Raw genomic sequence first — 57,671 nt, 5'->3', positions numbered from 1 at the left:
TCTCCAATTAAAAGTGCTGCTGACTTTAAAGGCAAAAAAGTTTCTTTTCAAAAAGCTTCTATTGCTCACTATGTTTTGCTGAAAGCGCTACAAAAAGATCAGCTAAAGCTCACTGATGTTAAATCTATTTTCTTACCACCTCCAGATGCAAATGTTGCTTTTAGCCAGGGTGGACTTGATGTTTGGGTAACTTGGGAACCTTATATTACAAGAGCCGTACAAAAAAATATTGGTCGTGTATTAATAGATGGACAAGGACTCCAAAACTTAGGGAGCTTTTATTCTACCTCGCGTAAATTTGCGAAAGAGCATCCTGAAGTTCTCAAAATTTTTCTGGAGGAGCTGACAAAAGCAGATGAGTGGTCTAAAAAGAATCCCGATAAATTAGCAGAACTTGTTTCTCCTGATGTTGGTATTGATGTTACTACCTTGAAAAAGATTCAAGCTAAATCAGCTTATGGGTTGCTACCAATTACTGAAGAAGTTATCACTAAACAACAACAAATTGCTGATTTATGGTACAGCCAAGGGCTCTTGCCAAAGAAAGTTAATGTTAGAGATGGTGTATTAGCTCCAGAAGAATATGCGGCTTTTATACCAGAATCAATTAAATCTAAATAGAAAATCATTAACTTTAGAAAGCTGAAATCATTTAAAAGTTTATCTTTTCCTGATAGTAAAGATTATTTTATCCTGGAGTCGTAAAAATGTTGAGCAATACGGTAATCAAAACTTCACCAATTATCAGAAGATTTGCATTGTTGGTAATGCCTAGCTTTTTGGCTTTATCTACCACATTAATTAGTTGTACATCGACCAGTGAAAATACAAATAGTGCAACTGAACCAAAAGCAGATCCAGCAGCAACAAAAACCATTGCTCTGAAAACAAAAGTTCTACGAATGGGTTATCAAAGCTCTGGTGACTTAGTGAGAGTGAGAGGAGTTTTAGAAAAACGTTTAGAATCCTTGGGTGTTAAAGTTGAGTGGGCACAATTTGCCCAAGGGCCGCAACTTATGGAAGCGATGAATGTTGGCAAAATTGATGTCGGTTCAGTTGGAGAAACTCCTCCTATTTTTGCCCAAGCTGCTGGTGCAAGAATTGTCTATCTTGCTGGTAGACGAATTACTGCTACTTCCGGTAAAGGGAGTGCGATCGTAGTTCCTAAAGGTTCTCCAATTAAGAGTTTAGCGCAAATCAAAGGGCAAAAAGTAGTCTTTCAAAAAGGTTCAGCTTCTCACTATTTCATCATCAAAGCTTTAGAAGAAGTGGGCTTGAAATACAGTGATATTAAAGTTTTGAGTATGCCCAATGTGGAAGCCCGTGGTGCATTTATTCAGGGCACTATTCCAGTTTGGGTAACTGGCGATCCTCATTTAGCTTTGGTAGAAAAACTCCACGGTGCGCGGGTGCTGAGAGATGCGACAAATATCGGTACTCCAGGCGGATACTATGTAGGAACACGGGAGTTTGCTAAGGAAAATCCCGAATTACTTCGGATTATCTTGGAAGAGATTGATAAAAATGGTCAATGGGCTGAAGCAAATCGTCAAGAAGTAGCCAAACTCATAGCACCTGTACTTAAAATTGATTTACCCATTCAAGAAATAATTTCTGGACGCGCTAATTATCGATTAAAAGGAATTACCCCAGAATTGATGAAAGCTCAACAAAATGTTGCCGATTTATTTTATAACGAAAAAATCTTGCCCAAAAAGATTGATGTTCAGGAAGCACTGCTGACATCCCAAGAATATGCAGCTATTACTCCACCAACATTGATAAGCGAAAAATAGAAACTAATCAGATTATGATACCTAAACCTCGTCTACCTTGAAAACCGTAGTTTTGTAGGTTGGGTGCAGCGATAGCGTAACCCAACATAAATAGGGAAGGTGGTAATGTTGGGTTGCGTTTCACTCCACCCAACCTACATAAATATATCTTTTAAAAAACTCTAGGTTTCAATATAGATGAGGTTTATCTATCTATTTATTTTAAATATGAAATAATGCCCCTTTAGAAATATCCTAAAGGGGAATTTTTAAACACTAACAAAATCTATGGAAAAAGAACTATACAATCAATATTGATAGGCAATATTTTTTGCATTTGTAGGTCTTTTTATCTTCTATATATATAGCGAGCAGGTATCCATCGACGACCACGATTTGTCTGCACCCAACGTCCAGGAACCAGTATCCTTCTTCTCGCTTGAACAGGGGTATAAACCCTAACTGGCGGTGATCTTCTGATTACTCTAACTGGAACTGGCCGCCTAACTGGCCATCTAGCCTGTGCATCGGCTTGGGAAGGAATAAAGGTAACAGCAATTGGTAAAATCAGTGCTGCACTGGCAAGCATTCTTTTAATACTCATTCGCAAACTTTCCTTCTATGGTGTAGACATCAAAGAGATTAATTTTTTGCAAAATCTTAATCTCTTTGACAAGTAAATAATAGGACTGAAAATAGATATACACTAGTGAAAAAGGTAATTAGTTAAACCATGACTAATGTCATGGATAAAAAATATAAAAATAACTCTGCTTTTAAAGAAAACTATTTTTACATAGTGGCAGTGCCCACCTTATCTTCGCCATCTAAAAAAAGGGATGGGTATTTTGCCCATCCCAAAAAATTCACTTTGACTCAATAGCAAAACTTTTATTGTACTGGTGCGGTGGGGAAAGCACCAGGTTGTACAGCGACGTTAAGATTCTGTCCATTGCGACGTAATTCTAAGCGCAAATCCCCCCCGATTTGGCTATTTTCTACTACCTTTTGGACACTGTTGGCATCTGTGACTGCTTGCCCGCCAAGCTTTTGGATAACATCACCAGCACGTATTCCTGCTTTAGCAGCTGGTGAATTTGGCACAACTTTGACAACTAATACACCTTTATCTTCATTCACACTCAAACCACTATTGGGATCTGAGTTGATATTTTGTTTCATCTGAGGTGTTAACCCCACCATTTGAATTCCCAGGTAAGGATGTTCTACTTTGCCTGTAGCTATTATTTGGCTGGAAATGCGTTGTGCTGTGTTGATGGGAATAGCAAAGCCTAATCCTTGTGCCCCCTGGATGATAGCTGTATTCATGGCAATTACTTGACCACGGGAATTTAGTAGGGGGCCGCCGGAGTTCCCGGGGTTAATGGCTGCATCAGTTTGAATATACTCTACTCGCTTATCGGCAGCGCCGATTAGATTGCTACTGCGTCCGGTAGCACTGATGATTCCGGTAGTTACTGTATTATCTAGCCCAAGGGGGTTGCCGATCGCGATCGCCCATTCTCCTGGTTGCAGTTGATCTGAGTTACCTATGGCTACTGAAGGTAGATTGTTTGCTTGAATCTTGACAACAGCGACATCGGTTAATTCATCTTTTCCTAACACCTTACCTTCCAAGGTGCGCCCGTCCTTGAGTGTCACTGTCACTGTATCAGCACCATCTACCACATGGGCGTTAGTGAGAATCCGACCATCGGCACTGATGATAAAACCTGAACCAGTACCCCGTTCTACCCTTTCTTGTGATTGTGGCAGTTGGGAACCAAAAAAGCGGCGAAAAAGCGGATCGTTAAATTCATCTGGTATCTGGCTTCTTATTGTTCGGGAAGAGTTAATCCGCACTACAGCCGGCCCGACCTTTTGCACCACTTGGGTAACAAAATTAGGATCTGTAGCAGCTGATACTGGAGGAGCGGCATTTACGCGACTCACTCCCAAATTAGATGCACTCTCAGACACCTGCTGAGAATGTCCAGCCATGTAGCCACCGGCCAATGTCATACCTGATCCCAGCAGCACCAGCGATAGAGAGGCGGCAGCCTTTTTCCAGGGTGCTTGATGATGGTATTTGGTATCAGCAGTGTTGGATAAAATGCTATTTGATGGGTGTTCTCCATCACGAGATTGGTTTTGCATTGCTGTCTGGAAGGATATTTAGATGTATTACTAATGTAGATATGATTTGTGACAGTTTTGTTGCAGGGGTATTGCGTTGTTGTGAAAGCTTTGGTATTTTACTAAACCTTATTGGAATATACTCATTCGTAGGGTTACACAGTTGTCATGCTTTTCAACTTAGAGCCAGAGCGGTTTCTAACCAACAGTTTGACGTTAAGTTGACTGCGTGTTTTATACCATGTGTGAAGGAATGAAAATGCCACAGGGGAAAATCTTACTGGAATCTGGCACTTTATGGACAAGTGTTAAAGAACGAACTGAACATGCTTTACAATGTGGGGCGTTACTGTCGATTCCGACAGAATTTGAATTTATCGAACAGGATGGAGTGCGCTTTTTAGTGCGGATTTTGTCTAATCTGAATCGTAAAAAAGCAGCTAAGGAGAAACAGGAAAAACAATCTGCTGTCTCTGGTCAAGAGTTTAATCCTTTTTTGCCCTACGAAGAAGATTTATTTGTGGCGGATATCTCTGATACTCATGTATGTATTTTAAATAAATATAATGTTGTCGATCTTCATCTGCTAATTATCACCCGTGCCTTCGAGGAACAGGAAAGTTTGCTGACTTTGGAAGATTTTGCCGCTATGTGGGCGTGTTTAGATGATTTCGATGGTTTAGCATTTTACAACAGTGGCAAAAATGCAGGTGCTAGCCAGCGACACAAACACTTACAATTAGTTCCATTACCACTTGTACCTTCAGGGCCGCAGATACCTATTGAACCTCTACTGAGGGCAGTACAATTTCAGGAATCGAACGCAATAGCAAAACTTCCTTTTGTAAACGCTTTTGCGCCACTAAATCCTGATTGGGTGCGATCGCCATTTACAGCAGCCCAAGCAACATTAGAAGTTTATCGCAGTTTGCTAGGGGCTGTGGGTTTAGATGCAAAGCAATTGGGTGCTTACAATCTGTTAGCGACACGAGAATGGATGTTGATTGTACCGCGATCGCAGGAGCATTTTCAGTCTATCTCTGTCAATTCATTAGGATTCGCTGGTAGTTTGCTAGTGCGAAACGCAGGAGAAATGGAAATTATCAAAGCCCAAGGGCCGATGACTATCCTCAAGAATGTTGCTATATCCTAATATTGATTAGTCATTTGCCCAATATTAAATTGGTGAAGCCTCTAGTTGACGACTGTTAATTTTCTCTCTAGGTCGAATAAAAAGCCGTGGATATACTCTTCAGTCCATTCGGCACCATAGAAGCGTTTAAACATCCCTCGTGCTGGGTCTTTTTCAGCCCGATATCGTAGGTATCGCAGTTGGGCTTGCTCGATGGCTTCTAAATTTTGGGAATCTGTTACAACTTCTGCCTGCTCTACAAAATCCAGATAAGCTTTTAAATAGTCTTTAAAAGCGGCAAACACCTGAGTTTCTACTACAGCAGTTTCTTGGGGACGAGTCCACAGAAAAGCGGGAGAGAAAAAAGGCTGTGCTTCTTCTGGGAAATCTCCTCCCCAAGATAGATGCTGTTGATGGGCGTGGAAAATGGGCAGAATTGGTTCAGTATATTTTGCCTGATATGCTGAATCATCCCGAAATAGGGGCTGCATATCCAAAGCAATTAGGTGTCCTCCTGGTAATGTCACCAGATCCGCCCCAAAAAAGGGTAAATCGTAGTTGAGGCGGGGGAAAATCACAAAATTCAGCACTTGCAGCGAATTACCACCCTGGACATGAGCAGCACGAATTTGCCGTAATTTTGCGGTTTGAAAGGCGTAACTTGTGGTGACAACCTCTTCCTGATTTTTGCCCTTACCCACAACAGCACTTTTGAACTCAAACCCAGTGGGGATAGGATAGGGTTCTAAATCCAAGCGTGATCGCATGTAGGCGATTGCATAATCGAGAAATGGCTGATATAGTGTCACTTCGCTTCGCTCCAAATTCATAATCCCAATGCCCAATGCCCAATGCCCAATGCCCAATGCCCAATTCCCCATGCCCAATCCCCGTTATCTTTTACTTGCAATAACTGCTAGAGGAACGGCATCTTCAAATAAGAATTCATGGAGAAAACGCTCCGCCCATTCATGACCAAAGTAACTGCTAAACAAACCAGATGCTGGATCTCGATCTGCACTATATTGGTCATAGTCTTTTTGGGCTTTGACAATCCGTTGGATATCTTCTGGATCGTGAAGCGCTTGGGCATCTGCTAGCATTTGCCAATACAAGTTTAAATAATCTTGGAAAGCTTCAAAGACTCGCGTTGAAACTGTTTCAGCATCTGTTTTGGCAAACAAGAGGTACTTAGAAAAATACTGGTTGGCATCGTAAAACTTCATTTCTAAGTTTTGCGCCAAATCCGGGTATTTATTATGGAGATATTTTAGCGGAGCTATATATTTGTTTTGATAATCTTCATCCTGAAACAAAGGCTGAAAGTCAAGCACAATTAGATTTTTGACTTTGCCAAAGGATAAAAAATCAATCCCTAACAGAGGTAAATCGTAGTTATGACTAGGATAAATCACGCTGTTAAAAATTTGGGCGCTTTCCCCGGCATCAATATAGGTATAGCGAATTTTCCGCAACTCTTGAGATTGGTAACACCAACTGCGAATAGTTGCAGGGTTTCTGCCGCGATCGCTAACTTTGAATTCTAAACCAGGGGGAATTACCCTACTTTGTAAATCAAAGCGCTTAAATAGCTCTTTTTCTAAAAATTCCAGGAAAGGTTTATACATGGAACATGATTTGTTAACCCTTGCATGAAAATAAGTGATGGCAATCATACACGTCTCATTTATGAGAAACAAAGCAACATTCCTTAATGGGGATTGGGAATTGGGCATTGGGCATTGGGTATTAGTTATTTTTCCTTATCTCCCCATTCCCCATTCCCCACTAATGCCTGGCATGATTAGCGATCATTTGCTCTAGCAGTTCTTGGGAAACACAGCGACGTTCAGAACAATAAGCCATTAAGTTGACACCGTTCATCATTCGCACGGTACTAACCCTGACACGAAAATCATCAGTAACAAACCAACAACGTTCTTGACCTTGGTTATTGTCATAGTCAGTATCAATCGTCAGCACTCCATCATCGGCAAACCGATACCGACTGACAACGGGAATGCTCTCAACATAACCTTGGTTACGGATCAGTTTTCCAGAACGCCTCGTTTCGTCGGGAATATCAACTAAAATGGCAGCATTATCATTAGGTAGTCTGGTGTCTAAGTTAGCCTGCCATGCAAAACTCGCACCGCCTGTTGCTTTACTTGGGTCTATGCCTTGGTCTTTACAGACTTCTTGGACTTTAGGATCGTCCTTTTCCATGACTTTAACGATCAAATTCGACTGCCCAGACTCATCCGCCGCCGAGTCAAAATGGTGAACGGAACGTTCCGTAAACCATGTACCCTCACTTTTACGGAAGAAGTCGATCATTGACAAGGGCGGTATTAGATGCATCTGTTTTAAAACCTCTTTTTATCAAATTTTGCCGTTAGTGAATACTGAGCAATGAGATGAAGTCCCAATTTCGCTAAAGTGTAGAATAACTCCAAAAGTTATATTTTTATCAACTGATGACAAATAGTGAAATTCAACTTATCACTAGCGAACGCCCCAGTCCAACTCCAGAAATATTAACAGCCCTCAAAGCCGGAAACCATTTGGATTGGGTCGATTTGTACCAATACAATCTCAGAGAAGTCGATTTACAACAAGCTAATTTGAGCAAAGCCAAGCTACTAGGAGCCGACCTCAGTGAGCTAGTCTTGAGTAATGCCGATTTGAGTGGCGCAGATTTGCGAGGCGCTAATCTGCAAGGAGCCGATTTGAGTGGGGCTAATTTGCAGGGAGCCTATTTAAACCGTGCGAACCTCCAACAAGCCAATCTCAGTGGCGCAAATTTGGAAGGAGCCAAATTGCAAGTAGCACGTTATGATACACATACGAAATGGCCCCAAGAATATAACTACAAAGCTTCGGGAGCTGTAGGGCCGGGTGCTAATCTCAATGGTGCTTTTCTTAACACAGCCTCTTTACGAAACGCAGATTTACAAGGTGTTAATCTGCGTGGAGCCTACCTAAGTGGCGCTGACTTGACAGGAGCAAATTTGCAAGGTGCGGCTTTAAGTGGCGCTGATTTGACGAAAGCTTATTTGACTGGGGCTTGTTTGCGGAATGCTCGATTGACTGGAGCCGATTTGCGGGATGCAGACCTGCGAGCAACTGACCTCTGTGATGCAGAGATGGAGCATCTTCAAAGTATCGCTGGTGCAGATTTTACTTTAGCCCAAGGACTCACAGAAGCAACTAAAGCTATGCTTAAAAGCCGCCCATATTCAGAACTTGACGTTTGGAACGCCTACACTCGCACAACAACTCGTGAGAGTTTGAGTGCTTGATCGTGGCAATTTTAGATTTTAGATTTGGGATATCAATATCAAGTTCGCTTAATTACTTGATAATTCAAAACTCCCCGCGTCAGCCGTCATTACAAGTACTTATCCGAACATAGTATGAGTGCAAGACGCGCTCCTAGTGGGCTAAATAAATCTAAAATCCAAAATTTTTTTGTTGTTCTGTAGTGACTTTACAACAGTTGCCAGTTCTTTTTTAAGAGTGCTAAAAACGTAGCGTATCCTTCAGAAAAACCCGGTGGATCGGGTAAAGCATATTGGGGAAATTCTTTATACGATCGCCAGGCTTCCGAAGCTTTATGTCGCAAATGTAAAGCAGATTCTGAGGAACCTGGTGGTCGCCAAGTCATTTGACCAGTTTCTATCTCAGTCACAAATGCCTCCTCATCTCAAAAAAGTTGATCTTTTCTTCCAGATTTTGGCAGATTACCCGGATATTTTGGTCAAATTTAAGGTAAAAAAACATCTTGCCTATTGTTGAAATAAATTTTATCACAAGATTCGGCACAAGCCCATATCGCTATTGTGGCAACAAGTCTTCTAAAGCAGCTCCGACAACTCGGTGATCCTCATCCTGTCTAAGTTGGTTCAGGGCTGCTTTTGCTTCCGGCTCGTCAAAGCGTTTGAGGGCATAGCTAACTCGCACGCGCATCCGCCAAGATTCATCATTCACTAACGTTAGTGTTTGGGATAGTGCCGCAGTATGTTGGCTAGAATCAGCTAGTAAACCGAGTCCATCAACAGAGGATTCCTGAACTGTGAAATCTTCATCTTTTAAACCTTGAACGCAGATATCAAATAGTTCTTCAGGACAATTCATTTCAGCGATCGCAGCTAAAATGCTCCGCTTAACTAGCCAGTGGTCATCTTGATAAAATGCCATAACTAGATGAGAAACTGCAACTCTGCCAAATAGCGATAAAGAATTTGCCGCCTCTGCTCGCACGTTGGGGGTATCATCAAATTTCATAATTTGCATCAAAGCAGCAAAGGATTCTGCTGATTGTTGATTACCCAAACCCCTGGCTACAAAAGAACGCACCAAAAATTCTGAGTCATGAAGTTTACTTGCTAAGAGAGGAACTGCAACTTCTGATTCATAATCATTGAGGGCTGCGATCGCCTTCAAACGAGAGTGAAAATCTGGGTTCTTCAGTTCAGTTTGGATTTGAGCGATTTCCATAGGTGCATTTGGTAGAGCTATCTTTACTTTATTTTACAGATGTCAAAAAATAGCGATCGCATTTGGGAAGATTTAACGCAATACCCTAAACTCTTAACCAATGACTCAATTAAGCGAAACCGTCAAAGAATTAATCGCCAAAGCTAGAATTATCAGCTTTGCTGAGTGGGAACAGTCTCATTCCAAAGCAGCTATCGCCATATTTCAAGCTGCGGATGATGCTTTCCGTTATCTGAGCGACGAAGATTTATTACAGATTCAAACCAAGTCATCCGATAATTCTGAGTTGATTCCTATTGCTGTGTTGTTACGCGATCGCGCCGCCGAAATTGTTGATGAAGCTAGAGAGCAGGTTTTGACAACCTATCCTGAAATTGTCCAGCCTGGAGGTGGTCTTTATCCGCCTGAACGCGCCCAAGCTTGCTGGCGAGATTTTTGGCATTTTCTCCGTTGTATTACTTATGGCATAGCAGGTGGACACGCTGACTATACAAATCCCACAGGACTGCACTATATGAACTTACTCTATCAGGAATTACAAGTTCCATTAGATGCAATGCTCTTAGGTTTAAAAAGCATTAAAGCTGCTAGTTTGAAACGCTGCCCAGCCAATCAGCAAGAAATTCTTAATCCCTATTTTGACCATTTAATCACCCAACTGACTACTTTTCAAATTCGGTAAGGTAAGTGAGCGTGAATAATTCAAGGTTTGTAGTCACGGTTATAGCTGCTTACTAAGAGCCAATTTAATTAAATTTACATTACGTAACATAGTTTGATTTATTCTTGCCCACTTACCAAGATTAACTTTGGTGAATCGGCACTATAAATACTCTTGCTCAAGGGAAAACAGCAATACAATCGCCTGCATCCCAATCTCAAATCAAATTCTAAAAACAAGCTTAAATTTCTCTAAAGTATTATCTAACTTAACAAAATTTAATAAATATGGTTTCGGCATCGTATCAGAATGTGTAAAGGTATTTAATGATGTAAAAACTTAAATAATTAAAACTAATAAGGATTTAAAGTCTCTATGACCTTTCCTTTGTCACAAAGATGTAAAGTTTTTTAACATCTGCTGAATTCCTTCTCATAAAATCTAGTTGTTAACTGGGAGATAGTTTAAATAGCTTTTAGACCAGCATCATGATTAGGATTTGCTCAATTCTGCCGTCAGTTGTCATATACAAAGATATCTAACGCACTTTAAAAAAATAAAGTTTTACACATGCTAGTCAGTAGCAAAAATAACTGACAACTGAGGCGAAATTCTACCCCCATAAGGGGTAGAATGCTCAAAAATTTCATTTAATTTACGTTTTTAGGGAGATACTTCAATGTCACTGTGGGCTATTGATTCACCTAATGTTGAACTGCGTCCGAACACCAGCGAAAGTGAATTACAAACACTGATTCGGGCGGTTTACAAACAGGTTTTGGGGAATGCTCACTTGCTAGAAAGTGAGCGCCTAGCTACTGCTGAATCGCAATTGCGCGATCGCAAAATCAGCGTCCGCGAATTCGTCAACACTGTTGCGAAATCAGAACTCTATCAATCTCTGTTTTTCAGTTCTTCTTCCCAATATCGGTTCATTGAACTAAACTTCAAACACTTGCTAGGTCGTCCTCCTGCCGATCAAGCAGAAATTGCCGAACACGTCCGCATCTACAACGAACAGGGCTACGATGCTGAAATCGAATCCTATATCGATAGCGAAGAGTATCAGCGGAATTTTGGCGAGAATATTGTTCCTTATCCTCGCAGCACTAGCTCCCAAATAGGAATTAAGAATGTTACCTTTAACCGCACCTTTACCTTATTGAGAGGAGTAGCAAGCAGCGATAGCGATCGCAAAGCTAAACTAATCAGGGATATAGGTGCAAATTTACCCACATCTATCAAGGCTCCTGCTGCTGGTTCTAGTGTAAGCAGCACCAGCAAACGCTTCTTGATTAAGGCAGTCAAAGGTTCAGCTAGTCTCCGTACTCGTCTGGGCAACCTTGAATATGTAGTTAACTACAACCAACTGTCTGGACAAGTGCAAAACATTCATACAATGGGCGGCAAAATCATCAGTATTACTGAAGTTGCTTAAGTCGGTAAGTAGGGAGTGAGACTGGGGACTGGGGATAGAATAATAACCCTAACTCCTCAATACGGTTCAGTTAAAGGGGAAAGGGACTCATGTTTTGAATACATCCTTTCCCCTTTACCCCTTGCCCATTTCCCAGACCACAAGGAAAGTGAAAAATGCTTATCCGAACCGTATTGCCTAATTCCTAACTCAGCAGGGGCTAAAAGCCCCGCTATCCATGTACAGCACTCCCAAATGCAGTTTTAGTCAAGGAAGCTAGTATATAGACAGGGAGAATAACTATTTAGCCAAGATATTTCTTGGATTGTAGGCTACTTTTTAAAATCACTTTTCTAATGGAAATTACTGAATTCTTTGAACTTTCAATTGGACGATGGCGATCGCAACGTAGCGGTCATCATTTAGCATTCGCTCACTTTGAACAAGTGCTGTCTAACATTGACATTGAGTCTCTATCCACCGACGATCCGGCGGTACTAGCAATTTGTCAATTGTATGACACCGACCCCGGCAGTATCACTCACCCCTTTCGGATGACTTGGAAAGGTGAGTCAGACTGGGACGATAAACCAATCTCTGGTAGTACCGTGCTGGTGCCAATTCCAGATATAGAAAATCCTTCTAGGGGAAAACTCTTACGCGACCAAGGATACGCTGAAACAATTCCAGCAGTGGGTAAATACCACTTGAGTGAAGATGGGATTTTTACCCTGCTGACGGAGTATGAACATGCTGCTGCTGAAGAGCGAATTTGGTTTGCCACACCAAATCTGCGATTTCGGGTAGCGACAATTAAAACCAGTGATGGTAAAGGTGTGACAACAGCTTCCTTTTCTTCAGAGATTCGCTCTTTGTCTAGTTCAACCAGTTAGTAATATCAGGTTAAAACATAAAAGGAATCATCTAGTTTTGTCACTACTGAGGTTGAATATGACAATAGCACCCAGTGAATCTAGCACCAACGCTAGTGATTTACTCACCTTAGCCTGTTGGATGGCAGGAGATTTTAGCAACTACAAGCAATCTTTTGCAAATCCCCAACTTTACGCCCACATTCACATTTTTTTCCGTCCTTTACCGATTGAATTTTTTTCTGCCATCGGTTTTTATTCAGAACAAGCTTATGACCACGATTTATGGACACCCTACCGCCAAGGAGTACATAGACTGGTAGATTGTGGCGATCGCATTTATATCGAAAATTACAGCTTGAAAGACCAGATGCTTTATGCAGGTGCGGCTCGTGAATTAGATATCCTCAAAACCATCACCCCAGATTGTATCGAACGGCGTTATAACTGTTCGATGGTTTTTCAACGAGAGGGTGAAATGTTTCGGGGTAGCGTGGAACCGGGTAATCAATGTCTGATTAACCGCAATGGCTGCCAGACATATTTAGTCAGCGACGTAGAAATAACCGAGCATACTTGGATAAGTCTAGATAAAGGTATGGATATTGAAACCCACAAGCAGATATGGGGGTCAACTGCTGGGCCTTTGCGATTTGAGAAACGGGAAAGTTTTGCTGATGAATTACTTGCAGTGAGAGCATTATGTTGATTCAGCTTGAATCTGTTAAATATAAAATGTTACCTCCACAGGCTGAAAAAAAGATGCGCTGTTGGATTCGTAGCCGCCACTTGATTTGTTCCGGTAACTTTTTTATATTCGAGACATTAGAATATACGACCATTGAAAGATTCTCTCAATGTGTCGCTTCTTTAGGAGGAACAGTAATATCCGTTGACCCCATTAATAAAATCTGGATGGGCGATCATCGCCAAGTAATTTTATATCAGGCTAAAGCTAGTTTACATACTCCTCATCATACTTTGAAACAATACTGGATAAAATACGGTGGTTTCTACACTAGATTTGATGAGCGTGCTTAGAGTGACTTTCCTACAGAAATCATTCTGACGTTTTGAATTTTAAATACTCCCCAAGGGGGTTGACGGCTAATTGTTAATGTTTAATTGCTAATTATTTACTATGATTAGTTGTTACTTATTAACAGTTAGCCGTCTAAGTTTGTTAGAAATACGTACTGTACACAAGAATCCAATACTGCATAAGGTTTTGCCTAACAAATAAATTTTTATTAATCATTCTTTGATAGTAAATAAACCTGGACTGTAGGGGCAATTCATAAATTGCCCCTACAGATATATCTCGCATAAATATTGTAAAAAATTATACCATGTAGACAAATATAAATTATCTCTAATTGATGGTGCAATGTTTACGATGGGCTACGCCTACGCAGGCTTTTTTATGTCTCGAAGCAGCACACCTTATGCAATATTAATTAACGACAACAAGAGAAAACTAAATATTTTATTATAAATGATCACTAAATCCTTTGAGTAACTATTAATTTTTTTTGAGAGTAAAATCTATAGCTGACAAATACATTTAATTACAGAGAAAATAATATTCGTCTTTGATTGATAAGTATTTGGCAATTTGGCAGCTAGTGATTAGAGTATTTTGATATATTGCAGAAATTACCAAGATGTTTTTACTTTTTATACAGAAGACGGGCTAACGCCCGTCTTTTTTGTTGTTAATTGTTTGGCATTTTGACATTAAATTATAATTAAGTTGTGATATATTAGCTAGAATGCAAATGATTAAAACATTAAGAATAAGCTCAGTTAGCATTCTTTTTGTCCATATTATTTGTTCGTCTTACAACCTATTAAGTTTTATTTGTGCTGTTTTTTGCCAAGTCCAAGGTGTATTGCCACTTTCAAGCTATTTAGACGGGATAAATTATCCCGTCTTTTATTTTGTTTACTAGCTAGAAAAATTCCTTTCATGCAAGTTTTGCATGTAAAAATATTTTGAGTTGTTTTACTATCTTTAATATCTAAATTAATCTGCCATAGCTTCTAACATCTGGCAGATTAATTTTATATTTGAGGTATTTAATGATACTAGAAAAATACCTTATCAGGTTTGAGGATATTTGCACACATCCTATAGGAAGATGCCCTATGAATATAATAATGAGTAAATTAATTCGGGATGTTGTTATGCACTGGATTTATATAGAGGTTTGGCTCACCGCCAAACCTTTTTTTATATCTCCAGAACTCACACAAAAATCGCCAAAAACTTGAATTTATCAGACAGTTCTCTCATCTGATATGCTGTAAGCTCTATAATGTTTGTCTGCAAGCAAAATTAAAAACTAAAAGTACTCCGCAGAATGCCGATGGTAACTGAGTCGTTATCTGGTGTATTACCAGGCTGCAAGAGATGAATTATTCCTGGTGTAATGCTAATATTATCTGTTAGCTGGAAACGATAAAATGCCTCAATTTGAGTGGTAGTTCCTGGTTGTCCACCTGCACGTCCTAAACCAGTATTAATAAAATCAGGGACATTATTCCCTACAGGTAGGTCGCTACTAGTGATTTTAGGAGGTTGACCGACATAAATTCCCCCCAAATTTCCTTTAGCAAATAAATCAGGGAAATTCATAAACACCATATAATTCGTCGTTTCTACATTTCCCGATTGCCCAGGAATGTAAGATTTAGTATAACCACCCCACGCACCTGCGCTAATGCGAGGTGAAATTTGCCAAGTGACAGTCGCACCCACGGCATTAGTTTGCAAAGGTGCTGATTTTCCGGTAGTGGTATTAACTGTAGTTAAGCATTCATCACCAACAAAGGTTAGCAAACAACCATCCGAAGAATAATTGTTGACGTAATACAAGCTTAAATCTAGAGTGTCAGTTGGTGTTAGCAGCAATTGCACACCAGTAGTTGTGGTTCCATCGAATAAACCGCTACTGTTACCGGGATTGCCTGGTTTATAACTAGTATAAATTGCCTGCAAACTAGCGCGTTTAGCAAATTGCCAATCAATAGCTATACCGCCGTGACCGTATCCCATATTTAAAATTGGGTTTCTTTGGGCAAAATAAGACAGCGGCCCTGTTGCAGCACTTTCTACCCGATTGGGGCCTCGGAAAGCAGCAGGCATACTTACGCCTTCTGTTCCCACCATTATTGCTAATTTATCCGTAACCAGCCAATGAAAATTGAGGTCACTTACAATCAAGCTATCTGTAGGAAATTCGTAGCCAAGTAAAACATCATTCCGGGAAACACTATTGGTAAATCTAGGCGAAGTTGTTCCGTTACCATCTATAAGACCTGTAAACAAGTAACTACTAGGAGTGATTTGACTATTCAAATATAGTTGCGCCAAGGATATGACATTAATGTTTGTCCCGCCATCATCTGTATCTTTTTGTCCATCTCTAGGATTGACATCACCACGATTGCTAGTCCGTCCTTGAATACCAACTATTAGTAGTCCACTGAGTTTGGTTGTTCTTGAGAATTGATTTGCTTCAAGTTCGCCAGTTCTGGCTTCTAAACTATCGACACGACCCCGCAAAGTTGCTAATTCAGGGGCAAATTCTGATTGCAATTTTTGTAATGTTGCTAAATCTTCGCGGGTGACTAAATCGCTGGTGGCTGTAGTGATTAATTCGTTGACTCTATCTAAACAAGCATTCACACCGGCGGCGAATTCATACCGAGTTAAGGCGCGATTACCGCGATAGCTACTATCTGGATACCCTGCTATACAACCATAGCGTTCCACCAAAGACTGTAATGCTTGGAATGCCCAATCATTGGGTTGTACATCTTTGAGTTGAGAAACCGATGTAACTTGTGCCATCGGATTTATGGGGGAGAGGGGAGGAGAATTTAAATCTATACTCTCCTGCGCCTGAGTCGTTTCTGTATTGATGTACTCTTGTGCTGATGCTTTTTGGGCAACTCCATTTACTCCCGCAATGAGTAACCATGCGAGCATCCAGGTTTTGCGATGACTGCGGCTAATAAGTATACCTTTCAACTTTTTACACTCTGCTCACATACTTAAGTGAAGAGTGTATGCGCTATTGTCTAGCGTTCACATGGGAAAATTTACGTATTTTGTCCAAAATTAGACTTAATCTTTCTGGGCAACTTCTGAAAGGACGAGTATAACAGGGTATTGGGTATTGGAGACTAGGTACTAGGTACTGGGAACTGGGGACTGGGGGACAAAGGGAATTAGAGCCTCGGTCATACTTTGAACTGGATTTATCAACCTCAAAGACTCAAATCTCCGACTCCAGTCCCCAATCCCCAACCCCCAGTTTTTAATCCCCAATCTATGGCAAATCGTCCACGCAAGCTGACACAAAAAGCCTCTAAACAAAATAAACCTCATACAGGTGTGATGAAACGCATCGCTAAAAAACCCCAGAAAAAGCTCAAAGGGGGAAGTTGGTTGTCGTCAACGCTAGCGATCGCAATTTTGTTGAGTAGTGCTAGTCTAATTATGGTTTTCGCCTGGATTAGCGTTCTCTTCATCTTCAATCCAGACCAGGTAAGCTGGCTAAATAAAATTTTACCCGCATGGGCACAAATCCCCCTTGGCAACCACGAACGCCCCAAAACTCTCAAACAAATTCAACTTGATTTGAGTCAAAAAAACCAAATATTTGGCGAAACTCTGCCTTTACGTCAAGATGCCAAAGACTCTTTTTTACTGCCAGTTTGGCAACAGCGTGCTAATTGTCAATCAGATTGTAAAAAACTTGTGGAACTCAGGGTTTACGAGCTATCAGAAGAGTTAGAGTTTAAATCTCAGTCCGAAAATTACTACTATTTAGCCACTCAATTACCTATAACTGGGCCAGAAGAATCCTCTGTGATTTCACCCTCACTTGATGAAACATCAGAACCCCAAGATATCAGTGTTCCCCTACCTTTAACTAAAGTGCAACGTTTTGACGGTGGGACACCATCACCGGGAGTTTGGTTTAATTTGCGGGGTCAACGCCAACAAGGAACTGGTGCTTATGGTCAAGTTGTATACTACAATCCACAACGCATCAATTTACTACAAATGTTGTCTTGGACAAGTCCCAACGGACAATTACCCAGATGGCAGCAGGTAACTGGTGATGGTACAAAAGAGTTAGTTGTCGATCAAACTATAGGCTTAGAACCGCACTTACAGGTTTACCAAGTCAAGCCTGTGAAGTTATTCCTCAAACCAATTGAATTAGAGGCGATTACCCTCAAATCAGCAGCCCTCAAAGATTCTGCATACCAAAACGCCCTGTCAATTGCCCGTAGTGGACTATGGACACCAGCCTTTGAATGGTTGAAATTCATCAAAAAACAGCGCAAAGGAGTTTTTCCAGGGGTGGCGCAAGCGCAAATGGATTTGATTCGCTTGCATTCCCAACTTACTAAAACCCAAGCCCAGAAAAAATGGGCAAGTCCTAGTCAAGAAGTGCTAGCAGACTTGATTGATGGTCGCTGGGAGAAAGCATTACAGGTGTTTGAAGCGTCGCCACATAATACCCAAGAAATTGCGACTCTACTCAAAGCCGATAAAAAACGGTTGTGGAATCGCACAGCCGCAGCGTTGCGGGTGAACCCAAATAGACTGGATGTGCAAGCTTGGTTCGCTTTGATTTTGGCTGTTCAGCAGGGAGAAGAACACGCTAATTCCTGGTTAAAGACGCAACCAAAAATTACAAAAGATAATCTTGTCTATATTCAAGGTCTATTAGCAAGACTCAATAGTGAGGGTGCAAAGTCGCAAATATCCTCTACTCACCCTAGTCAGATTGTTGGTACAGTGCAACCAATTACTCAAGTTACTAGCAGTGAGTGGCTGCAACCAAATTCCTTAGCAGACTTGAAACTCACTGATAATCAAGTTTGGTATCAGGTAGAGGTGAGTGCATTTAATGACGGTAAAAGCTGGCTAAATTCCCCCTTTGAGAATTTGAACCCACCTAAAACTTCCGCCGCCAAATTTTTATGGAAAACTTTAGGAATCATTTCTGACCCGGAAATCCAGATTATAGTCTGGTTGCCAAATGGAGAACAAAAAATTACTATAGTCGCTATCAAAGCAGTGCAACTACAGGGTAAAGTTTTGCGCCTATTGGCTGCGGGCCCAAAAATTCCAGAGAATCAAAACGATGTTCTTCAACCCAAACCTCTAGCTTTGACAAATGCAGCACTGGAATGGGTACAACCATCTCCCATCACTCTCAAAGAACTGCATCAACAAAATCCCCAAGGGGTGAAGGTAATATTATCGAGTGTCTGGCAATCTTTACAGCAATCCGGTGAAGTTGCGGCTGGTGCTATTCCTACCTTTGAGCAGATGCAGGAAAAGTTGGGTGATTGGCCCGTTCAAGTGATTGATTTAACAAATAATGCTCAACCAGAAATAATACTGACTATCTCAGCAGCAGCAATAGCATCCTTGAATCAGTCTTCACCTGAAAATCAGGCGGAAAATACAGAACAACGCCGCGACCGGACTATAATTTTGTCCGATCGCAATCAAGTCATTTACACTGATTTTACCAGAAATGACTTACAAAGACTCTCTGCGATCGCCAAGCTTTCAGACGTGCAATCTTTAGCTTTATTAATTGAAAATGCTCATAACTACAGTCTGAGGCGCTGGTCAGAGAAAAATCAGCGCTTTGAATAGCACGCCCTCTAATCAAATTTAAATTAAAGAGGCACTGGCAATCGCTATCTCCAAAATTGACTTATTCTTTTTGGTTAGTTTCGGCTAGACGTTGGTTCTTCAGGTTTTCCAACTGCTGCAACAGAGAGTCTACTTCTGCTTGTAAATGCATAAATTTAGCTTGCTGATCGTCTTGATAATAAGACTTGGTTAGCTTACTCACCCAGTTAGCCTGGGACTGGCGATCGGAAACACTAGATAAACAAGTAGGCATCGCTAATTAAATCCACAATTTAACTCACACCATTAGAAATATTATAATAATGCTCTTTTAAGCTTTATTAAAATATTGTATATTTTTCATTAATTACTCTAATGGATTTTAGGTTCAATCATAAGAGACGGCGAGTATCATGGCTGTGTTCCAAACAGAATAGTGCCCTAAGTGTGCAAAGCTTCCGCCCACTTGACGATACTTAGCAATACTTAAATTGATTAGCCTGTCAATTATGGTTGTATGAATTATTATCGCCCTTTTTAGGGAATTTACGCAGGAATTATATGTAGACTATATCAAGAATTCTGCTAGGTTATGAAAAATTGAGGGCTGACACAGCAAAGATTTCCCCAATCCCCTTAAAAATATGCCTTTTTAATATCCACCTTTTTTGGCAGTAGCCTTGGGCAAGGACTCGTCCAAGGCTACTGCCAAGGAGAGACAGCACATTGCCTATTTAACTGGTATTCTAAATAAAAATGGCAAGTGAAACACCTGCACCACAAAAAATAATATTCTATAAGTAATATTCTTTTGGAATTAAAGAGCTGGGACAGGGCAAAGAAAAATTCACTTTCTTCCTCTTCCGCTTCCATCTGCCACTTTCTCTAAATATCGAATCCTTAACATTAAGAAATTTTAAATCCTGTGACTTTGAGCCTGTCTGTTGCTAAATCTCATCGCCAACCCTGGCCCGGACTGATAGAAGCCTATCGCCAATACTTACCTGTCAGTGAAAAAACCCCGGTCGTCACTCTTTTGGAGGGCAACACACCTCTAATACCAGTGCCAGCGATCGCAGAACGTATTGGCAGACAAGTACGGGTTTTTGTAAAATATGATGGTCTGAATCCTACCGGCAGCTTCAAAGACCGGGGGATGACTATGGCAATTTCCAAGGCCAAGGAAGCAGGAGCAAAAGCAGTAATTTGTGCCAGCACGGGTAACACCTCAGCAGCCGCCGCCGCTTATGCAAGGCGTGGAGGGATGAATGCCTTTGTATTAATTCCCGACGGCTATGTAGCACTGGGCAAATTAGCCCAAGCATTACTGTATGGTGCAGAAGTATTGGCAATTAAAGGGAATTTTGACCAAGCGCTAGAAATTGTCCGCGAAATGGCCGAAAGTTATCCGGTAACTTTGGTAAATTCGGTCAATCCCTACCGCCTAGAAGGGCAAAAAACAGGAGCCTTTGAAATCGTCGATGCGCTGGGTGATGCCCCAGACTGGCTATGTATCCCTGTTGGCAATGCGGGAAATATCACAGCATATTGGATGGGCTTTTGTCAATATCATCAAGATGGAAAGTGCGATCGCTTACCCCGAATGATGGGATTCCAAGCCGCAGGTGCAGCTCCATTAGTACACGGTCAGCCCGTGGCGCATCCCGAAACCCTAGCGACAGCAATTCGCATTGGCAACCCTGCTAGCTGGGAATTAGCGATCGCAGCCCAAACCGCAAGTCAGGGAAATTTCCATGCCGTTACCGATGCAGAAATTCTCGATGCTTATCGACTTTTAGCATCATCAGAAGGTATCTTCTGCGAACCTGCTAGCGCCGCTTCTGTAGCCGGATTATTGCAGGTAAAAGACCAAATTCCTACAGGAGCGACAGTGGTTTGTGTCCTCACAGGCAATGGTCTAAAAGACCCAGATACAGCCATTAAACACAATCACAGTCAATTTAAACAGGGGATTGCAGCAGAATTGGGCGCAGTCGCCGAGGCAATGGGATTTTAAGTAACCTGGAAATACAAGCGATCGTAATATCTAATGTAAAAATTGCGTAGGCAAAGCCCACCGGAGGTATCGCAGGCAATATTTTTTAGTCTGGCGAGTGTCAAAATAATCCCAAATTGCCAAATGATTGCGATAGATGAATTCACACTAAGCAAGATGCAGCAAGGCAATCCCCAATCAAAAATCAAGAATCTAAAATCCAAAATGGTATAATCCTAAAGAATTTTTAATCAGCTGGTTGATCATTTTAATAATCACCAACAAACAAAAGGATACAAGCCCCTAAATTTATTTATGGGGATTATTAATTTTGAATTTTGAATTTTGAATTTGGAGCGAAGCGACATGACTCATTCTACTGATATTGCCACCTTAGCCCGATGGATGTCAGCTGACTTTAGTAATCAAGAACAAGCTTTTGAAAATCCGCCTTTTTATGCCCACATTCGTGTGTGTATCCGTCCCCTTCCCTTGGAATTGTTCTCAGGAGTAAGTTTGTTTCTCGAACAAGCTTATGATTTTATGCTCAATCAACCCTACCGGATGCGGGTAATGAAATTGATTCCCGCAGAAAACCACATTGCTATTGAACACTACACCGTTAAAGAAGAACAAAAATTTTACGGTGCATCTCGTGAACCCGAACGCCTCAAAGAGTTGTCTGTTGACCAACTGGAAAAAATGCCAGGCTGCAACATGATTGTAGAGTGGACAGGTAAGAGCTTCAAAGGCAGGGTCGAACCTGGTAAAGGCTGCATTGTGGTTCGTGACGGCAAAAATACTTATTTAGATAACGAATTTGAGATTGACGCTAAAGAATTTTTCAGCCTCGACCGAGGAAGGGATTTAGACACTGATGAGCGTCTGTGGGGTTCCATCGCCGGCCCATTTCACTTTGTCCGATGGGCGAATTTTGCCGATGAAGTCAAAGCTAATTAACGCACTACATGTTCAAAGTAAGCCGTTTGTGGGTAGATGTTGATGAACGTGTATTTCACGACATTCCCACTTACAACTGTTAATTTCTTGATTGATATTCTTAAAAGTAGTGTCGAATAGGTGGTCTGAAAGACGCTCCTAGCAAGGAAGCACAGGTTAAATGCTAAATTATCACAGAAATTTGGATTAGCGATCGCTAATCCAGATATAACGAAAACCTGGATGGTGACACAAGACTACCAGAAACATCCAGTTAACCCACTATCTCTACCTCACAATCTTGTGCTACTATTGTTAAGCTGACCCTATTGCCTCCTTAAGATATCAAACTAGTGGGCAAAAAGTCATTATATTGTCGATGTGGCGGCATAGCCAAGTGGTAAGGCAGAGGTCTGCAAAACCTCCACCCCCGGTTCAAATCCGGGTGCCGCCTTAAGGCTTTCAGCCTTTTAGGACTTCCAGAAACAACACAAAACACATTTTTGATATTCAAAGTGATATTCAAAAAAAGGGTAGCTTGACTTATTAAGGATAAATAGACATCCAAGTGATATCTAATAATGAAGTCCCCTAAGTTACCAGTTACTCTGTCCTATGGTCTCTATCAAAAGCTCAAATCGCTTTCAGCAGTTAATAACATCTCTATGGCCGCTCAAGTCAGATACCTCATCAGTCAAGCCAGTTACCCTCAAGGAACTACAGGCGGGTCTACAGGAAGTCAGAATATCAATGATTTAGATGCGTTCCCCCTGTCCTAATCCCCAGTCCCGAACAAATAAATCAACGCTTCTACTAGAACTTGATTTTGTTCATCTGTGCCAACAGTAATGCGTAATTTATCATCTAGCCCAGGCTGCTTGAAGTAACGGATTAAAATTCCCTGTTCTTTCAGTTTTTGATAGAGATATTCTGCGTTTTTTTGTGGAGGCTGTACTAGCAAAAAGTTAGTTTGGGAATCCCAGATATGAAAACCTAATTGTTTCAAGTCTGTTGATAGCTGATTCCGCGATGCTTTAATCTTTGCCACACAAGCATTTTTATAAGCTTGATCGGTAATAGCAGCCTTGCCAATTGCACAAGCGATCGCATCGATATTATAGCTATCCTTCACTTTAAACAATCCCTGCAACAGTTTAGGATTCGCCACTCCAAATCCTAATCGCAGTCCAGCCAACGAGTAGCCCTTAGAAAGGGTACGAATTATGATGACATTTTCGTATTCCTTTACCAAAGCCAACGCATTCTCTTCAGTAAAATCTATGTATGCTTCATCAATCACCAAAACTCCAGATAACTGGCTGGCTAATTGGCGCAGCTCGTTAGTTGCTACCAGATGCCCCGATGGACTATTCGGCGATGCAATGAATGTGACAGAACCATTGGCAGCAACCAGTTCTTCCAAAGGTAAACTGTAGTCCTCACTGTAGGAAATTTCAATAATTTCCGCAGCCTGCATTTCTGCCAATGTACGATATAGCACATAAGTTGGCATCGGATAAACTACCTTTTTTCCAGGTTCTGCACAGGCTCGAATTACTACGCTCAACAATTCGTCACTACCATTGCCTACAATAATCCAATCGCTAGGAACTCCTAAAACTTGACTTGCGGCTTCTCGAAATTCCCCGCCGAAAGGTTCTGGATATCGCCGCAACCACTCTTCCTCAATATTTTGCAGTACAGCTAGTGCCGCAGGGGAAGGAGGATAGGGGTTCTCGTTGCTGTTGAGTTTAATTATCTGTGTACCGCGTTGGGGCTGCTCACCGGGAACATAGCTAGCCATTGCATCAACATTAGAGCGAAAGTAATTAGTCATAGGGCATTGGTTGTGTATCTTAAGCAAATTTCAACCCACAATTTCTGACGATATCGTATTTTGTCGTTTACAAAATACGGCTTTAGGATTTACATACTATACAGAGGTATGTTGTAAATCAACGTAAATACGTCATTTCAAGTGTTTATTAATCATTAATTGATGTTGAAAGAGGCAGGAGGCAGAAGGCAGGAGGCAGGAGGCGCAAAATGGAAAAGGGATTCAAACCCCAACCAAATTGTAAGCGCCGTGTAGACGGCGGGGTTTTAAACCCTTGTTCCCTTCTCTTCTCTACGAGAGGCTACGCCAACGAGACGCACTCGCGTTCGGTCACGGGCAGGAGACAGATAGCGTAGCGTAAAGCCTGCGGCATAGCTACGCTTAGAGCGAGTCCGCGAGCGTCGGGCAGTTTTCCTCCTGCCTCCTGCCCTCTGCCTCCTGCCTTCCTTGATAAATAAACGCACGTCATCGGGGCAATTCATGAATTTGCCCCGACGGGGGAAGTATTTGAACGCTTATTTCCCCTCAAAAATGTTTAGATATCGTTAGAAAATAGAACCAGGGAGCAAAGGAGCAAGAAAAGAATAACAATATCCAATGACCAATGACCAATGACAAATGACCAATGACAAATGACAAATCATTACCGATATATTATTTTTTACAAACCCTATGGCGTTCTCAGCCAATTTACAAAAGATGCTCCCACACATAGCACCCTGAAAGATTATATAGATGTACCTGATGTCTATCCTGTAGGACGCTTAGACTGGGATAGTGAAGGATTACTGCTGTTAACAAATGATGGACAATTGCAACATCGCCTTGCCCATCCGCGTTTTGGTCATAAACGTACTTACTGGGTACAGGTAGAGCGAATTCCAGATGAAGATGCGATCAAAAGGTTGCAAACAGGCGTAAAAATTCAAGATTACCGCACTCAACCAGCACAAGTTAGGCTCTTATCAAAAGAGCCAGAGCTACCTGAACGCACCCCGCCAATTAGATTTCGTAAAAATGTACCGACAGCTTGGCTGGAAATGACTTTGACAGAGGGAAAAAACCGTCAAGTCCGGCGCATGACTGCGGCTGTTGGGTTTCCGACTTTGCGACTGGTTAGGGTCAGCATAGCCCACCTACGATTAGATGACTTACAATTGGGTCAATGGCGCGACCTCACTACATCTGAACTCCAATTTATTTCTGTTTAGAGACGACAGGAAAAGGGCTAAGGAGCAAAGGGAGATCAGGGAATGAGAGGGAAAAGGGGGCAAGGAAAATAACCATACTCAATTCCCGATTTCCAATCTTTGCGATCGCTATCTTATTGAACACAGCTTAATATACATTGGTTTGATAGGAATACCGGAGTTTCTAAAAAAACTTCTTGCGGGCTTTTGTAGAATATGTGATACTCTACATCTATAAAGAAAACACGGTAGTTCTATCGTTTTACCGTAGTTTAAAAGGACAGGATTCATGCAGCTACTATGGTTCATCCCAACCCACGGCGACGGACGTTACCTTGCAACTGCTACAGGTGGAAGGGCAGTAAGCTTTCCCTATCTGCGGCAGATTGCCCAAGCGGTGGATGACCTTGGTTATACAGGGGCATTGCTGCCCACGGGACGTTCTTGCGAAGATGCTTGGATTGTAGCGTCAACGCTGGTATCGCTGACACGACAGATGCGTTTTTTGGTGGCGATTCGTCCCGGCTTGGTATCGCCTGGAGTAGCGGCGCGGATGGCGGCGACTTTTGATCGTCTCTCTGGAGGACGCTTGCTGATTAATGTTGTGACAGGAGGCGATCCCGTAGAATTAGCGGGAGATGGCTTGCATTTGGATCACGATCAGCGCTATGAATTAACAGATGAATTTTTGACAGTATGGCGAGCGATCGCTAGTGGAGAACAAGCCAATTTTCAGGGCGATTATCTCAATATTCAAGATGGGAAACTGCTGTTTCCACCTGTTCAAAAGCCATATCCACCTTTGTGGTTTGGCGGTTCCTCTCCTGTTGCTCAAAAAATTGCTGCCAAGCATGTAGATGTCTATCTAACTTGGGGCGAACCACCGGCGCAAGTAGCCGAGAAGATTGCATTAGTTCGCAGACTTGCAGAAGCAGAAGGCCGGACTTTGCGGTTTGGGATTCGTTTACATGTGATTGTGCGCGAAACCGAGAGTGCAGCCTGGGATGCAGCCAATGATTTAATTAAATATGTTGATGACGAAGCGATCGCTAAAGCCCAAAAAGCTTATGCCCGGATGGATTCAGTTGGACAACAACGGATGACTCAATTACACCACGGTAATCGTGAGGCTTTAGAGATTAGCCCGAACCTCTGGGCAGGAGTTGGTTTGGTGCGGGGTGGTGCGGGAACAGCCTTAGTAGGCGATCCCCAAACTGTAGCGGCCAGAATGTTGGAATATGCAGATTTAGGTATTGAGTCCTTTATCCTCTCTGGTTATCCCCACCTAGAAGAAGCTTATCGAGTCGCAGAACTTCTATTTCCCCATTTGCCCTTAGAAAATCTGCCAGCAGTAGAAAAGCAACATGTCTTGAGTCCATTTGGCGAGATTGTGGCAAATGAAGATTTCCCTAAGCAGCATAAAGAGAAAGCCACATCCATATCCTAGTAAAGTTTAGGTTATTGGTTATTCCCCATTCCCATTTAATACATAGGAGTTTAATTGAATGACAAATATTTTAGCGATCGCAGGTAGTCCAACCCATCCATCTAGAACTTATGGTTTGGTCGAATACAGCGCCAAGCTTTTACAACAAGAAGGCTTGGATGTAGACATTATTTCAGTTCGGGATTTACCTGCTGAAGATTTAGTTTTTGGACGATACGACAGCCCTGCTTTAGAACAGCCAAAAGCTTTATTAGCAAAAGCAGATGGTGTGATTATAGCCACCCCAATCTACAAAGCTGCTTACACAGGAGTGCTAAAAACATTTCTAGATTTGCTCCCACAAAAATCATTGACAGGTAAACCCGTATTACCAATTGCCCTTGGTGGAACGATCGCTCATTTATTGGCAATTGAATATGCTCTGAAACCTGTATTATCTGAATTAGGAGCGCGGCATATCTTAGCTACTGTTTATGCAGTAGACAAACAAATTCAACGACAAGCTGATAACAGTGTCGTCTTAGATGAAGAAATTGACCAAAGGCTCAAAGATGTCCTCAAAGAATTTGTTAAAGCTGTAGCTTATGATGCCGCCGCGCCTCAAGAATTGGTTCATGCCAATTAAATAATCAAGTTTATACCTCCGTTTACTTGTAGCAGACGGGTAATTTCTCCCCATCTGCTACCTTTTTTAAAAGTTAATCAAATTAGCATAAAATTCTATTAAAATAACAACCTGACTGTCTCACCACTTTGCATCTAAGTTTAAAAAATATTTTTTACAACTAATTTAAGATTGCTATAGATATCAAAATTGTCTCCTAACTCTACCCGTAGTAGATTAGTTAATTTAACTAATCTACTATTTTTTCTTTTGAGATTTTAAAATTGCTATCAGGATATGAGAAAGTTTACCAATAATATAGGTTGGATAAAGCTAATACCTTACCCAACCAAAGCGTGATCGCTCTTAATAAGCTAAAAAACATCTAATTTGCATAATCGAATTAAATATAACTCTTGTGGGGTGGGCGTACTGGACACATTCTTCAGTGCAAGTCACACAAGCATGAGTTTGTCTTTGTTTGGGCTTGCAGCTAGGAAATCTTTATGAGCCTGATTATTAATTTCCTATAGGACTCATATTTGATTTTTGAAAAAACCCTGTACAACTCAAAAGCCTTCTTTCCTATTGCCTCTTGCCTTCTCACCCTACGCCAACAAAAATCAAAGCGGATTCCTATATTAGTCTTCTTTTTAATTGAATAGTTAGTTATTGTCTTCCACAACGACTATTCAGAAGCTACAAGCAACCCATATTTGATATTTTATCACTGTTATAATGCCTGCCCACGCAGATAAATGAAGCAGATTATGAAGTTGAAATTTTCTCAACTTGTTTCGGAGCTTTTATTTCAGTAAATAGTTGAATTCCTTGATTAAAATTAAATTTACTTTCATCAGGCTTTGCCATCTTTTGATAAGTTAAACCTAATTGATAATAAGCTTCAGCTAGATCGCACTTAGCACCTATTTTATCCAACAGTTCGATTGCTTCTCTATGATGAGCCAGGGCTAATTCAAAATCTGCTTTTTGTCGATTAATTTCTGCTAAACCATTGAGTGTCTTTGCTTTCACCTGCATATAATGGCTTTCTTCAGCAAAATTTAAAGCTTGCTGTAATATTTGATTTGCTTGATAAAACTCTCCTAAATTGACGTATGTTTGACCCAAAATTTGCATGAAATAGACAAATCTCCCAGTCTGTTCTAACAGTTTTTCGTTCGTAATATTCTGATAAGCTACATCTGCTAATGCAAAGGAGGCATCACGCAAACCTAAATAAGAATACACCAAAGCTAAACAAACTGATGCTTTCTCTGCCCAGCGATGATGCTCAGTATTTTGGGCTAAGTAAATTACTTGTTGAAATAAATTTGCGGCTGCCTCTAGTTCCCACAAATCTATTTTGTAAAGACCAATACTTAATAAAGAATCTACCTCTAGCATCCTCAGATAGTAAACTGGATGTTTATTTTCTGGCTGAGGTATAAGTGATTTGAGTGCTTGGGTTGCCAGAGTAATAGTCTTTTCTTGACAAGCTATCGCTTGACTAATCTTACCTGTTATCCAATATAAGTCGCCCAGTATATTATAGAGTTCACTGAGGTTTTGGTTATTTTCCAAATTGTTAACAACTTGATTAATTGCCGCCAGTATCGGTTGAATTAAACCCATCCGATACAACGTACTACCAAGAGGCAAAAATTGCTGCCATTGATTATTTCTGCTTTTTAAAATTACCTTACCTGCTAACTCAAACTCATGAATTTCTATATAATGATAATATGCTTCCAGAGCTTGCAAAGCATCTTTAAAGGTTTCAATTTGTTTAATACTAGCTGTCCAAAATTCTGCGGCTTTGTGATTGGCAATTTCCCATTCATCGCTAGGGCGTAAACGTGCGATCGCTTCTTTCCGAATCACCGGATGCAAGCAATATTCGCCTTTTTCGCACTCTACCAAAGACCGATTTCTCAAGGAGACGATGATTTGGCGATGTTGATCGGGTGGAACATCCCAAAGTAAACAAAATAACCCTTGTGATGGGATAGTAGGTATATCTTGGTAACGATAACATCCCAAACGACAAAGTAAGCGATATGCTTGGGGGTCGAGGGCTTGCAAACGATTGATTTGACTAACCGCTAAATTTTTTAAGTCGGTTACTGCTAAAGGATCAGCATGATTTTCTTGCCAATAAAGAACCATGTCACCGCCAAAATCCTCCTGAATCGAACCGCAGAGAATTCCCATTGCTTTAGCATTACCGCCATAAGTGCGATGCATGATTTGCAAGGTTGGTGAGTCGATGGCTAATCCCCGGTTGCTAAAAAACTGTAGCCATGCGCTTTGATCCAAACCAGGAAGCCGATAGTGATTCACATTCAACCCAGGTTCACAAAGGCGATCGCGGCTGGTAATCAAGGTAACAGATTGCACCCTGGCATCAGCCAACACCCGCAATAGTTCTACATAGTTGCGGTGAGAAGCAATCAACCTACCTTGTTGATCTAATGCAGGTTCCAGATTGTCAATTAACACCCCAATCCGCCGATTGTGGAGTTCGCGCTTGAGTCGTCCCAATGTAACCCCAAATTCTACCCCAGGTTCTTGATCAAAATCTTGTTTGAGCCATTCCTCTACTACTCGTTCGGCGGGGGTGATATTTTGCGTTTCCTTCGCCATCAGCAGTTCCAAAACCAAGTCAAATTCTTGATGAAGATATTGCTGCGCTAGAGTAGTTTTGCCTAAGCCTCCCTCACCTTGGATGACAATGACCTTTGATCCTTGATTTACCAAAGTATTCAGGTGAGCGATCGCAGCTGTTCGTCCAATAAAATTGGTATCCTCTAATTTTGGGGTGGGATGTGGCGATCGCGAGTAATCAATCAGACTGGATGATATCGCACTAGTTTTTCTCAGAACTCGCTCCAAAGTAGCACGACAATTACTTTTGGTAATCTTTTCTCGCAATACTTTAGACAGCAGTTTCCATAACTGAGAACCAGCATCCTTGGCGTGTCCTTCGGTACAACCGTAAGAATGAGCGATATCTAAGTATTTTCTACCCAACCAAACTTGCACAAGAATCACTTTTTGCAAATCGCTCAACCGTTCCCCAGTCTGAGGGGGAATTGTGGCATCTAACCATGCTAATGCTGCTTCAGCGTCCATTGTGTAACGACAAGGATAGTTCAGATTTTAGGGACAACTATAAATTACTCTACAGTTATGTTGCGGGAGTTTTCGGATAAGATTCTGTAAACCCGACTTTTTTCCCGACTTTTGCAAACTTTATTCAAAATTCAGCCGCAATTTTCATTGCTTCTTGTGAGTGCAACTAAGAGGATGTTTGAAAAGTTATTAGTGATGTATCAAATCCTTTTAGATCCCCCTAAATCCCCCTTTTTAAGGGGGACTTTGATCCGGTTCCCCCCTTTTTAAGGGTGGTTAGGGGGGATCAACAAGTGTCTAAAATCACAGCCAAATACTTTTCAAACAACCTCTAATGGAGTCTCTTGCAAAAGCTAGTTTACCGGCCCAAGAAATTAATTCAGCATCACCAGTTCTTTAATACGTTGTCAATTAACTCAATCTTGTAATAGTCAAAATTAATGTTCCACGATTTTTAAAATACATTATTGGAACATCATTGGCATAACAAAACAACTCCCCACTTGAAGAAGCTTTATATTTCTACAATTTCTTCCCAATTAAGAACTCTTGTTCACCAGACTGGCCAATATTCCCAATTAGGGAAAACCAGTTTTCGTTTGGTTTTCTGCGGAACATCTCAGCCCAACGTAGCCACGGTTTTGTATACCCATCTGCATCACTTCTAATCTTGGCATCATACCAAAACTGTTCTCCTTGTACTTCAAACTTATAACTTGCTCCTATTTCTAGAAAAATACCAGTGGCGTTCCAGTATTTCTGAGCGTCTATTATTGTTTCTGATGAAGAGCCAATTTGTAGCTTTGTCATTTTTGTATTAATTTTACATAATTGTAACGATAGAACCGGAACTTCACTTATTACATACGAATAATCACTTGCCGAAGAAAAAATATTAAGGAGATAAGTTTAGAAATTTGTATTACTTAAATGCCTTAAATAATCTTTTTTTAACCTCTTATTAATTTGAAAAACTTACTCTTCCTAGATAATTGAGGCTAGCTATTTACAACAAATTAAGCCTCATTCAAAATATCAGGGAGTATACATTGAATCTATCGAGACGTCAGTTTTTTACTTTGGCAGGGGCATCTGCTACAGGTGCCGTCCTTCTATCTCCTTTGCAAGCATTCTATGCTAAACCCGCGATCGCTGCGGGTCCCTACGGCAATTTAGTGTCCGACCCCAATGGAGTATTAGATTTGCCAGCTGGATTCACTTACCGCAGACTGTCCGAAACAGGCCAAACGATGAATGATAGTTACCTAGTACCGGGTGGTCACGATGGTATGGGTGCTTTTGCCGGGTCTAATGGCAATACGATTCTAATTCGCAATCATGAACTCGGTACTTCTGGCAACGGTGTGGGCGCTCCCAGTGGCAGCAAGTACAACTCAAATGCAAGGGGCGGTTGTACTAAATTGGTTGTTAATTCTTCCCGCAACCTGCTAGAACATCGGGGTGTCCTGGCGGGAACTATTCGCAACTGTGCTGGTGGCCCTACGCCTTCAGGGTCATGGTTAACCTGCGAGGAAACTTTTGAAAGCAATAACGGTAAGAAGCATGGTTATGTGTTTGAAGTTCCCAGTAGTGCAAATACTTTTGTCACTCCCGTCCCACTAACCGCTATGGGGCGTTTTAATCACGAGGCTGCTGCTGTAGACCCCAACACAGGGTATATCTACATGACAGAAGACCGGAGTGATGGGCTGTTCTACCGCTTCATTCCCAACCAAACCAACAACCTGAGTGCTGGCGGCACGCTATACGCTTTAAGGATTACAGGGTCATCTGGAATTAACACAGCTACGGGTTTCCCAAAAAATACACCTAGGGCGGTGAACTGGGTACAGATTAGCAATCCTGATCCCACATCTGATACTGTCAGAACAGCAGGGTATAACAGCGGTGCCGCCAGATTTTCAGGTGGGGAAGGCATCTTTTATGGCGGTGGTTATGTCTACTTCACTTGCAAGAGTGGTAGTAGTTCTGGAAATGGTCAGATTTGGCGTTATTCGCCCGCTAATAATACCGTTGAGCTATATATTGAACCAAACAATTCTGGTGTACTAGATAATCCAGACAATATTATAGTTTTCCCCAACCGGGACATCTTCCTCTGTGAAGATGGGGATGGAACGGATTACATTCTGGGCATTACTCCCAGTGGCAGTCTTTATAAGTTTGCTAAAAATGCCCTCAACACATCAGAGTTCGCCGGAGTCTGCTTCTCCCCCGATGGTCAGACGATGTTTGTCAACGTACAAAGTCCAGGAATAACCTTTGCTATCTGGGGGCCCTGGTAACGCTACCTCCTATTTCAGTGTCTAGTCAGGGGAGAGAGCGATCGCCCTGGCTAGGCTCAGACAGCGATATTTTCTATAACCAACTTTTTCCCCGACTTTTGCAACCCCATCACATAAAACTGCCGACTTCAGCCGACTGACAAAACGAAGTGCGATCGCTTAGGCTATTGGGCATAGAGATAAAAATTTAAGTATAAAAATATGCTTAACACCCTCAGCCCAATCACAGAAGACTTAGCAGGTCAAAGCTATCCCAGTCCTCATTACTTGCAAATACAGCACCGCATTCGTTCACTCATAGACAGATATATTGCAGTCGAAAAACTACATGAACGTCTGCAAGATTTACCGTTACAGTTTGCCAATCCCCAACCGCGTCCCTGGAAACCCATTGACTGGCAAACAATTAACCGCAATCAAATTATCGGCTTAGATGCAGAGGTATTTTTATCTATATTGATAGGTGCAATGGATACAGAAGCACCAATTCGCGGCTATACCCAAACAAGTCGGCAATATTTAGAAAAATTGCATCCTCAAATGGCTCGGTTTGTTGGTGGAACTGTCGGTAAAGATGGCGAACTGCTGGAACTTGGTTTGTGGGAAAAGGAAGAACGTCAGCACACACCAGCATTAATCAAAATCTACACCCAATTGACAGGCGAGAAAATTACCCCAAAATTTCGTACTGTTAGAAGCTATCTTCCCACAGATGACGCTCACGAAGACTTATATCGCCACGGCTTACACCGCATTGCCACAGAATACGGTGCAACCTGTCTTTATATTTGGTTGATGGCTCACACCACTGGCGCACTCCAGGATGTTTTAGAGGAACTAGCACAGGATGAAATCAACCATACGACCAAATTCTGGGGGTTCGGAGTCTGGACTTTCCCTGATACTGGCTTGATGCGAATTGGACGCACACTCATCAAAACGCGATCGCAAAATTATCAGCGCAACAACCTCATGCGTACCCTCCGCCGCATGATGGCTACCCTCAACTGGAATGCTTGGTCATTGACTAACAAAGCAACTCTCCTCTTCACCTTCACCTATACAATGCGTCGTCTCTGGAGTTGGAACAATAGCCTCACACCAGAGTATTTGCAAGATTTATTTGAAACTACCTATTAGTAAAAACAAAGGACAAATGACAAATAACAAATCAAAATTACCCAGCGATTTAAATCCCCAAAAAATACCCCAACATATCGCCGTCATTATGGATGGTAACGGAAGATGGGCAAGCAGTCGAGGATTACCGCGCATTGCTGGACATCGCCAAGGAGCAAGTACGCTTAAAGAACTATTACGTTGCTGCAAAGATTGGGGAATCAAAGCGTTGACAGCCTACGCTTTCTCAACAGAAAATTGGCAGCGTCCTATTGAAGAAGTAGATTTTCTGATGCTGTTGTTTGAGCGATTATTACATCGCGAGTTGGCTCAGATGCATCAAGAAGGTGTACGAATCTCCTTTATTGGAGATTTATCGGCTTTACCCAAGTCTCTACAAACGGAAATGGAGCGTTCAATGGCAGAGACTTTGAACAATCAAGCAATCCACTTTACTGTTGCAGTCAACTACGGTAGCCGCAACGAAATTACCAGAGTTTGCCGTCAAGTAGCTCAACTCGTGGAACAAGGCCAACTCAGTGCTGAACAAGTGAATGAAAGTCTTGTAGAACAACACCTCTATACGGCAAACACTCCAGAACCCGATTTGCTGATTCGTACTAGCGGTGAAATGCGATTGAGTAATTTTCTTTTGTGGCAAATGGCGTATACAGAGATGTATTTCACCGATATTCTTTGGCCAGATTTTAATCGAGAAGCATTTCATCAGGCTTTGTTGAACTACCAAAGTCGCGATCGCCGTTTTGGTCAAGTTAAAGCTTCACTGTCAGCTTAGGGTATTTGGAAAACCTCTCTATTAAATTTTCCCCTTCCCGACGCGGGAAGGGGACTAGGTTTTTTGCTGCTATCAAGCATAAAGTAAAAGCACCCACAGTACCAGGATGGTATATGAGCGCTAATAAATTAAAACATTATTGAGGATAATCTATCTGCTATGACAGACCGAAGTAACTATAAGAATAGCAGGCGGTGGGTAAATAAACTGCAAGGGTAGTTACAAATGTTTTGTTAAAAATACTACTTACTGTAAGGTGTTGCTTCTTTTGCAAAAATATGGTAAGTTCCGCTCCTAGTTTAAAAATTTTCTGTATGCGATCGCTATAAAGCTTCTCTTGGATGAAACTGGTTAACAACCGTAAGAGAACTTATTTGCACCGTTTGCCTCCCGATCTTACCTGTACCCCAATCGATCTGCGATCGCAGTCTCTTAATTTTTTTGAATAAATTATTCTTTGGTAGGTATTGAGCCGAAATCCTGATACTTTTGGCGAAAGTGTTACAACTAATAGCTGCAACGGTAGATTGAAGGTTTGAGCTTACATAATACTTTCAAATACAAATATGTATTACATTTGCTAACAGTATCAAGCTCAATATCTATATTCTTCATCACAAAATCAGACTTAAGTAAGTTGATGTTAAAAAAACCAAGTATGTTACGAGACGTAAATATGCTTAAAACCCTTACTAATGACCAATAACAAAGGCAAATGACAGCCTTAGCCAGTTAGCTTTAATTTTACCGACTTACCTATTAATTATTATTTTGTCAATATAGCAATCTGATTTTAGATTTGAACAGAGAAAATTTGTCAGGCTTATGAATCAGGCATCCTACGGAGCTTGCTGTTCAAAAACCATTCATTATTTACTATAGTAACTATAAATACTATCAATATAATTTTTTGTTAATTCTTTCCAAAAATAGTATTTACTATAATTTAATACTTGCGATATAAGCTGATGTTCTGGTAAGTCAATTCAGAAAAAATCCTGATATCAAAAATTTAAAGTTGACAAGATTCTCTTGCTAAAACTACTTTAAATTTACTTATCAATCAATTTTAAAATCGCAATTAATTTTTCCCTATTTTATCGGTGTTAGGAGTTATGATGGCAAAATATCTACTAGCTTCTGCTAGTGGGATGGGGTTTTTGTGTTTAATTGCCGGGTTGTCACCTGTGCAAGCCCTTCCTAGTTTAGAAATTGCAGATAAAAACGTAGCTGTTAATCAAGATGATGGCAGCTATCAAAAAAATGATTCTTATCAAAGCAATTTAGCAAACAATATCTCCAGTCAATTGCTGATAGCTAATGATAGTCAAAAAAATTTCCCCTCAGTCAAGCAACAGCAAAATAATCAAGATTTAGGAGTAGATTCTGCTGTTAAGTTTGGACAGACAATCACAGCACAATCTGCAAGCTCATCTCCATCCTCAGATAAACTTGCACAAGTAACATCCGTATCCCAATTGTCTGATGTACAGCCGACTGATTGGGCTTTTCAGGCACTCCAATCTTTAGTTGAGCGCTATGGTTGTATCGCAGGTTATCCGAATCAAACCTATCGCGGTAATCGGGCGATGACTCGCTATGAATTTGCTGCTGGCTTAAATGCTTGTTTAGACCGAATCAACGAACTGATTGCGACTGCAACTGGTGATTTGGTCAAGAAAGAAGATTTAGCCGCGTTGCAGAAACTACAAGAACAATTTGCGGCGGAATTGTCAACATTGCGTGGTCGAGTAGATGCTGTAGAAGCTCGCACAGCAGAACTAGAAGCAAATCAGTTTTCTACTACGACCAAACTCAATGGTGAGGTAATTATTGCTGGTGTTGGTGCTAGTGGTGGCGCTCCTAATGATAGTGACCCGAACATCATCCTAGTCAATAGAGTGCGGTTAAATCTCACCACTAGCTTTACTGGTAAAGATTCATTAATTACTGGATTACAAGCTTATAACTTTTTGGGTGGAGCCGATGGACAAGGTAGCCTGCAACAAAGTTTAGGATTAGCTTCACCTCTTTTAAGTTCTAGTAGCGCTCGTACCAGTTTTGAACCGCAATTTCCGGGGATAAATGTCAATACTTTGTCGAGTGTTGGCGCAAACAGTGTTCAGCTTTACAAATTACTGTATATCTTTCCCGTCGCTAATAAATTAACCTTGTTTGCGGGAACTGCGGCGGAAACATCAGATGCTTTCCCAGCAATTACGCCTTTTTATGGTGAAGGACAAGAGTCAATATCTCGTTTCGCCGGCTTAAATCCTGTGCTACGGATTTCTGGTGGGACTTCAGGTACTGGTTTAGCATCGGCGGCGGGCTTTATTTATAGTATTTCCCCGAATTTGGATTTACGAGCTTTATACGGTAGTGTAAATGCCAATTTACCCCAAAAATCTGCTAGTGAGGCACTACCAGGAGTTTCTACTACACCTTTGGGAGGAGGTTTATTTAGTGGTAGTAGTGTTATTGCCGCACAGTTAACCTTCAAGCCCAGTCCTGACCTAGATATTGGTCTAAACTATGCCAATAGTTATCATGAAATCAATATTTTAGGTACAGGATTAATTAGTGCTGATATTGGTGCTTTAGCTGGTGTTGAGGCTGGGACACCAGTCAAACTAAACTCTGTTGGGGGTACGGTTACATGGCGATTGTCTCCCAAAATAGCCTTATCTGGCTACGGTGCAGCACTATTTGTTGATGCTGCTTCAAATAGTGTGAATGCTTCCACCACCTTTACAAGTTGGATGGCGGGAGTTCACTTCAGAGATTTATTCAAGTCAGGGAACACTGCTGGGATTCTTTTTGGTCAGCCGCTTTTCCGTAGTGATACTGGTGGTTCTGCTCAACTTACGCCCACAGGCGAGAATCGGGCCACTCCTTACCATTTAGAAGGCTATTATCGCTTTCAAGTTAGCGATAATATCAGCATTACCCCTGGTGCGTTTGTTCTCTTTAACCCAGAAGGTAACAGCAACAATGAGACTACGACTGTAGGCGTACTTCGCACTACTTTTACCTTTTAACAATAGCTCCAAATAGCGCAAATATCCTCCAAAAAGTAACACTCCTGAAAAGGAGTGTCGAGGATAAGATAATCACTAATAAACAAGTAGAAATTTGGTGGACGATTATCGAATAATAATATTGTCTTTTTGCCCAAAATCTTTTATGCAAAACTGGTAAGATACTTAGGTTCGCTACGCTCAAAATAAAGTGCGTAGCCCATCATCGATATCGCCTCACACATAACCTAATTGTTTCTTTTACCTGAGTTACCAGGTTGATTTGAAAGTTGGTGCTTTTGTATAACCCGCTCAATCTGGCAAGTCACTGCATTTATTCTGTATTTAACCTTATCAAAATCAATATTTACCCAAATATAGGCTTTGTCAGGTCTTTCTTGCTTATTATTCATATATTGCTTTTCTTGTCAAGATATTTTGTTATATCTATACAATATAGCCATCTCTATTTCTAAACTACTTTCTCTAGACGTATAAGTAAATATGCTTAATATTTACTTAAGATTTTATCTGCTAGAAGTTCAACCACTATTCACTAAAAGAGACGCGACATTTCGCGCCTCTAAGAAGCAAAACCCAAATTCTAAGTATTAGCTTAAATCTTTGTTTGTAGATATTGCACCAACTGGGGTGCTTGCATCACTCCCTCTATCCTATCCACAGGTTTACCTTGCTTAAACAATACTAAGGTTGGGAGAGAGGCAATTTTGTACTCAGTAGCCAAATCTGTGTATTTCTCTGTATCAATTTTTACGATTCGTAGGCGATCCTTAAGTTGGAGATTGACTTGCTCTAAAATTGGCACCATCATTTGGCATGGGCCACACCAGTCAGCGTAAAAATCTACTAATACAGGTACATCAGAAGCAGACAGCATCTCTTCAAAGCTGTTAAATTCTTTTTTAGTTGCCATGTGACACACGCCGATTTTCAATTGTTTGTTTCAATAGTAATTCTTAGTAAATAAAATCGGTACAAGTTTATGGGTTTTGTTGGGAAAATATTAGATTACTCAATATAGATTGATTTAGCCGCAAAAATCTTAAATATTTATAATAAAATCCATATATCGTGTGTGTTTGTGTATATGGATTAGATATGTATTTAAACCTATCTTAGCTGCCTAAATAAAGTAAGTTAGCACAATAAAATCATAATATGTAAAGAAAAATGAACTAGGCTAAAACCCTTATAACTATTGCCTTATCCCAAAGCTAAATACAAGGTATAGCTTATCTATAAAATATCTAATTTGCAGGATGACAGCAAGATTCTCACCCTAAAGAGTGAGATTTTATCTAGACAATATTCAGATGTTCCCTAAATCACCATAAGATAATTAGCGCGGTATTTCTAAGATTGAGGAACATTAAATGACATTATTACAAGGTAAAGTCGCAATTGTCACAGGTGCATCACGAGGAATTGGCAAAGCGATCGCAATTGAATTAGCTTCACAAGGAGCGATCGCAGTTGTCAATTATGCTAGTTCGAGTGCTGCGGCTGAGGCAGTTGTTACAGAAATTACAGCAGTGGGAGGTCAGGCGATCGCTATCCAAGCAGACGTTTCTAAAGGCGATCAAGTAGATGCACTAGTTAACGCCGTCATGGAAAAGTTTAGCCGTGTGGATATCTTAGTCAATAACGCAGGGATTACCCGTGACACACTGCTTTTGCGTTTAAAGCCAGAAGATTGGCAAGCTGTGATAGACCTTAATCTAACTGGTGTTTTCTTATGTACACGCGCCGTCAGTAAAATCATGCTCAAACAGCGATCGGGGCGAATTATTAACATTACTTCCGTTGCTGGGCAGATGGGCAACCCAGGTCAGTCCAACTACAGCGCCGCCAAAGCAGGTGTAATCGGCTTCACCAAAAGCGTTGCCAAAGAACTGGCTACTCGCGGTATTACCGTTAACGCCGTCGCCCCTGGCTTCATCACTACCGATATGACCAGCGATCTCAATAACCCCGAAGATATTCTAAAATACATCCCCCTCGGTCGCTTCGGTCAGCCCGAAGAAGTCGCTGGGATGGTGCGCTTCCTAGCCGCCGATTCCGCCGCCAACTACATCACCGGACAAGTTTTTAATGTCGATGGCGGAATGGTCATGGCTTAAATAGTGCTGAGTTAAGAGTTATTGCAAGGAGGCAGGACAATACTTTTCGGTTAAACCCAATAATCTCTCTTTTGGTCTGGGGAAAGGTTAAAGGGGAAAGGGGAAAGGGTTTGAATTTCCCTTTCCCCTTTCCCCCTTAACCGAAAAGTATTGGGAGGTAGGAGACAGATAGCGTAGCGTAAAGCCTGCGGCATAGCTACGCTTAGAGCGAGTCCGCGAGCGTCGGGTAGTTTTCCTCCTGCCTTCATCTGAAGAGATATATACGTTGACACACAACATAATTCTTCTGTAGAGTGAGTGCGTAATACCGTTTCACTTTCAGGTTGATAGAAATAGACCGCAGGGGACAGAATTAGAGACAAATCTATTTGTATCAAGCATTTCGTGAAATGGTATCAGCCCTAATCTTTTAAGATTAATCTAAAACTGAATGAAAAATATTCCCTAGCAAAGATGACTAACTCAGCACCAAGTCGTTTGAGTGAACTCGCCAAACTGTTTTTTAAACTTGGCGTTATCGGCTTTGGGGGCCCGGTTGCCCATATTGCCATGATTGAAGATGAAGTGGTTAAGCGTCGTCAGTGGTTGACAAGGGAGCATTTTCTAGATTTGCTGGGCGCAACTAACCTAATTCCTGGGCCAAATTCCACAGAAATGGCTATCCATATAGGATATATCTATGCAGGTTGGCTGGGGCTGATTGTTTCAGGTGTCTGTTTTATCTTACCTGCGGTTCTAATTACTGGGGGGTTTGCTTGGGTTTATGTTGCCTACGGCACTTTACCTCAAGTAGCTCCGCTCCTTTATGGCATTAAACCGGCTGTTTTAGCAATCATTATTAATGCGCTCTGGGGGTTGGCAAAAAAGGCTGTGAAAACTCGCCAATTGTTAGTGATTGCTTTGGCTGTGGCGTTAATAACATTATTATTCAAATTAAATGAAGTAATTGCCCTATTAGTTGGGGGATTGCTGGGTATGGTTTGGTTGCATTCTGGCGATAAAAACGACAAACCAGGAGATAAAGCCAACTTTCTAATTGCTAGTCTCACCACAGGCGCGACTTTAAAGGCATCAACAGTTGTTGCTGCATCGGTAGCTACCGCATCTACTGCAACCAACGTTTCTTTATTGCAGTTAGGTTGGTTTTTTCTGAAAGTCGGTAGTGTCTTGTTTGGTGGTGGCTACCTTTTGGTAGCTTTTCTCCAAGGAGGATTAGTTCAAGAATATGGCTGGCTGACACAACAGCAGTTACTAGATGCGATCGCAATTGGTCAATTTACTCCTGGGCCAGTACTTTCGACTGCTACATTTATTGGTTATATCATTGCCGGCATCCCTGGCGCAATTATTGCCACAATCGGAATTTTTCTACCTTCTTTTGTTTTCGTTGCTGCCCTGAATCCCTTAATTCCCCGCTTACGGGCTTCTTCTTGGAGTAGAGCATTTTTGGATGCTGTGAATGTTAGTGCTGTAGCGCTAATGGTTGTTACTACCCTGCAACTTGGTGCAGCCACCTTAACATTACCACAAGCCCCATTTGTAGATTTTCTCGGCTTGGCGATCGCGATCGTCTCAGCCATTTTAGCTATTCACTTCCGCATCAATGCTGCATGGCTAGTCTTTGGCAGCGCTTTGATTGGATGGGGCGCTACACTCTTGGGCTACACTCGTTGAAATTGCATATTTTATCAAAACAGAATTCTGGAATCATACGATTTCTTGGTGAGGCTGCGCCAAATTTTCTTGGCTTCTTCTTTCTTTGTATCCTTCTCTGACGAGACGCTGCGCGTAGCTTGCTTCTCCGTAGGAGTATGCGACCTTTGCGGTAGTCTGCGGCAAGCCGCTTCTCTTCGAGAGGCTTCGCCAACGCGTCTACGTTCCTCACATAGTTTGGCGCATCTTCATACAGAATTAGTATCATGACCTTCGCCAGAGCTTCTTAAACAAGCCAAAAATATAGATATACTAAATCTTGCTTTCAAAGTATTTTCATGTGATAATCACCATTAACTCCGGTAATTTAGTAAAGTTACAGTAGTTTATCGATAGTTGAACAATTAGGTTTTTATCTGTTTAGAGACTATAAGCATGGTAGTAGACATACCAGTTTCTAGCTTAAGGGCTGCTATCTAGAAAAAGTTTGCTACTTTGTGTAGTAGCAGACATCATATTTGAGTTTGAAATTCTAAATATTTAAAGATAAATTATTTTTGCCAATTTTTATCTATACTTCCATTCCATAATCTAAATTTTTCAAGGTGAAATATGTCAATTCAAAACACCGTATCTAATTGGGAAGAACTATTAGAAATTGCTCAAAAAAGTACCCCAGCTCGACGGGTGCGTAGACCAGGGCAATCCCCTTCCACCGCTCCCATTCCTAGCAGTCTTGATAAACTACCACCAAATACAGAACCGCCAGTATTGCTCTACCGCGATACTAACTCTTGGTGTCCATTTTGCGAACGGGTTTGGTTTGCTCTTGAAGAAAAAGAAATTCCCTTTGCAACAGAGTTTATCGACTTGACTAACAAGCCTAAATGGTATACAGATTTAGTTCCCACAACCCTTGTTCCGGCTGCCAAAATTGAAGGAAAGTTAGTCTATGAATCTAAAGAAATTCTGTTAGCATTAGAAGAAAAATTTGGTTCAACTTTGCTTCCTGAAGACCCAGAGGAAAACGCAGTTGCTAGGCAGTGGCTTGAAGAAGCTGAAAGCAATGGTGTGAGAGATATCGCTTACAAATTCCTCCGACAAGCTCCTGAAGATCCAAATGAATTAGCAAGCTTACAGACAGCTTTTGAAGCTAAATTAGACGAACTTGAGCAACTTCTAGGAAAATATTCTGGCCCCTACTTTTTATCTACATTTAGCGTGGTAGATATTACCTATAGCCCCCATTTAGATCGCTTGGCGGCTAACTTACCTGTTTATCGGGGATATCACCTCAAGGGAAATCCTCGGTATCCTCGCATTAACGCTTGGTTTGAAGCACTCAAACAGCGTCCTGCCTATCACCGCGTCAAATCGGATGATATCACCAACAATTTACTTCTACGTCGCCGATGGGGTGTGATACCAATCAGCAATCCTTTGCCCCCAGATCCAGCACTTAGCCAGGAAATCCAATTTAGGGCAGAGGCGGCTGAGAGATTGGCTGATAACCGAGAAGTTGCTTTAGGAGACATCCTGAAAAACTCCGGGGTGCAAGCATTGGCGGTTAATGGCGACACAACAGCCGTTAAAGAAGCGGTTGATTTCCACCTTAGATTGCTGGCTGACTATCTGATTAATGGCAACGGTGCAGCATTACCGTGGGGGCGCGTGGGCGGTCAAGACAACGCCGATCCGACTGTGGCTGCGGTTGGAGCCATCACACTCGCCTATGTGAGAAATCGCATCTGTGCGCCACGGGATATGAGCGCTGGTGCAGCAACTGCATTCCGGGCAGCAGCAGATAAGGTGTTGGCATCTCTTTATTAGCGATCGCTACCGACAGGTTAAGAGGATGTTCGAAAAGTCCTTTTGTCGGTATCAAAAGTTTTAGATCCCTCTAAATGCACGCCAGATGCTTCAAGTCGGGCATTGCCCGCTCAACGCAGTGCAAAAATAACTTTTGCAAGATGTCTATTACTTTAAAGGTAGAAAAATTTGTAAATTTGTCCCTTTTTTTACTACACTTCTGAGACTAATCTGACCACCGTGAGATTGAATTATTTGTTGAGCAATAGCTAACCCTAAACCGAATCCTCCGGTTTTGCGAGAGCGTTTCTTATCTACCCGATAAAATCGCTCAAATATATATGGCAAATCATTTTTAGGAATCCCAATTCCATTATCTATAACTTGAATTACAGCAGAATGAGACTGAGTAAATAAATGTAACTGCACTTCTCCTCCAGCAGGAGTATATTTACAAGCATTATTAACTAAATTTACAACTGCTTGATAAAGCAAGTTAGCATCACCAAGCACAGTTACACTGTTATTAGGCAATTTAGAAGTTAAACTAATATGTTGTGCATCTTGGTGTGTGACATAATCATTTTTTATCTGCAAAAGTAAACTGTTGAGGTCAATTTCTTTTAGCGATTCGGTGGGTAATTGACCTTGAGAACGTGCTAAAAACAGCAGATTAGTCACCAGAATACTCATTGACTGGCCGATATCAAAAATCTTTTGAAAGCGTTGACGCTGCACCTCAAGGTCGGTAGATTTAGACAGAAAGCCAAACTGAGCATTGCTAATAATTGCTGTCAAAGGCGATCGCAATTCATGGGAAGCATCAGCTGTAAACCGTTGCAGGTGATCGTAGCTATGGCGAATTGGTTGCATCGCTAGTCCTCCCAACCACCAACCAGTTAGGGCAATTGCACCCAAGGTAATCGGCACTGAAATCGCCAAAACTAGCCGAAATTCAGCTAAAGCACTTTCAATAGATGTGATTGGCATCGCTGCTTGCATATAACCAATTAATAAACCATCCTGGTACACAGGCAACGTTACCTGACGCAGCCATGCTTTATCATCGGTTTTGATAGTATCAAATCCACCTAGTACCGAAAGGCGATCGCTCGGAATTTTACCAAAAAATTGTACTAGTTGCTTTCGGTCATCATACCAACTTGCATACACTAGTTGACTATCTGGCAATGGTTCTACCATACTTCCCAACAATGGGACATGTTCTAAGTCTAGCTGGCGGCGACCATTGTACAGTTCTGACTTCACATTCGCTGCCATCACACTGATTTTTTTATACAGTAATATATCCAGTTCCTCTAACTCATCGATGACTTCCACATAGTAAACTACCGCCGCAAACCCAATTAAAATACTACCCATTGTTAGGGTGAACCAACTTGCAAGATTACGACGGCTACGATTAAACATACAGCAGTTTTCTTTTGTATGAGGTACAAAGTCACTGGTTTTGAGGCAGGAGGCAGGATGCAGGATGCAGGAGGGAGAAGAATAATTTGATTTGTGAATCCTTGGTTCTGTACCTCATTTAGCTGCAAATTGCTGTAAGTAAGTTGGCACAATAAAGTCAAAATATATAAATAAAAATGAACTAGGCCAAAACCCTTATACCTATTGCCTTATCCCAACGAAAATTATTTACATCCACTTACTTAACTTGTCATTGAGCGTTGAAAGAAAAATTTCAAGGCTTCTAATTCTCAATTTAATTATTGGGGATTTAAGCGATAACCCATACCGTAAACTGTTTTAATCCAGTCTGCTGCATCCAATACTTGCAAGCGCTGACGCAACTTGCGTACTAAGACAGTTAAAGCATTGCTTTCCGGTTCCATACCCCACTCCCACAATGCCTCTTCAATCTGGTTGCGATTTAAAACCTGATTAGGATGACGCATCAGGTATTCTAATAATTTTGCTTCACGAGGAGATAATTCGACTTTTACGTGACTTCGTTCTACATTTAATTCAGCTAAATCCAATTGCAAATCTGCTACCCGTAGACTATCTCCCTGCCAATTGGGGACTCTCCGCCCCAAAGCACGCACCCGCGCCAAGAGTTCCACTAAGTCTGCGGGTTTGACTAAATAATCATCTGCTCCCGCATCTAAACCCATAACTTTATCAGGCGTGGTGTCTTTAGCTGTCAATATCAACACCGGTGCAGTTTTACCAGAGAGACGATACTGGCGACACAGACTTAAACCGCTAATTGTCGGTAACATCCAGTCTAGAATTAATAGATCGTAATGTTTTTGGGATATCAGCCACTGTGCAATTTCCCCATCTTCCGCAGCATCTACAATATATCCAGCTTCCGATAGAATACCTTGTAATGGCTCTAATTGTTCAAGATCATCTTCTACTAATAATATCCGCATACAACCTTTCGATGTAAATTAATTACAGGAGAATTTCCCGCACTATATTAATAAGAAGGAAGTCAATTTTATCTTATATGTTGTATTAGTACTATCCCAGGTTGAAAATTTAAATTGTTCTACCATAAGGCATATCATAAATGCGCCAATAGATAGTTTTTGGTATTTATCACTTCGTAACTATCAGACAAATTAGTATTATGTATAAACTAAAAAATAAAATATTATGCCTTATTTAAAACCACAGATTTTACTAATTATTCTACCTATGATATTGCTAGGTATTGCCTTTTGGACTGGTAGTGATTTGTTAACAAAAAAAATATTAGGATTATCTTATAGGACGCTGGATAAGTTGCAAGCTGATACACTACCACAGGTCGAGCTAACACTTAATTTTACAGTGGTTGATATGAAAGTAGAGAAAGAACAAAAATTTACTCAAGTGAAAATTAAAACAGCAAATTCTCTGCTAAAAAGGTTAGAAATTGAAATTCCTAACTCCAACTTTCCAGAAGTAGCGATCGCACAAAAGTTTGGACTATATCCTCAACAACAAGAACTGAAGCTTAATAAACAAATACAAGTAAAAATTCCTGTGATTTTAAAAGTAATCAAAGCTGAAATTGAAAAAAAGCAAGGACTTAGCTTTATTGAGGTTAGAACCGCTAACAATACTCTACGAAAGTTAGATTTTGTTCTACCGGTAACTGAGATTAATATGGTAGAAGCAATGACTGCTAAATTACTAAATCTGTCTCCTGAAGAAGTCAGAAAGCTAATACGGTATCAAGTTCAAAATCAATCTTGGTTAAAACCTAAAATAAAGAAAGCCGCTAAAACTGAAATAATTTAAAATACCAATAACGAGTAAATTAGTAGAGACATATTAGTCAATACAGTTCAGAGAAGACCAAAACACTTGTAGAGACGGCGATTTATCGCGTCTCTTTGAACCGTATTGACATATTAGTATAGGGGCGCAAAGTGCAATTTCGCGTTTCTACTAAAGTTGATTCCGCGCTTTAAGTTGCAGATATCGCTCAACTACCTGATCGGCAATTTGATTTGCTGGTGCATCTAGTACTAATACACCTTTTTGTTTCAATTGAGCATAAGCTACTTGTCTTTGCATTAATAAATCGAGTGACACTGCACGGGCATAAGCCTCTGTAACATTATCTGTAAAAGTGTGTGCCAAATGGTCAACTTGTGGATCTCGCAAAGTAACACAAAATGGCAGATAGCGAGGCGCTAACTTGGAGAGTGCAGCCAGGAGTTCTGTAGAAGCGGTGACATCAACTAAGTCGGTAATCACCACCACCAGCGCCCTGCGAGTTTGACGCTGCACAACATTTGTTACCGCCCCCAAATAATCAGATTCAAATAATACTGGTTGAATTGGAGTGAGGCGATCGATTAGCTGATTCAAATGATTTTGACCACGTTCTGGGGGAATCCACGTGTGCATCTGGCGGTCAAATACACCAACACCCACGCGATCGCCTCGATGTAACCCCGCCAATGCTAAGGATAAGGTTGCATTCAAACCCCAGTCAAATCGCTGCAAGTTCTGCACCTTTGCAGTCATCAACCGCCCGCGATCGAGCAAGATTAGTAAAGTTTGTTCCTGTTCTGGTTCCAGAACCCTCACCAGTGGCGTTGCATTCCCATAAGCCCCAACCCGACGGGCGGTAGCTTTCCAATCAATAAAGCGCAAATCGTCACCAGTGCGATAATTCCGTAGTTCGGCAAACTCTGTACCAATACCAGTTTTACGAGATTGGCGCATTGATCCTGATGATTGCAATGTCAAACGAATTGTGAGCGATCGCAACCCCACCAAATCAGGATAAACTTTCACTGGCAGACTTTGGGAAATTTGCCAATCATCCCAAGCTAATCCCCAAATTCCCAACTGTCGAACTTGAATATTTCCCCAAGGAAACTCGCCGCGCTGTTTTGGGTTGACAGTATATCTCAATTCCTGGGTGGTATTACTGGGAATAATCGCCCGGTGTGTGGGCGCTGATACACCAAATCCTGTTGGGTAGTAATCGCAGATTTCAATTAAGGCGTTGGTATTTGGCGATGTTACTTTTAAAATTACCGGATTATCGCGCCCAATGGATAATCGGGATGGTAATTCGCGGGTAATTTGTACACGAGAACGTCGCACCTGCAAGCTATCTGCAACCATCAATCCAATAATGATGGCATCAAATAACACAATGATGGCGATGGTTACTTGAATGCTGAAAAAAAGGTATATGATCGGGGCGATCGCTATACCTAAAATTAGCAATAAATAAACTCGTTTGGAAGGAAGCATTTTAGAAATTAGGAGAATGACGATTAGTTTAACCTACGTCATCATGGGCAAAGCGATTAAAGAGGAAATCTAAGGCATAATTACGTAGTTGGTAGTATTGTGGATCTTCCATGATGCGGGCGCGATCGCGGGGACGAGAAAAAGGAATTTCCATGACTTCGCCGATTTTCGCGTGTGGGCCATTGGTCATCATTACCAATTTATCTGCTAAAAATAGTGCCTCGTCGATGTCGTGGGTAATCATCAGCACTGTACAACGGTTATCACCCCAAATTTTTAACAGTTCTTCTTGTAATTCTTCTTTGGTGATGGCATCTAGCGCCCCAAAAGGTTCATCTAAAATTAAAACTTTCGGACGAATCGCCAAAGCACGCGCGATGGAAACCCGTTGTCTCATCCCACCGGACATTTGCATTGGTTTCTTTTCCATTGCATCAGCCAGTCCCACCATTGCTAGGTGATCGCGCACGATCGCTCTTTTTTCAGCTTGTGGTTTGTTGGGATAAACGGCGTTAACAGCTAAGTAGATGTTTTCAAAAGCAGTTCGCCAAGGTAACAGGGCATAGTTTTGGAAGACAACCATTCTATCTGGGCCTGGCTTGGTGATTGGTTCTCCTTCTAGTAATACTTGACCGGAGGTGGGAAAGTTAAAACCGGATACCATGTTTAACAGTGTCGATTTGCCACAGCCAGAGTGACCGATGACGCAAATAAACTCGCCCTGTTCAACGTTGAGGTTAACGCCGTCGAGTACGGTGAAGGGGCCTTTCTTTGTCGGGTAGACTTTGGTAACATCTTTAATTTCTAGGAAAGGTCTGCGGGTGGTGGTTGCAGCTGCGAATGGTTTTCCTAGTGTGCTTGTAGCTGTTGAGTTGCGGTTTTGCATGGTATTTGGGTATTGGGTATTGGGGACTGGGGATTAGGGGTTGGGGACTACTCCCTGCAACCTAGAGGTTTCTTAATGGAGTTCAGAGGTTCATTAACGGAGTTCAAAGACTCATTAATGGAGTTCAGAGGTTCATTAACGGAGTTCAAAGACTCATTAATGGAGTTCAAAGACTCACTAATGGAGTTCAAGAGATTTTTAACAACTAAAATTATTTAATCTTGTGGGGTGGGCGGGCAAGACCGCCCACCCCACAAGAAGTAAGATGTCTTGGTTCTCCCACTCCTTCTTTCTCTCACCATTCTTTTATGACGCGAGTCTCCTTCTTGGTGCATCAAGAACAACTTCCGCGACTGAAAAATCACGCTTAATTTTCAAGCTGTTGAGATAAGCGATCGGATCATCAGCGTTGAAGGGAGTACCATCGAACAGTTGGATCGGTTGGCGAATATAGCTAATATCCAAACCTAATTCCCGTGCGGCGGTACTGAAAACACGAACTCGACACACCCGTTCAACAACTTCTACCCAATTTCTGGGGAAGGGAGTATCACCCCAACGCGCCAATTGACTCATAATCCAAATTTGTTCAGTGCGACTGGGGCGGTTGATGGCAGAATCGGAATAAAACTGGTGATGGGCATAGTCTCGCAACGGATGGTTTAAGTCACAGGTGAGACTATCTGGATCTTCGAGTTGAATGTATTCTAAATCAGTGCTGACGTAATCTCGCCCTGCTAAAATTTGGCGAATTTCTTGGGTGTTTTCGGGATTTGCACAATACACGCAAGCTTCTAACAATGCTTTAGTCAAGGCGATATGCGTATTTGGATAATTTTCTGCCCAATCTTCCCGCACACCAAGAACTTTACCGGGGTGTCCCAACCAAACTTCTAAGTCGGTAGCGATAGTAAAGCCGACATTTTCCACAGCAGCGCGGTAGTTCCAAGGTTCGCCTACGGAGTAACCATCAATGCTTCCAGTTTTTAGGTCGGCTACCATTTGCGCGGGGGGAATGGTCTTTATATCCACATCGCTATCGGGGTCAACTCCTCCAGCCGCTAGCCAGTAACGCAGCAGCAAATTGTGCATTGATGCGGCATGTACTACTCCCATTGTGTGCCGTTGTTCGCGGGTGCGAAGTAGGTATCTTTTAAAATCTGATAAGGTTTGCACACCTTGGTCATAAAAGTGTTTTGCCAAGGTGATGGCGTTACCGTTGCGAGTCATGGTAAGGGCGGTGACAACGGGCAGAGGTTGGTTATTATGTCCTCCCAAGGTTAACCACATCGGCATTCCCGAAGGCATTTGAGCCGCATCTAAGTAACCACCACTTATGCCATCTTCTATACCCCGCCAGCTACTTTCCCGCACGAGGTTAACTTCATCTAAACCATGTTTGAGAAAGAAGCCTTTTTCTTTAGCAACTGCTAAAGGGGCGCAAGCTGTCAGTGGTAAAAAGCCAATTTCTAGGTTAACTTTTTCTAATCCATGACGGGCAATGTCAGCAGTTTTTCGCGCCCGAATTTTCTTGATGCGTTTCTGCTGATTGAGGAAGTAAATCATCTCACTCCGTAAGCTGTAGTAGCTGGGATGTTCTACTACTTCCATCCGCTTACGGGGTCTGGGAATATCCACTTCTAAAATGTCACCAATTTTAGATTCGGGGCCGTTGGTTAACATCACGATTCTGTCAGATAACAGCACGGCTTCATCTACATCATGTGTCACCATCACGGCGGTCACTTCATTTTCTTCGCAAATTTGCATCAGTTGTTCTTGCAAATTGCCGCGTGTGAGTGCATCTAATGCACCAAATGGTTCATCTAGCAAGAGTAATTTGGGACGAATCGCTAAGGCGCGGGCGATCGCAACTCGCTGCTTTTGTCCACCTGATAACATTCCTGGTTGCTTATCAGCATGGGGACGCAAACCCACCATATTTATATGTTTTTCGATAATGGCGTTGCGTTCATCTGCGGGTAAACCTTTCATTACCGAGTCCACGGCGAGGGCAATATTTTCTCTTACCGTCCGCCAAGGTAATAGCGAATAATTTTGGAACACCACCATCCTGTCTGGGCCGGGTTTGGTGATTTTTTGTCCTTCGAGAGTGACAATACCCTCAGTAGGCAAATCCAAACCCGCAATCATATTTAATAAGGTGGATTTACCGCAACCGGAGTGACCAATCAAAGAAACGAATTCTCCTTTTTTTATTTGGAGATCGATTCCTTTGAGGGCGATATATTTGCCACCACCAGTTAATTCAAAAACTTTATCAATTTGGTCAACAGCTACAAACATACTCATTTGTCCTTTGTCATTAGTCCTTTGCCATTAGTCTTTTGTCTTTTGTCTTTCGCCATTAGCCCTTAGTACGTGGTCATTAGTCCTTAGCTTTCTACAAATGACCAATGACTAATGACTAATGACTAATGACTATTTTTGCTCTGCTGGTAAAATCTTGTTTTGCAGCCAGCCCATCGCTTTATCTAGGAGCAACCCAACAACACCGATATAAACTAGAGCCAAAATTACTTCGCTGACGTTGTTATTTTGATAGGCATCCCAGATAAAGAAGCCGATGCCGACAATACCGGACATGACGATTTCGGCGGCGATAATCGCTAGCCAAGCTAAACCGATCGCAATTCTCAAACCAGTAAAGATGTAGGGTAATGCCGCAGGAATCAAGATGTTAGTGAAATATTCTTTGCGGCTAAGTTGGAGAACTTTGGCGACGTTGTTGTAATCTTGGGGAATTTGGGTAACACCAACAGCAGTGTTAATTAAGATGGGCCAAATTGCCGTAATGAAAATTACGAATAATGCGGCGGGTTCGTTTTGTCGTAAAGCTGCTAAAGAAATGGGAACCCAAGCTAGAGGTGGTACAGTCCGCAGTAGTTGGAAGATGGGGTCTAATGCTTTGGACATGGTTCTATTAACCCCAATCAAAATGCCCAAGCCAATACCAACGATCGCAGCTAGGGTATAACTGATGGCGACTCGTTGCAGACTAGCGAGAATCTGCCAAAATAAACCTTTATCAAGCCCACCCCGGTCATAAAATGGCCAGAAAATGAGAATCCAAGTGTCTTGAACAACTTGTATTGGCCCTGGTAATGTAGCGCCCGGAGTCCAAGCGAATAGTTGCCAGATAATGAGGAAAATTGCGATCGCGATCGCTGGTGGTATAAGGTCAGGAAATTGCTTTTTCAGGCTGGATATAAAGCTATTACTCAATCTAGGGCTTGCAGGGCGTTTTTGAGCTATTGTCATGATGTTGTATTCTCCTCAAATTTTATTTGTTATTTGTCCTTTGTCATTTGTCCTTTGTCTGTTACCAATGACTAATGACTAATGAATAATGACTAAACACTGACCTTTTTGATTTTCAAACTCTTCAAATATTCTTCTGGTTTTTCAGGGTCAAATTTAATGCCATCAAAAAACTCTTCTACACCACGGGATGTATTTGTGGGAATATCAGCAGCTGCAATCCCAGCTTCTTTGGCAGCTTCTTTCCAAATATCTTCGCGGTTGACTTTGTTGATAAGTTCTTTAGCCTTAGCAGCATTATTAGCAATGTAATCTTTTGGCAAGAATCCCCAGCGAACGTTTTCAACTATGAACCATAAATCGTGACTCTTGTAGGGATAAGAAACATTACCTTTTTCATCTTTCCAGTAGTAAGGAGCCATTGATTTATCATCAATTTTGCGACCATCACCCATGTCATACTTACCTTGGTATGGATCGGCCAGAATTTCTGGTGAAGGAAGATTGAAATAATTCCGTCCAGCAAGAATTTTAGCGGCTTCTTTGCGATTATCAAAATTATCTAACCATTGTTGGGCTTCCATAATTCCTTTTAAAATTGCTTTGGTAGCCTTGGGATTTTTATCAACCCAATCGCCTCTCATGGCAAGGTATTCTTCAGGATGATTCTTCCAAATTTCTGCGGTTAATGCTGCTACGTAGCCGATTTTGTCTTTAACCAGGCGATAAGGCCAAGGGTCGCCTGTACTAAAGGCATCCATTGTTCCTGTTTGCATGTTGGCCACAGTTTGCGCCGCAGGTACTGTGAGCAATTTGACATCTGCATCTGGATCTAAGCCGCCTGCTGCTAACCAGTAGCGAATCCACAAATCTTGGTTGACATGGGGAAAAGTGAATGCAGCAGTGAAGGGTGTTGAAGATTTTAATTCCTTAAATAAAGACTTAGCGCCGGCGAGTTGTAAGCTAATACCTTTGCCTTGGTGCTTGCTGGCGATCGCAATTCCATTCCCATGTGTAACTAATTGACATAATACATACATGGGAATTTTTTGATTGCCTTTGGTAATTAAACCTTCTGAAATTAAATGTGGCATTGGCATCTGCCATTGACCACCATCTATACCCCCACCAGCAGAACCAATTTCTACGTTGTCTCTAGCTGCACCCCAAGAAGCTTGTTTGGAAAGACCAACATCGGTCATACCATACTTTGCAAAAAATCCTTTTTCTTTAGCAATAATTAAAGGAGCCGCTTCTACAATGGGAATATATCCCAGCTTAACTGTAGTAGTTTCTGGTGTTTGTTCAGGACTAATATTAGCAACCGTTTGAGCAGTTGGTTGTGCTTGAGTGCTTCCACCAGTCAGGTTATCAGGAGGATTACCCAAACAGCCTTTGAGGAATACAGCACCCGCAGATGCTCCGGCTGTGAAGATGAATTTGCGGCGAGAAATTTGATTAAAAAATTCTGTCATAAATATCTCCTGAAAATGTAAATGTTATTTTTTATAGCTATGACAATTTAGGCAAAAAACCTTGGTTTCTTGCATTATTAATGATTAATCAAGCTATATTTGACCAAGCGATCGCAGCCATTTCATCAATGAAATAGCTACCTATATAAGAACTCGGTTAAATTATTGGCTCTGCTTTTATAGTGTGATGCAGAGGTGTCATTCACCTTGTTGAAATCAGTTTACAGCCTTTGAAGCCGAAATTGTTAACTTGGAGTCGCGATTATTAAACAAATATTAGATTGGATGTATAAGTAAAAATTTATCTATTATCCTTAACTATAGTAATAATTTTTAATATATCAACTATTCTTTATGAAGACTATTATGTTTACTTTATGATTGACTATCTTCACTTCTTTTGTAACTTAATTTTAGTAGTAATTTGTTATCTATAAGTTTTTACTTATCACAACCATTATGTTATCTCTATAATTTAGGAGCGCATTGCGATGAGAGTGAGATGGTAAGGCTGGGAAAGCTGTAGACCTAAGTAAACACCCCAAATAGGTGTATTTCTTATCCAGCGATCGCAACTATCTGCCATTTCCAACACCACGAATAAACCCCGTCTCTTTAAGCAGCAGCCGTAGTTCTGCGTGACGAAGTTTAGTGTCCTTGTTGTTGTTTTCCCACATATCAGAAAAGAAGTCTTGCATCAGCGCAATGATGCCACGGTACTTGACGATGCGATTTTGTCACCCTCTTCTAGTCTTATAGACATCTGTAGGTGTCAGCGTCCAAATATGAAAATTTGAATTCATCTTAAACGGAAGTTCCCCATTTATTCTTTGTTATTCTCCTATGTAGAGGCGATTTGACTTTATATATCCTCATGCTTTCGGCAGAGGATAACTGTTATAGCAAGATGTAACTTAAAGGATTAGAGGCTTCAATATCTCACCAACCGTCAACATTATCTAAAACTTGTAAAGGCTTACTCTAGAATGAATTTTTTTAAAGAATTGGTAATAGTTTTTTACTAAAACGATAACCTTTTGTTAGGTATCAAGCATTGTGCCGAAATTAATCAAAAGACTTATATTGAATTTAAGCAATTATTACACTGTATAGGTTAGTCAATTCGCTACTTTTCAAGACTTTTCGCTTTTTCTTGAAGAAAAGCAAGCGTTTCTAAGGCAGAGAACGTTGACAAATATCTCAGCACAATAGAAATCTGCGATTTGAACTCTCATTTATAGTTTGACTGGTTGTCATTCCAAGTCATAGGAGTGCTATGGATTTTCCCACCTTAATTTCAGCACTGACAGCAGCTGCAACCGCATTGATAACAGTTCTGCGATTCATGCGGGAAACAGAAAGCACAGGAGAAACTTCAAGGACAAACGGAAAGGAAAGACCTCTGCTACCTATGAGGAAATTCCAAACGGCATTTTTAGCTAGTGTAATAGTTGTTGGCTTGTTGATGGGGGTGGTACGAACTTTAGGAATATTGCAATCATCGGAGTTGGTGGCCTTCGATCATTTGATGCGATCGCGGCCTTTTGAGCAACCAGATTCTCGTCTACTAGTAATCACAGTTAACGATGATGATCTAGAATATCAAGCTCAGAAAAATATGGAGAGAGGAGCCGCATCACTATCAGACCAAGCACTTCAATCACTTTTGCAAAAATTGAATCCGCATGAACCGCGAGTAATTGGCTTAGATATCTGGCGTGATTTTAGTGTCAATACAAAATTCCGATTTTTAAAACAACAACTCAAGCAAAACAATAGCTTAATTGCTATATGCAAGGTTAGAGGTATAAAATCTCCTCCTGAAATTCCAGTAGGACAAGAAGATCAACGTCTTGGTTTTAGTAATGTCCCCGAAGATACAGATGGAGTGATTCGTCGCCAATTCTTAGGTATGCCGCCTAGCGATCAGTGCAATACAGATCAATCATTTAGTCTACGGGTCGCACTTCGTTACCTAGAAGCGGAAAATATCTCACCAATCCAACAGACCTCAGATGAGAGTTTGCAAATTGGCAAGGTGATTTTCTCAAAGTTAGTCTCAGATGCTGGTGGGTATCAGTTAGGAGAGAGAGAAGCGCGAGGCTACCAGATTCTCCTCAATTACCGATCGCTGAAACCTGATGAATTAATTGCCCAGCAAATAACGCTAACAGATATTCTTGAAGGTTCACAAAAAGCTAAATTACCAAGTCTCGTCAACGATCGCATTATTCTTATTGGTACTAACGCTCCAAAAAGTTTTGGGGATTTACACATGACTCCCTATGATACAGGAATGCCTGGAGTGTTCATTCAGGCACACATGGTGAGTCAAATTATTAGTGCTGTGTTAGATCAGCGCCCCTTGTTGTGGTGGTGGCCACAGGCGCTAGAAATTATCTGGGTTTGGCTTTGGGCATTCTTCGTAGGGATATTGATTGAGTACTGGCGATCGCCAATTAGCAGGGCGCTAGTTGTGGGTATAGCGATCGGCATTTTATATGGACTATGTTTTTTAGCTTTGACGAAGGGTGGTTGGTTGCCACTTATACCCACGGCACTTGGTTTAATGCTAACTGGAGTCTGCGTAGTAATTGCCTTACCGTATGTGCAAATTACTTCTACCACTTCTACCATTCCTACTAATAGTTGATAGTTTTTAGAGGAAATTATGAGCATCAAGAAGTTAATGTTTTCCAAATATTCTCTTGTTATCGCTCTGTCTTGTGTCATGTCTAGCTTGACTATCTACCCCATATCAGTAATCGCAGAATCTGCTAACTCAACCATAAATTCCCCCTTTCTTGTAACACAATCATCTCGCAGAAAAAAGCTAGATTTTTCTTCCACAGGTAGACCGAATCGACAAACAGATGCTGCTAGTCGTGGCAATTGTGACGGAATAAAAACAACAGAGTTAACTGCTTTAGTGCCTAAAAATACAGGATTTACAGTCTCTGAGTATCCTACGTTTTGGGTTTATGTTCCCAATGACCCAAAAGATATCAGATACGCTGAGTTAGTATTACAGGATGAAGCTGAACAAAAAACCATAGAAAGAACTCGATACAAACTGCAATCAACACCAGGAATTGTTAGTGTTAATGTGCCATCAAAACCCCAAAATGCACTCAAAAATGGCAAAGTTTACAATTGGTCTTTTCGGATTGTATGTAATAGTGGAAATAGTTTTGATGTCGACGGAACAGTGGAACTAGTAAGTTCGAGTTCTGCTGCTACTAATGATTACCAAAGCTTGTTAAATAATAAGATTTGGTATGATGCCTTGAATAATTTAGGTGAACGTCGCCGTCGCAATCCACAAGATCCAACCTTAAAACAGGATTGGGCTGATTTATTAGAAGCTAACGGTGTTGGTTTGGAAAAACTTACTCAAGAGTCTCATTTTGGGACGGTAATTCCCCAAAATTAAAGCCAATTTCCTACTAAAACAAAGGGGGCCCAGTAATAAGGGCGTTCCCATTTTTTATCGGGAACACGATTGTTTAAAAGTGCTAATTGAGCTTGCCGGAGAGCTTCGGCTTTATTGACATTTTTTCTACCATTGGTATGAACTAATTCACGATAAAATTCACTCATGAGTTCAGATGTAGACTCATCATTTACTGACCACAAGCTTGCTAATGTACTCCTTGCACCTGCTCGCACAGCAACACCAGCTAGACCTAAAGTGGCTCGACTATCTCCTGTTGCTGTCTCACAGGCACTAAGGGCAAGTAGTTCCAGAGGAATTAGTTGATTTCCTTTACCTACTCGCAGTAGATTATCCAAGTCTTGGATCTTAATCAGGCGATCCCATGAAGCAATAAAAGTTTTTTCGGGATCGGAATTAAATTCTCCATGAGTTGCTAAGTGAACAATATTAAATTTGGCAGTTTCTAGAAGCTGTTGCAATTTATTTTTGGTAAAATCTTTATCTAATAATTTTTTATTTTTAGGCAACTCATGCTGAATTTTTGCCAATTCATTAGGTACGAACTTAAGTGGATGAAATAGCTGATTTTCTTCTTTAATAGTAAGTTCTTGACTTATACCAGCTAGTATAGGAATCATATTTGATTTTTGAAAAAGACTACGAGATAATACTGAGGTAAATATCGGTCTAAGAGTGAACCATG

Annotated in this window: 50 protein-coding genes and 1 tRNA gene (1 of these 51 running past the window's edge); 27 read left to right on the top strand and 24 right to left on the bottom strand. The window is 41.3% G+C overall.

Annotated elements, in window-relative coordinates; genetic code table 11:
- Together G1O98_RS09885 and G1O98_RS09880 are read left to right on the top strand one after the other, a co-directional pair.
- Window positions 1-621 carry the 3' portion of an aliphatic sulfonate ABC transporter substrate-binding protein gene (locus tag G1O98_RS09885; RefSeq protein ID WP_163928638.1) on the top strand. Its footprint begins 585 nt before the window's first position, so only the last 621 of its 1,206 coding nucleotides appear in the window; the start codon falls outside the window, past its left edge; the stop codon is at window positions 619-621.
- Between the two features lie 86 nt (window positions 622-707).
- Window positions 708-1,796, top strand: coding sequence for a sulfonate ABC transporter substrate-binding protein (locus tag G1O98_RS09880; RefSeq protein ID WP_163928637.1), 1,089 nt, complete (start codon window positions 708-710; stop codon window positions 1,794-1,796).
- A gap of 328 nt (window positions 1,797-2,124) precedes the next feature.
- Here the strand turns inward: G1O98_RS09880 and G1O98_RS09875 are convergent, their stop codons facing one another.
- Both G1O98_RS09875 and G1O98_RS09870 read right to left on the bottom strand, forming a co-directional pair.
- Window positions 2,125-2,379, bottom strand: a complete 255-nt coding sequence (locus tag G1O98_RS09875; protein WP_163928636.1) for a hypothetical protein — start codon at window positions 2,377-2,379, stop codon at window positions 2,125-2,127.
- 287 nt (window positions 2,380-2,666) lie between these two features.
- Window positions 2,667-3,932 (bottom strand): HhoA/HhoB/HtrA family serine endopeptidase, encoded by a 1,266-nt coding sequence (locus G1O98_RS09870; protein WP_163928635.1) that lies wholly within the window; start codon window positions 3,930-3,932, stop codon window positions 2,667-2,669.
- A gap of 238 nt (window positions 3,933-4,170) precedes the next feature.
- Here G1O98_RS09870 and G1O98_RS09865 point away from each other — a divergent pair, with 238 nt between their 5' ends.
- Window positions 4,171-5,064, top strand: coding sequence for a phosphorylase (locus G1O98_RS09865; protein WP_163928634.1), 894 nt, complete (start codon window positions 4,171-4,173; stop codon window positions 5,062-5,064).
- 41 nt (window positions 5,065-5,105) lie between these two features.
- On the opposite strand, the gene G1O98_RS09860 is transcribed toward G1O98_RS09865, so the two are convergent.
- From G1O98_RS09860 to G1O98_RS09850, 3 genes are all read right to left on the bottom strand, one after another.
- Complete coding sequence (locus tag G1O98_RS09860; RefSeq protein WP_175586610.1) at window positions 5,106-5,873, bottom strand: phycoerythrobilin:ferredoxin oxidoreductase; 768 nt, start codon at window positions 5,871-5,873, stop codon at window positions 5,106-5,108.
- Between the two features lie 63 nt (window positions 5,874-5,936).
- Window positions 5,937-6,671, bottom strand: a complete 735-nt coding sequence (locus G1O98_RS09855) for a 15,16-dihydrobiliverdin:ferredoxin oxidoreductase (RefSeq protein ID WP_163928633.1) — start codon at window positions 6,669-6,671, stop codon at window positions 5,937-5,939.
- Window positions 6,672-6,831: 160 nt separating this feature from the next.
- Complete coding sequence (locus G1O98_RS09850) at window positions 6,832-7,404, bottom strand: phycobiliprotein lyase (RefSeq protein WP_163928632.1); 573 nt, start codon at window positions 7,402-7,404, stop codon at window positions 6,832-6,834.
- Between the two features lie 116 nt (window positions 7,405-7,520).
- On the opposite strand from G1O98_RS09850, the gene G1O98_RS09845 reads away from it, so the two are divergent.
- A complete protein-coding gene (locus G1O98_RS09845) occupies window positions 7,521-8,345 on the top strand; it encodes a pentapeptide repeat-containing protein (RefSeq protein ID WP_163928631.1) in 825 nt (274 codons plus the stop codon).
- A gap of 188 nt (window positions 8,346-8,533) precedes the next feature.
- On the opposite strand, the gene G1O98_RS09840 is transcribed toward G1O98_RS09845, so the two are convergent.
- Window positions 8,534-8,734, bottom strand: coding sequence for a hypothetical protein (locus G1O98_RS09840; protein ID WP_163928630.1), 201 nt, complete (start codon window positions 8,732-8,734; stop codon window positions 8,534-8,536).
- Between the two features lie 146 nt (window positions 8,735-8,880).
- A complete protein-coding gene (locus G1O98_RS09835) occupies window positions 8,881-9,543 on the bottom strand; it encodes a HEAT repeat domain-containing protein (RefSeq protein WP_163928629.1) in 663 nt (220 codons plus the stop codon).
- A 100-nt stretch (window positions 9,544-9,643) separates the two neighbouring features.
- Between G1O98_RS09835 and G1O98_RS09830 the strand changes: the two genes are divergently transcribed.
- From G1O98_RS09830 to G1O98_RS40675, 6 genes are all read left to right on the top strand, one after another.
- Complete coding sequence (locus G1O98_RS09830; RefSeq protein WP_163928628.1) at window positions 9,644-10,225, top strand: phycobilisome protein; 582 nt, start codon at window positions 9,644-9,646, stop codon at window positions 10,223-10,225.
- A 658-nt stretch (window positions 10,226-10,883) separates the two neighbouring features.
- On the top strand, window positions 10,884-11,642 hold the full coding sequence (locus tag G1O98_RS09825; RefSeq protein WP_163928627.1) for a phycobilisome rod-core linker polypeptide: 759 nt from the start codon (window positions 10,884-10,886) through the stop codon (window positions 11,640-11,642).
- Window positions 11,643-11,977: 335 nt separating this feature from the next.
- The gene (locus tag G1O98_RS09820; protein ID WP_163928626.1) at window positions 11,978-12,514 is read left to right on the top strand and encodes a phycobiliprotein lyase; all 537 of its coding nucleotides are present in this window, start codon (window positions 11,978-11,980) and stop codon (window positions 12,512-12,514) included.
- A gap of 58 nt (window positions 12,515-12,572) precedes the next feature.
- Window positions 12,573-13,202, top strand: a complete 630-nt coding sequence (locus G1O98_RS09815; RefSeq protein ID WP_163928625.1) for a chromophore lyase CpcT/CpeT — start codon at window positions 12,573-12,575, stop codon at window positions 13,200-13,202.
- On the top strand, window positions 13,196-13,534 hold the full coding sequence (locus G1O98_RS09810) for a CpeR family transcriptional regulator (protein ID WP_114082081.1): 339 nt from the start codon (window positions 13,196-13,198) through the stop codon (window positions 13,532-13,534). The genes G1O98_RS09815 and G1O98_RS09810 overlap by 7 nt, the downstream gene beginning before the upstream one ends.
- A 1,107-nt stretch (window positions 13,535-14,641) precedes the next feature.
- Window positions 14,642-14,767: a hypothetical protein gene (locus G1O98_RS40675; RefSeq protein WP_265578522.1), complete on the top strand. Its 126-nt coding sequence runs from the start codon at window positions 14,642-14,644 to the stop codon at window positions 14,765-14,767.
- Window positions 14,768-14,831: 64 nt separating this feature from the next.
- Here the strand turns inward: G1O98_RS40675 and G1O98_RS09805 are convergent, their stop codons facing one another.
- Window positions 14,832-16,487, bottom strand: coding sequence for an iron uptake porin (locus tag G1O98_RS09805; protein WP_163928641.1), 1,656 nt, complete (start codon window positions 16,485-16,487; stop codon window positions 14,832-14,834).
- Between the two features lie 345 nt (window positions 16,488-16,832).
- Here G1O98_RS09805 and G1O98_RS09800 point away from each other — a divergent pair, with 345 nt between their 5' ends.
- A complete protein-coding gene (locus G1O98_RS09800) occupies window positions 16,833-19,187 on the top strand; it encodes a hypothetical protein (protein ID WP_163928640.1) in 2,355 nt (784 codons plus the stop codon).
- A gap of 61 nt (window positions 19,188-19,248) precedes the next feature.
- Here G1O98_RS09800 and G1O98_RS09795 read toward each other — a convergent pair whose 3' ends face one another.
- A complete protein-coding gene (locus tag G1O98_RS09795; RefSeq protein ID WP_163928624.1) occupies window positions 19,249-19,440 on the bottom strand; it encodes a hypothetical protein in 192 nt (63 codons plus the stop codon).
- Window positions 19,441-20,091: 651 nt separating this feature from the next.
- Between G1O98_RS09795 and thrC the strand changes: the two genes are divergently transcribed.
- From thrC to G1O98_RS09780, 3 genes are all read left to right on the top strand, one after another.
- Entirely contained in the window at window positions 20,092-21,183 is a 1,092-nt protein-coding gene (gene thrC / locus G1O98_RS09790) for a threonine synthase (protein ID WP_012407520.1), read from the top strand.
- 345 nt (window positions 21,184-21,528) lie between these two features.
- Window positions 21,529-22,122 (top strand): chromophore lyase CpcT/CpeT, encoded by a 594-nt coding sequence (locus G1O98_RS09785; protein ID WP_163928623.1) that lies wholly within the window; start codon window positions 21,529-21,531, stop codon window positions 22,120-22,122.
- Between the two features lie 362 nt (window positions 22,123-22,484).
- Window positions 22,485-22,555 (top strand) — tRNA-Cys (locus G1O98_RS09780).
- 321 nt (window positions 22,556-22,876) lie between these two features.
- Here the strand turns inward: G1O98_RS09780 and hisC are convergent.
- The gene (gene hisC / locus G1O98_RS09775) at window positions 22,877-23,938 is read right to left on the bottom strand and encodes a histidinol-phosphate transaminase (protein WP_163928622.1); all 1,062 of its coding nucleotides are present in this window, start codon (window positions 23,936-23,938) and stop codon (window positions 22,877-22,879) included.
- 266 nt (window positions 23,939-24,204) lie between these two features.
- Window positions 24,205-24,420 (bottom strand): hypothetical protein, encoded by a 216-nt coding sequence (locus G1O98_RS09770; protein ID WP_163928621.1) that lies wholly within the window; start codon window positions 24,418-24,420, stop codon window positions 24,205-24,207.
- A gap of 150 nt (window positions 24,421-24,570) precedes the next feature.
- Between G1O98_RS09770 and G1O98_RS09765 the strand changes: the two genes are divergently transcribed.
- The 3 genes from G1O98_RS09765 (at window position 24,571) to ssuE (ending at window position 27,200) form a co-directional block, all read left to right on the top strand.
- Window positions 24,571-25,149 (top strand): rRNA large subunit pseudouridine synthase E, encoded by a 579-nt coding sequence (locus G1O98_RS09765; protein WP_163928620.1) that lies wholly within the window; start codon window positions 24,571-24,573, stop codon window positions 25,147-25,149.
- Between the two features lie 268 nt (window positions 25,150-25,417).
- Window positions 25,418-26,575: an FMNH2-dependent alkanesulfonate monooxygenase gene (gene ssuD / locus G1O98_RS09760; protein WP_163928619.1), complete on the top strand. Its 1,158-nt coding sequence runs from the start codon at window positions 25,418-25,420 to the stop codon at window positions 26,573-26,575.
- A 58-nt stretch (window positions 26,576-26,633) separates the two neighbouring features.
- Window positions 26,634-27,200 carry an NADPH-dependent FMN reductase gene (gene ssuE / locus G1O98_RS09755; RefSeq protein ID WP_163928618.1) on the top strand — a complete coding sequence of 189 codons (567 nt, stop codon included), beginning with the start codon at window positions 26,634-26,636 and terminating at the stop codon, window positions 27,198-27,200.
- Window positions 27,201-27,947: 747 nt separating this feature from the next.
- On the opposite strand, the gene G1O98_RS09750 is transcribed toward ssuE, so the two are convergent.
- Both G1O98_RS09750 and G1O98_RS09745 read right to left on the bottom strand, forming a co-directional pair.
- Window positions 27,948-30,314, bottom strand: coding sequence for a tetratricopeptide repeat protein (locus G1O98_RS09750; RefSeq protein ID WP_163928617.1), 2,367 nt, complete (start codon window positions 30,312-30,314; stop codon window positions 27,948-27,950).
- A gap of 522 nt (window positions 30,315-30,836) precedes the next feature.
- A complete protein-coding gene (locus tag G1O98_RS09745) occupies window positions 30,837-31,124 on the bottom strand; it encodes a hypothetical protein (RefSeq protein WP_163928616.1) in 288 nt (95 codons plus the stop codon).
- A gap of 239 nt (window positions 31,125-31,363) precedes the next feature.
- On the opposite strand from G1O98_RS09745, the gene G1O98_RS09740 reads away from it, so the two are divergent.
- From G1O98_RS09740 to G1O98_RS09725, 4 genes are all read left to right on the top strand, one after another.
- Entirely contained in the window at window positions 31,364-32,620 is a 1,257-nt protein-coding gene (locus G1O98_RS09740; RefSeq protein ID WP_163928615.1) for an alkaline phosphatase PhoX, read from the top strand.
- Between the two features lie 201 nt (window positions 32,621-32,821).
- Window positions 32,822-33,760: a ferritin-like domain-containing protein gene (locus G1O98_RS09735; RefSeq protein WP_163928614.1), complete on the top strand. Its 939-nt coding sequence runs from the start codon at window positions 32,822-32,824 to the stop codon at window positions 33,758-33,760.
- Between the two features lie 16 nt (window positions 33,761-33,776).
- Window positions 33,777-34,535, top strand: coding sequence for an isoprenyl transferase (locus tag G1O98_RS09730; protein ID WP_163928613.1), 759 nt, complete (start codon window positions 33,777-33,779; stop codon window positions 34,533-34,535).
- Window positions 34,536-35,653: 1,118 nt separating this feature from the next.
- Window positions 35,654-37,573, top strand: a complete 1,920-nt coding sequence (locus G1O98_RS09725; protein ID WP_163928639.1) for an iron uptake porin — start codon at window positions 35,654-35,656, stop codon at window positions 37,571-37,573.
- A 227-nt stretch (window positions 37,574-37,800) separates the two neighbouring features.
- Here the strand turns inward: G1O98_RS09725 and G1O98_RS09720 are convergent, their stop codons facing one another.
- Both G1O98_RS09720 and trxA read right to left on the bottom strand, forming a co-directional pair.
- Window positions 37,801-37,965 carry a hypothetical protein gene (locus tag G1O98_RS09720; protein WP_163928612.1) on the bottom strand — a complete coding sequence of 55 codons (165 nt, stop codon included), beginning with the start codon at window positions 37,963-37,965 and terminating at the stop codon, window positions 37,801-37,803.
- Window positions 37,966-38,168: 203 nt separating this feature from the next.
- The gene (trxA, locus tag G1O98_RS09715; RefSeq protein WP_163928611.1) at window positions 38,169-38,486 is read right to left on the bottom strand and encodes a thioredoxin; all 318 of its coding nucleotides are present in this window, start codon (window positions 38,484-38,486) and stop codon (window positions 38,169-38,171) included.
- Window positions 38,487-38,946: 460 nt separating this feature from the next.
- Here trxA and fabG point away from each other — a divergent pair, with 460 nt between their 5' ends.
- From fabG to G1O98_RS09700, 3 genes are all read left to right on the top strand, one after another.
- Complete coding sequence (gene fabG / locus G1O98_RS09710; protein WP_163928610.1) at window positions 38,947-39,693, top strand: 3-oxoacyl-[acyl-carrier-protein] reductase; 747 nt, start codon at window positions 38,947-38,949, stop codon at window positions 39,691-39,693.
- A gap of 453 nt (window positions 39,694-40,146) precedes the next feature.
- Window positions 40,147-41,367, top strand: coding sequence for a chromate efflux transporter (gene chrA / locus G1O98_RS09705; RefSeq protein WP_163928609.1), 1,221 nt, complete (start codon window positions 40,147-40,149; stop codon window positions 41,365-41,367).
- Between the two features lie 591 nt (window positions 41,368-41,958).
- Window positions 41,959-43,176 carry a glutathione S-transferase family protein gene (locus G1O98_RS09700; protein WP_163928608.1) on the top strand — a complete coding sequence of 406 codons (1,218 nt, stop codon included), beginning with the start codon at window positions 41,959-41,961 and terminating at the stop codon, window positions 43,174-43,176.
- A gap of 147 nt (window positions 43,177-43,323) precedes the next feature.
- Here G1O98_RS09700 and G1O98_RS09695 read toward each other — a convergent pair whose 3' ends face one another.
- Entirely contained in the window at window positions 43,324-44,586 is a 1,263-nt protein-coding gene (locus tag G1O98_RS09695) for an ATP-binding protein (RefSeq protein ID WP_163928607.1), read from the bottom strand.
- Between the two features lie 299 nt (window positions 44,587-44,885).
- On the bottom strand, window positions 44,886-45,557 hold the full coding sequence (gene rppA, locus G1O98_RS09690; RefSeq protein ID WP_163928606.1) for a two-component system response regulator RppA: 672 nt from the start codon (window positions 45,555-45,557) through the stop codon (window positions 44,886-44,888).
- Window positions 45,558-45,783: 226 nt separating this feature from the next.
- Between rppA and G1O98_RS09685 the strand changes: the two genes are divergently transcribed.
- A complete protein-coding gene (locus G1O98_RS09685) occupies window positions 45,784-46,413 on the top strand; it encodes a hypothetical protein (RefSeq protein WP_163928605.1) in 630 nt (209 codons plus the stop codon).
- 150 nt (window positions 46,414-46,563) lie between these two features.
- Here the strand turns inward: G1O98_RS09685 and G1O98_RS09680 are convergent, their stop codons facing one another.
- From G1O98_RS09680 to G1O98_RS40670, 6 genes are all read right to left on the bottom strand, one after another.
- Complete coding sequence (locus G1O98_RS09680) at window positions 46,564-47,889, bottom strand: DUF58 domain-containing protein (RefSeq protein WP_163928604.1); 1,326 nt, start codon at window positions 47,887-47,889, stop codon at window positions 46,564-46,566.
- A 28-nt stretch (window positions 47,890-47,917) separates the two neighbouring features.
- Window positions 47,918-48,775, bottom strand: a complete 858-nt coding sequence (locus G1O98_RS09675) for a nitrate ABC transporter ATP-binding protein (protein WP_163928603.1) — start codon at window positions 48,773-48,775, stop codon at window positions 47,918-47,920.
- A 306-nt stretch (window positions 48,776-49,081) separates the two neighbouring features.
- Window positions 49,082-51,088 (bottom strand): nitrate ABC transporter ATP-binding protein, encoded by a 2,007-nt coding sequence (locus tag G1O98_RS09670; protein WP_163928602.1) that lies wholly within the window; start codon window positions 51,086-51,088, stop codon window positions 49,082-49,084.
- Window positions 51,089-51,217: 129 nt separating this feature from the next.
- Window positions 51,218-52,057, bottom strand: coding sequence for a nitrate ABC transporter permease (gene ntrB, locus G1O98_RS09665; protein WP_163928601.1), 840 nt, complete (start codon window positions 52,055-52,057; stop codon window positions 51,218-51,220).
- A 92-nt stretch (window positions 52,058-52,149) separates the two neighbouring features.
- A complete protein-coding gene (locus G1O98_RS09660; protein ID WP_163928600.1) occupies window positions 52,150-53,532 on the bottom strand; it encodes a CmpA/NrtA family ABC transporter substrate-binding protein in 1,383 nt (460 codons plus the stop codon).
- A 475-nt stretch (window positions 53,533-54,007) separates the two neighbouring features.
- Complete coding sequence (locus tag G1O98_RS40670) at window positions 54,008-54,130, bottom strand: hypothetical protein (protein ID WP_275941770.1); 123 nt, start codon at window positions 54,128-54,130, stop codon at window positions 54,008-54,010.
- Between the two features lie 678 nt (window positions 54,131-54,808).
- On the opposite strand from G1O98_RS40670, the gene G1O98_RS09655 reads away from it, so the two are divergent.
- Window positions 54,809-56,185 (top strand): CHASE2 domain-containing protein, encoded by a 1,377-nt coding sequence (locus G1O98_RS09655; protein ID WP_163928599.1) that lies wholly within the window; start codon window positions 54,809-54,811, stop codon window positions 56,183-56,185.
- A gap of 18 nt (window positions 56,186-56,203) precedes the next feature.
- Entirely contained in the window at window positions 56,204-56,965 is a 762-nt protein-coding gene (locus G1O98_RS09650) for a DUF928 domain-containing protein (RefSeq protein WP_163928598.1), read from the top strand.
- Here the strand turns inward: G1O98_RS09650 and G1O98_RS09645 are convergent.
- Window positions 56,962-57,671: CHAT domain-containing protein (locus G1O98_RS09645; RefSeq protein ID WP_163928597.1), on the bottom strand; the 710-nt coding region annotated here is incomplete at its 5' end. The genes G1O98_RS09650 and G1O98_RS09645 overlap by 4 nt on opposite strands.

The sequence above is a fragment of the Nostoc sp. UIC 10630 genome, assembly GCF_010747425.1.
In the GTDB taxonomy this organism is placed as follows: Bacteria; Cyanobacteriota; Cyanobacteriia; order Cyanobacteriales; family Nostocaceae; genus Nostoc.
The sequence above is the reverse complement of the archived record's forward strand: the minus strand, read 5'-3'. Positions and strand labels throughout refer to the sequence as shown.

Coding starts and splice junctions, on each gene's coding strand:
- G1O98_RS09795 (WP_163928624.1), bottom strand. CDS start 19,440: ATGCCTACTTGTTTATCTAGTGTTTCCGATCGCCAGTCCCAGGCTAAC.
- G1O98_RS09825 (WP_163928627.1), top strand. CDS start 10,884: ATGTCACTGTGGGCTATTGATTCACCTAATGTTGAACTGCGTCCGAAC.
- G1O98_RS09660 (WP_163928600.1), bottom strand. CDS start 53,532: ATGACAGAATTTTTTAATCAAATTTCTCGCCGCAAATTCATCTTCACA.
- G1O98_RS40675 (WP_265578522.1), top strand. CDS start 14,642: ATGAATATAATAATGAGTAAATTAATTCGGGATGTTGTTATGCACTGG.
- G1O98_RS09685 (WP_163928605.1), top strand. CDS start 45,784: ATGCCTTATTTAAAACCACAGATTTTACTAATTATTCTACCTATGATA.
- G1O98_RS09695 (WP_163928607.1), bottom strand. CDS start 44,586: ATGTTTAATCGTAGCCGTCGTAATCTTGCAAGTTGGTTCACCCTAACA.
- G1O98_RS09800 (WP_163928640.1), top strand. CDS start 16,833: ATGGCAAATCGTCCACGCAAGCTGACACAAAAAGCCTCTAAACAAAAT.
- G1O98_RS09820 (WP_163928626.1), top strand. CDS start 11,978: ATGGAAATTACTGAATTCTTTGAACTTTCAATTGGACGATGGCGATCG.
- ntrB (WP_163928601.1), bottom strand. CDS start 52,057: ATGACAATAGCTCAAAAACGCCCTGCAAGCCCTAGATTGAGTAATAGC.
- G1O98_RS09735 (WP_163928614.1), top strand. CDS start 32,822: ATGCTTAACACCCTCAGCCCAATCACAGAAGACTTAGCAGGTCAAAGC.
- G1O98_RS09855 (WP_163928633.1), bottom strand. CDS start 6,671: ATGTATAAACCTTTCCTGGAATTTTTAGAAAAAGAGCTATTTAAGCGC.
- G1O98_RS09655 (WP_163928599.1), top strand. CDS start 54,809: ATGGATTTTCCCACCTTAATTTCAGCACTGACAGCAGCTGCAACCGCA.
- G1O98_RS09765 (WP_163928620.1), top strand. CDS start 24,571: ATGACAAATCATTACCGATATATTATTTTTTACAAACCCTATGGCGTT.
- G1O98_RS09810 (WP_114082081.1), top strand. CDS start 13,196: ATGTTGATTCAGCTTGAATCTGTTAAATATAAAATGTTACCTCCACAG.
- G1O98_RS09805 (WP_163928641.1), bottom strand. CDS start 16,487: ATGCTCGCATGGTTACTCATTGCGGGAGTAAATGGAGTTGCCCAAAAA.
- G1O98_RS09875 (WP_163928636.1), bottom strand. CDS start 2,379: ATGAGTATTAAAAGAATGCTTGCCAGTGCAGCACTGATTTTACCAATT.
- G1O98_RS09725 (WP_163928639.1), top strand. CDS start 35,654: ATGGCAAAATATCTACTAGCTTCTGCTAGTGGGATGGGGTTTTTGTGT.
- G1O98_RS09700 (WP_163928608.1), top strand. CDS start 41,959: ATGTCAATTCAAAACACCGTATCTAATTGGGAAGAACTATTAGAAATT.
- G1O98_RS09675 (WP_163928603.1), bottom strand. CDS start 48,775: ATGCAAAACCGCAACTCAACAGCTACAAGCACACTAGGAAAACCATTC.
- ssuE (WP_163928618.1), top strand. CDS start 26,634: ATGACAAATATTTTAGCGATCGCAGGTAGTCCAACCCATCCATCTAGA.
- G1O98_RS09785 (WP_163928623.1), top strand. CDS start 21,529: ATGACTCATTCTACTGATATTGCCACCTTAGCCCGATGGATGTCAGCT.
- G1O98_RS09770 (WP_163928621.1), bottom strand. CDS start 24,420: ATGAATTGCCCCGATGACGTGCGTTTATTTATCAAGGAAGGCAGGAGG.
- trxA (WP_163928611.1), bottom strand. CDS start 38,486: ATGGCAACTAAAAAAGAATTTAACAGCTTTGAAGAGATGCTGTCTGCT.
- G1O98_RS09750 (WP_163928617.1), bottom strand. CDS start 30,314: ATGGACGCTGAAGCAGCATTAGCATGGTTAGATGCCACAATTCCCCCT.
- rppA (WP_163928606.1), bottom strand. CDS start 45,557: ATGCGGATATTATTAGTAGAAGATGATCTTGAACAATTAGAGCCATTA.
- G1O98_RS09830 (WP_163928628.1), top strand. CDS start 9,644: ATGACTCAATTAAGCGAAACCGTCAAAGAATTAATCGCCAAAGCTAGA.
- G1O98_RS09650 (WP_163928598.1), top strand. CDS start 56,204: ATGAGCATCAAGAAGTTAATGTTTTCCAAATATTCTCTTGTTATCGCT.
- G1O98_RS09845 (WP_163928631.1), top strand. CDS start 7,521: ATGACAAATAGTGAAATTCAACTTATCACTAGCGAACGCCCCAGTCCA.
- ssuD (WP_163928619.1), top strand. CDS start 25,418: ATGCAGCTACTATGGTTCATCCCAACCCACGGCGACGGACGTTACCTT.
- G1O98_RS09720 (WP_163928612.1), bottom strand. CDS start 37,965: ATGAATAATAAGCAAGAAAGACCTGACAAAGCCTATATTTGGGTAAAT.
- G1O98_RS09880 (WP_163928637.1), top strand. CDS start 708: ATGTTGAGCAATACGGTAATCAAAACTTCACCAATTATCAGAAGATTT.
- G1O98_RS09870 (WP_163928635.1), bottom strand. CDS start 3,932: ATGCAAAACCAATCTCGTGATGGAGAACACCCATCAAATAGCATTTTA.
- fabG (WP_163928610.1), top strand. CDS start 38,947: ATGACATTATTACAAGGTAAAGTCGCAATTGTCACAGGTGCATCACGA.
- G1O98_RS09860 (WP_175586610.1), bottom strand. CDS start 5,873: ATGAATTTGGAGCGAAGCGAAGTGACACTATATCAGCCATTTCTCGAT.
- G1O98_RS09745 (WP_163928616.1), bottom strand. CDS start 31,124: ATGACAAAGCTACAAATTGGCTCTTCATCAGAAACAATAATAGACGCT.
- chrA (WP_163928609.1), top strand. CDS start 40,147: ATGACTAACTCAGCACCAAGTCGTTTGAGTGAACTCGCCAAACTGTTT.
- G1O98_RS09680 (WP_163928604.1), bottom strand. CDS start 47,889: ATGCTTCCTTCCAAACGAGTTTATTTATTGCTAATTTTAGGTATAGCG.
- G1O98_RS09670 (WP_163928602.1), bottom strand. CDS start 51,088: ATGAGTATGTTTGTAGCTGTTGACCAAATTGATAAAGTTTTTGAATTA.
- hisC (WP_163928622.1), bottom strand. CDS start 23,938: ATGACTAATTACTTTCGCTCTAATGTTGATGCAATGGCTAGCTATGTT.
- G1O98_RS09850 (WP_163928632.1), bottom strand. CDS start 7,404: ATGCATCTAATACCGCCCTTGTCAATGATCGACTTCTTCCGTAAAAGT.
- G1O98_RS09865 (WP_163928634.1), top strand. CDS start 4,171: ATGCCACAGGGGAAAATCTTACTGGAATCTGGCACTTTATGGACAAGT.
- G1O98_RS09730 (WP_163928613.1), top strand. CDS start 33,777: ATGACAAATAACAAATCAAAATTACCCAGCGATTTAAATCCCCAAAAA.
- G1O98_RS09835 (WP_163928629.1), bottom strand. CDS start 9,543: ATGGAAATCGCTCAAATCCAAACTGAACTGAAGAACCCAGATTTTCAC.
- G1O98_RS09815 (WP_163928625.1), top strand. CDS start 12,573: ATGACAATAGCACCCAGTGAATCTAGCACCAACGCTAGTGATTTACTC.